Genomic DNA, 41,920 nt, shown 5'->3' on the forward strand with positions numbered 1-41,920 from the left:
TTTCTTTCAAAAGATAACTTAAATATAATACCTCGTTCATAGCATGAATGCAACCCCCAATTTTAAATCTGACATCACCACAATGACATTTTTTAAGGGATAACGATGTATGTATCAGGCAGCGTTAATAAACATACTTCAGCAAGTGTAAAGATGGCACAAAACAAGCCTAAAGCTGCCCCGCAACCAAACTACTAATACCTAACATCCCATCAACAGGTCGTAAAAATGATAGCCTCGTCAGAGAATTCTGCTGTTTAGTCAGATTATATTTCAACAGATTAACTTTCTCTAACGACGTTGGCATGCATATGACTAATTTACCGACGACTAACATTGACGCACTTATTAATTACTACGCATATAGGCACATCCACACTGATCAGGACCATTGCTGCCAGACGATTCACCAATTACGCCAGATTAACTGTCTAATGATTAATTTTCTCTAAACGCCTCACGTTATGACAGTTCCTGTCCTCTAACCAAGCGATGAATCCATCTGACTAAACTGTCATAATCCCCAATTACTATTAATGGATCCCCGCTAAAATCTGATGAAATCGCAAATTAGTCTGACCATCACGCTATCGTCTCCTCGCTCATAGTGGCTCCCCCCAGGTGTGCTGCCAGCAGCGATAAAATCGATCACAGCACAAACACCTGATAAATGTCGCTTTTGGTCAGGTAATTGTTACGGGACACGTGCTACCGGAAACGCCCCCACCGCATTTAGTCAGACAAAACTCACTACTGGTCAGATAAAGCCCCCATTTATTAAGTGTTCCTAAAGACATACCCACGAATAAGCCCTGTTTATCTGCCTAATCAAATATTTTGTCTGACTACCCCCGTAAAAAATCACCTCATCTTGTCGATTACTACAAATGTTATCTGACCAAATCGCACATTTTCTGACCAAACGCCAAAGATTACATTCTATACCGCTGGTTATTTAATTATGTACGATTGTAAATTACAGGGCCATTCACTATTTTAAGGATTTGGTGCCATCTAGACTCAACTGTTATATCCAAATGAACGTAGCATCTGCTAACCTTAATCGCTGATAAGTCTGCCTGGCAATATCGCTTCATCTTCTGACGTACCTTTAATTTCAATGAATCAGGTTAGTTAAATCGTCCATCGTAATCTGGCAAAATCGCAATTTATTCTGGCTTTATATCAAAACAACTAACGCTGCTATTTAGCAGTAGCCTAATTTATCCCCCGCAATGTATCTAACCTTAGTAATCACTAGCAAATTCTGGTTTAGTCGGGAGGTAACATTCCCCATCAGCTTTATAAGTCAAAATTAATCGGCTGCCTCACATTAGAAGTGACCTGGGTATCCGTAATTATAAAATTGCACTCATTACTCGCCAGACGAATATGTCTTTCAGTCAGACAAACTTAGCTTTTACTAAGAGCTTCTAAAGGCCCTCGTCTAATACGGTGCATTTGTCTGGCAAATCAACCAATCCTCCTGACCATCACACTCAAAATGGTCAACTAGGCAATCCATCGACCTTGTTAAGCAGGTTGCTTCGTTTCTTTTGACGCTTCGATCTAATAGCAAACAAAAAGCACCAGTTACCCGATGTAAGCTAAAGTCACCAAACCAAATCCAAGGGAGCAGATGCTTTTAATCACTTCGATCATAGCAGTAAAAATTTACATATTACGTCACTGGGTTTGGTCATACCAAGATATGTCATAAAAAGTGCGTTGATTATTTGCGCCACTGATACAGCTATTGTGATTTTTAAATGTAATTAAATAGCAACTTAGTAAGCCTGCACTTGACCATAATCAAACGTAAAAATTGCAGACTCAAGGAAATCACCAATTACCTGCATCGTATCCACATTTAAATGAAATTTAGTAGATTCTGAATTATAAAAAATAAGGATCACATTTCCGTCATCCTCACTCTTTGAAAATCGTCTAATCACGTTACTTTTCAATTTTATCGCAGCAACTATCAGTCCAGTCTTAAGGGTCCTGACTTTGCCCCTGCCTCAAAACAAAAACAAAAATAAAAACACCAATAGTTCGGTGTATCCTAAACTCGTCTAAAACCAAAATACAAGGAAAGCTATTGATGTCTTTAAATGATTCTATCCTACGTAGCGTCAGATTAACAGACTCAAATTTCGAATTTTTTATGGATGATAACGGTGAGTTCAATCACATCTCATATCGTGGAAAAGATAATCATAAAACTATTATTTATGAAACTGCACTACACGGTAATATGCATCACTACGCTTTGTACAGACAAGAGAGTGTAGTGACCAAGAATGGTTACAACAACCCCACCGAGGTAAAGCTACGAACAACTAACGGTTTCGATAACCGCCTATGTCTACGTAAGCAGCACTATTACTGCCATGACGGTAACGCTTCCGTAGTTGTGTCATCACTCGATTTAGACGAAGACCGAAACATTTCTAAATCTCTACGCCTTCAAGTTATTCGACTAACTATGGAGGACATTTCATAGAAGGTTATCGATTTTGTTTCGCATCTCTTACACTCACCAGTTCACTGTGTTATCAACGACGAATTCCAGGATTCTCTTTGACATGCGACGCATCCGTATCCAAATGAAGTATGGGAAATTCTAAAAAAGTGGTGACCAACATTTCTGTCATCACCACTTTTTGCGACTCTTCAAATCGCGTTAATTTTCAAATTCATTGTCGACCAACGCTATTTGGCATAGAGCCGGTCTTTAACTTGCACAAGTCATGCCCCTTTTTATTAAAAAAACGGACAGCCCACATCACTGTGAACTAGCCGTTTCAAAATCTTTTTTAACTCATTAGCCTACTTCTTGTAAGCCCACTTCCAGTCGAATGGTGCTCCAGTTGGGTTTGAGACAACACCCTTAACTGATTGACGGTACAACGTTGCGTATGATTGGTAGTAAAGCGGTGCCACACCGACTTGCTTTTCAATCGTTTGTTCAGCCATTTTGTAGTCGTCGTAACGCTTGTTCTCATCGTTTACATCAGTCGTCTTAGCGGCCTTTTGAGCTGCATCGTAGTCAGCGTTTGACCAGCTACCGTTGTTGAATGACGAATCAGACGTGTACAAGTCCAAGAATGTTGATGGATCACCGTAGTCAGCTCCCCATGCTGAGATTACAAGCTCAAACTTCTTGTCTTGTGAGAAGGCCAAACGTTGCTTAAATGGCACTTGCTTAATATCAACGTTCAATCCTGACAAGTCCTCCAATTGTGATTGCAAGAATTGCGCCGTGTTCTTCGCCTTATCCGTATCGTCAGTCAACAATTGCAAGCTAAGCTTCTTCTTGCCCACTTCCTTCAATCCTTCAGCAAACAACTTCTTAGCCTTTGACTTGTTGTAGCTAATGGCACCCTTCACAGCAGCTGACTCCGCAAAGTCCTTACCTGTGTTTGGATCCTTAGCCAAGTTCTTAGCCGTCAACGTCGTGGCCGGGGTTGCGTTACCCTTCAACACCTTGTTAGACAAAGTCTTACGGTCAATTGCGTACGACAAAGCTTGACGAATCTTAACATTCTTAAGCGCTGGTACCTTCTTCTCATTAAACTCCAAGTAGAACGTTGAAGCCATTGGAATAACCTTGTAATCCTTACGCTTCTGTGAGGCACGCACTTGGTCCGATGACAAGTAAGCCAAATCAAGCTTGTTACCCTTGTACAAGTTGTAACCCGTGTTTTGGTCCTTGATGGTTTGAATCTCAACCTTTGGCGTCTTCACTGCGTCAGCATCCCAGTAGTTCTTGTTCTTAACCAATGAGTACTTGTTGTTTGAACCAGTCCAGCCCTTCAATACAAACGGACCTGAAGCCAACGTGTACTTGGCTGCCGTACCATACTTGCTACCAACCTTATCCACGAAAGCCTTGCTTTGTGGGTAAAATGGCGCCATCGTCAAAACTGACTCAAGTTGTGGCATTGGCTTTTCAAGGGTCACTTCAAGCGTTTGATCATCAAGCGCCTTTACGCCCAAGTCATCCAAGTTCTTATCTTTACCTGATTGGATTGCATCCGCATTCTTAATTCCTGAGAACAAGTACGCATATTGTGATGCCGTTTTAGGATCATTCGTACGTTGCCAACCATAGACGAAATCTTGCGCCGTGATTGGATCACCGTTCGCCCACTTCAAGCCTGAACGCAACTTAAACGTGTACGTCAAACCGTCATCAGACTTTTGCACAGACTCAGCCAAAGCCAATTCAGGCTTGTTATCCTTACCGTTACGGTACAAACCATCACCTGTAGCTTGCAAAGCATCGAAGTCAACTGATGCTGTTGCCTTTGATGGATCAGCAGTTCCCAAGTCAGCCGATTCCATCCAGTTAATTGTCTTATACGTTGCTGCTCCTGCAGACAATGGTGCCAAGGCTGATCCCAGAATCAACGCCGTTGACAACAAGGCTGAAGTCTTTACTACCTTATTCATAATTCGTTCCCCGTTTCACTTGCACTTATATTATATTCATTAGATTACTATGAGAATTCGCAAGTGTCAATGACGTCATTCTTTAATTTCTCATTTTAACTATCGAAAACAGCTTAAAACTCCTATATAACAACGTTTCAAAAAATGAGAAACAACTTAATTTGTCAGGAAAGCTGACATCAAGTAAGAAAAAACACGACTATGCCATCGCATAATCGTGTTTTGAATAGTCTATTTGATTTCCCAATCGTCCAATGAATCAACTTCATGGGTTGGCTGCTTATTAGCCGCAGCAACTTGCTCTTTCGTTGAAACACCTGTATAGACCAGTAATGTATCAATGTCAGAATTAATTCCCGCCAAGATATCTGTGTTGTAATTGTCACCAACCATCACCACTTGGTCAGCCGTCAAACCAGTTCGGCGCAACGCCCCAGCCATAATAATGGTTTCTGGCTTACCAATGACAACTGGCTTTTGTTGCACCGCTGTTTGCAAAGCAGCCACCAATGTACCAGCACCAGGTAACATTCCTCGTTCATTGGGCAAGTTCGTATCAACGTTGGTTGCAACGAACTTAGCACCATGCTGAATGGCAAGGGTGGCTTGCACTAACTTCTCATAGTTAATATTACGATCCAATCCAATAGCGACAGCATCAGCAGGCCCTTCACTTACCAACTCAAAACCCTTTGCTTCCAAAGCCACCTGCAAGCCGATTTCACCGATCATCAAAACACGCTTAACGTCCCCTAGCTCAGCCAAATAATCGGCCAAGGCCATCGCACTCGTGTAGACTTGCTCTGCCGTCGTGGGAGTATCATGATTATCCGTTAAATTGGCTGCAACTTCATCAGGTGTCTTCGTTGAATTGTTTGTCACGAACAGATATTGCGATGACGATTCAGTCAAGCGTTCAATGAACCGTTTCCCTGCTGGAAAGCGCTTCGTCCCTTGGTAAATCGTCCCGTCCAAATCAATAAAATATCCATCGTAGTGTTGTGCCATGTTAACTGATTATCCCTTCGTTTCTGTGGTTTGTCGTTCACGAATCTGGAAACGGCGGCGCTTTTTATGCCCCTTCGTTTCAACAGTATTCGTCCGTTCCTTCACATGCTTTGCCTTGTTTCCCGTTGGCTTCGTCTTCTCAGCCACTGCCGGTCCCTTTGGCTTACTCTTGTGATTCTGGTTACTACCGCCATCCTTGTTATTTGAATGGTTCATGTTGGCATTTGAACGACGTTGACGACGACGCTTACGATGAACCGGTTGTTGTTCATCTTCTCCTTCATCAACATCATGTGGTGCAAGGTTTTCTAACACGAAATATGGTGCCCCGAAATTGACTTCTTCATATAAGTAGTCTTGTAAGGCTGAAATTTGTTGGCTACGGGCAACACCAGTAGCACCGTCTTTATAAAAGCCATGCAACCGTAATTGATCAGCCGCAATGTCACCAACTAGAAAATCATATTTTTCCAGGAAGTCACTAAATCGGGCTGCCATTTTTTGTTGATCGTAAGCTTCGCGGTAGTTATGCACTAACCGGTAACTCCGCTCGTTGATAAAAATGACGTCAGATGTTTCACCAGTTGTGATGGTCGTAGCTTCTTGACGCTTAATGAACTGCTCCTCAGCAAGTTCTTTCATCCGTTCGCGATCCATGTTGTGGGCCTCCTTTCTGCTATATTTTATTTAAGGTGTAAACGTGTCAGCCAAATAGGCTGCAAAGTCCTCACGAATTACTGTATCATATGACATCACGTTCTGTCCCGCGATTTCCAAAGTTGGGAAATACGGAATAAACATGTAATGATCTAAACCACCAATTGTATACGTAGCCGCCATATCGAGTGGCTGTCCATTCACGAGAACATCCCCATTCGCTAAGACAGTTAACCCAGCCCAAACAACTTCACCCCAGGCCTCACCACGGAAGCCCATGCCCTTCAAACGATTAGGTCGTAAGAAGTTGCGGTTCTTTTCAATTTCATGGGCCAGGCGCCACAAATCAGGTCCTGCCAACGTTGAACGCATTGGATGCACCGCATGTGGTAACAAGGCGTGCAAATCCTTGGCAGTGACTAAGCCAGCTGGTAAATCATGCAGGAACAAGCCCGTCGATAACATCGCCACATCTGTGTGCGTGCGTTGCATCAATGCGGCAAGTCCCAAATCAATCAAACGATGTTCACCACGAATATCCGTAGTGTACACCGTTGGTAAGTCTGCAATCACCCATTTCGCTAGTTGTTGTTCACCACTAGTTTGATACCCAGCAATCTCAATCTCATCTTCATGCACAGCTGGCAAATCATCCGTGACCACTGTACGGGCTTGCATGTGGACCAACTTGCCATCTTCAATTTCTAATTCAATACGGCCGATATGATCCCCGTAACGCCCGGCCGCCGCGATTAACGAATTGCCCCGTTTCTCACCATGTTCCAACAAATGGTGCGTATGGGCACCGATAATCACATGCAATTCTGGGTAATGCTCAGCCAAGTATCGGTCAGTTGGTATACCTAGGTGTGACAGCAAGATATTAATATCTGTTTTACCCGCTAATTCCAGCAAAATACGTTGTAGCGCACTGTCAATTTCTTCTGGCATCCAATTTAATAACGGTAGTGTCAAAATAAACGGCGCCGTGAACCCAAGTACGCCAATCCTGGTACCCCGTGGCGTCGTAATAATGCGGTAAGCGACTGCCCAATCCGGAATCTTACCGGTCGTTTTATCGGTGATGTTACCTAAAATAACCGGAAAATTGGCCTGGTCATACAAGCAATTTAAATCATCATGCACTAAGCCTAAGCCTTCGTTATTGCCAATCGTCACAGCATCATAGCCAACTTCATTCATCAAGGCCACATTGGCTTGGCCCATCGTTGCTTCGGTTAGAGGGTGTTGACGATCCAAAAAATCACCAATATCAAACGTCAAGACGCTAAAGCCATCGCGTCGTAACTGACGTTTGCGCGTTAATAAATAGCGCCGGATTTTAGGCCAACGCTCTAAATGCGAGTGTAAGTCATTCGTATGTAAAATCGAAATTTTATCTCGCATCTAGTTACCTCCTCTTGGCGAAATCATCATGCTTTCGTTGAATAATTAATTCAATTTCGTTCATTGTTAATGGTGTGCTCCATGATGGCCGTTCGTCAGCCATCAAGTAATCCAAATCAGCACTATCCACACCGACATTAATATTTTCTTGTACTGGCACGCTGTAGTGGTGAATGTGCCCGTGCAAATTAATACTACTTGGTGTTTGACCAAACATCATTGGATAGTGCGTCAAAAAGAATTGGTGGTGATTGGCCTTAATAATGCGACCAACATCTTCGAATTCATACTTCGGCTTACCGTCTGATAGCATCGGATTGTGAGCAGCCAAATACTTAAACAATGCCCGCGAATCATGGTTTCCCTTAATAATCACAATGTGTCCGTTTAATTGTTCCAAGATACCATCAATCATTTCATGCCCCAACTTGGCTGGACGGATGTGGTTTACCATGGCAATATCGCCCAAATGGTACACCGTGTCCATTTCACCAACCCGGTCGTTCCAGGCCTTAATCATTGCAGGGTGCTCATCTTCTAAGAAGTTAAATGGGCGAGGTGCAAAATTATTACTTTGCAAAAGTTCTTCATGGAAGAAATGCGTATCAGAAGTAAAATATTCCATTTTTCTCTAATCCTCTTTTAGCGGAGTCTTCCGCCATCATAACTATTAATCCATTTTTCAAACGCAGCAAAATATTCAGGAAAAGCATTTACGCCACCAAAGCGTAAGACATCCGGTTGATCATCGAACTGAACAATTAAGCCCCACTCATCGGTTGCGCCTGGTTGTACTTGCCGATAATCCGCCTGCCAATTTGGCAAAGTTGCCATTAATTTCCTTTCAATGTTTGGCCATTGAAAGGAAACGTCCTGCCACATTGTCGCAAATTGGCGCCATTTGGCATCAGTGGGTTGGTCACGCCTAAAGATAAAGGTCGGATCCGCGACATCCATAATCGGTGCTTTCATTGTCGCAGGTACGCGCAAATAAAAAGCGTGCTGATCAGTCTGCTTTGCGTAAATATAATCAAATCCCGTCGCTAAATTACCACGATAAAATTCAAAATATTGTAGTGCCATCTTATTTATCAATCACAATCAAGTCAGTTGGGATACCTGCCGTCAAGTTTTCAAACCCGTCAGCCGTCACGACAACATCATCTTCAATCCGCACGCCACCCTTGCCAGCAATATAAATACCTGGCTCAATTGTTAATAGCATGCCTTCACGGACAACATCTTCAGCTGGTGAACTAGCTGATAAGATTGGACCCTCATGAATATCCAAACCAATACCGTGACCTGTGGCATGGTTGTATTCCTTGCCATAACCGGCTTCCGTGATAATATCACGGGCAACCGCATCCAATGCCGCATTCGCAACACCTGGCTTAACTGCGTCAATCGTGGCGCGTTGCGCAGCCAACGTCACGTCATATATGCGCTTTGATTTTTCATCAAGCTCACCAAAAGCTAAAGTACGCGTGATGTCTGACGTGTATCCATCGACAAAGTAACCAAAGTCAATCGTCACTAGCTCGCCCGCCGCAATTGGCTTATCTGAGTATGTGCCGTGTGGCAAAGCACCACGGTACCCTGAGGCCACAATTGTATCAAATGAGGCTTTGTCAGCCCCTTTTTCCTTGATAATGCGATCCAACAAGTTAGCCACTTCGCGTTCAGTCATACCAACGTGCAACTGCGTTACCATCTCATTAAAAGCCGCCACGGCCACGTCAGCTGAACGACGTAGCTTAGCTAGCTCATCAGCATCCTTCACTTCACGAATGGCTTCAAGTAGCGCAGGTACCGGTGCAATATCGACACCCACAAAGTTTTCATCAAGGAAATCAAAGTCGCGGAATGGTAGCGTGTCTTCGAAGCCCAGGTTTTCAATCTTGAAGCGCTTTGCAGCCGCCATTGCCACGCCCCAGTAATCACGGGTAACCAACAGTTGCGTGCCTTCATCGAGGCGCTCACGATACTCTTCCTCGTAGCGGGCATCCGTAATCAAGGCGGTATTTTCACGACTGATTAGAACCAAGCCGTCACCCGAGCCACCTTCAAAACCAGTCAGGTAACGCATGTTTGTCCCATCAGCAATAATCATCCCGTCGATTCCCAGCGGTTCGAATAGACGACGGACATTTTCAATTCTTGTGTTCATCTGCATTTTCCTCATTTTCTTAATGTCTCCATTATAGCAAATTGTCATAGGCTCCGACCGGATAGGGTCAGGATAAAAAAGCAAAACGGCCTGCCGCTCTAAATCTAGAGCAACAGGACCATTACTAAAATATTAATAATGATTATTTTTCTGCGTCATCATCAACATAATTAATCACATTGTTATATTGCTTAGTTTGTACAGAAACTGTAATCTTCCCAAACCATTCATTATCGTATGCACTAAGCATAGCATTGGTTTGATCGTCTAATTGCATGACACCTACAGTCACAACATTTTCATACATGACATCGCCGATAACGATATTACCTAGCCAGACTTTATCGTCAGGTTCACCATAGCCAAGTACTACATACCCCTTAGCCGCCAGTTGTTTTCTGAAGTCGATGATTTCTTTTGAATCGGCAACAGTGGCAATAGTTTGTGTGGTTGCAACTGGTGTTTGTACCTTTTCTTGCTCTTCTGTATTCACAACAGGTGCCTTGGTTTGTTGTGTGGTATCTGTTTCATTTACCTTTGTTACAGTTACATCAGTTGTTGCTGGCGTTACAGTCGTCGCTGGCGTTACTTCTTCAACTTGCTGACCCGCCTGCTTTGCTACATCAACTGTGTTATCTTCTGTCACCCTAGCGTTACTTGTCTCATCTTTAGCCTCAGCCGGTTGAACGACGCTACTTTCTGTTGTGACCTTTGGTTCCAAATCTGCCGTGCTCATAACATTATCAGCTGTTTGGTTACCAACTGCAGTTTCCGTATTTACCTTTGGCACATCAGCAACCGACGCTGACCCAGACGTCTTATCATCACTAATAGCAGCTGACGTTGCAACAGATGTCGTCCCCAATGACACATCTGTTTGACTCGCCGTGGCCACAGCAGCTGTATCAGTCGCACTTTGCGTCGTACTTGAATCAGCTGTTTTATTTGTATCTACCGTATTCAGCCAAAGCTTGAACGCCGGCGATAACAAAAGTTGTTAAAATGTGGCACCGGCAGCTACCCAAAATTTACCAGCCTTATATATCTTCTTACGTGTAATTTTTCTACTCGTCCCATAACACTCATCCTACTGTCTGTGAATTTGTTTTGTCTTTATGCTTATGAGTTTACCAACTCAAAATAAGCAAAAGTAGTAACGTTTCAAACTTGAGTGATTTAATGAAATTTATGGTAATTTTTATTTTTTTCGTCAAAACAATCTATTTTTAGCGCAATTCTGGGAATAATTACTTCGTTTAACTAGCTGTATCTTTTTGTTTGTTCGTTCGTCCCGCAAATTTTAAGCTTTCGACTATTTGGGAACTTTTACAAACTTAGATGCGATACGTCTTATACTAAATAACGTTGAGATATGGGATACCATATCTCAACGTATCGAGAACGCTCTAACTCTTTCTTCTCATTTGATACGGTTCGGCCAGCAACCACTACCCCTAGCTGTTGGCCATGAAAACAATACTTGAATTTACAATTCAAGTGCAACACTAAGCTAAATAAAAACTGACTCATAATGAACCAGCGTAAAATGTAGTTTGTCTAGAACATACAGAACGCGAGGAAACATTATGAGTCATTATCATCAGCTTACCGCATTTGATCGCGGACGTATAGAAGTTTTACTCAGAGAAGGGTTGTCAATGCGTAGCATTGCAAAAGAAATTGGTAGAAGCGCTTCGACAATCTCTCGTGAGATTGCCCGCTGTGTTGGCTCAACTTATGAAGCTGAGGATGCCGATCAAAAGCACATGCTTGCTCGAACGAAGTCGCATAAACGCCGAAAGTTAGATAACACTGAACTGCGAGAACTAGTTATATATGGAATCAATCAAAAACATTGGTCGCCTGAACAGATAGCTGGTCGACTAAAGATTTCAAGAGGTCATACGATTATTAGCGCAAATACAATCTACCGAGCGATTTATAGAGATAACTTGGGCCAGCCGGTGAAAAGTCACAAAGCTCGGGGCATTGCTCGTGCGCTTCGGCATAGAGGAAAAACTCGACATACTAAAGGTCATGTCGAACGTCGAGGTAAGATTAGAATTCCAAATACGATTGACGAGCGACCTGCAGAAGCAGGTTGTCGCTCTCGAATTGGAGATTGGGAACTGGACACTGTTATTGGCCGTAAAGGCGGTCAAGTATTGGTCACAATGGTTGATAGGAAGACCAGAATATTACTTTCAAAACGAGCGGCATCAAAGAAGACCGTCGATGTTATGAGAATCATAGGTTCAATGCTAGATTCCCTTCCAACCAGTCAGATACAGACTTTAACTCCAGACCGCGGAAATGAATTCAGTGCGCAAGATGAGATAACAAAGAAATTCGATGTCCAGTTTTACTTTCCTGATCCCCACGCTCCATGGCAACGCGGGACCAACGAAAATACAAATGGGCTAATCCGTGAGTACGTCCCTAAAGGGACTGCAATCGAAGATTATTCAGACGAATACATTGAACAAATGGTTGAGCAAATTAATAGCCGACCTCGAAAGCTTTTCGGCTGGAGATCGGCTAAAGAATATTATTTATCTCAAGTGTTCCGGTTGAATTGACAATTCACCCATAAATAAATCCTCCAAGAACCAAACGTTACAAATACGTTACCATTTATTTTCAATTAGAACAATTGACCAAAAATATACCATTTCATTGAAAGATTAGTTAATTGTGTTTTTGTGGCGTTATGTAAAATTATTTACGACCTATACCGTTTTTAAAAAAGCAATCACCTAAAGGCAGCTGCCTTCACGTTTTATTTATTTTTTCATTGCACGTTTAATTAATGTAACGACTTGATTAGCTACGTCTTCCTGCCATGCCGGCACTGCAAACGACGTTGGCCACATCGCGCCATCATCCAATTGGGCAGCATCATTAAACCCAATTGTGTTATACCGGCTTTGAAACTTCGTAGCTGGTTGAAAAAAGAGCACCACTTTACTGTCCGCATTTGCATAAGCTGGCATACTGTACCATGTCTCGGGTTGCAACTCTGGCGCAATCTCCCTCACTAAGTCATGCAATTTCACCGCGATAAGTGCCTCATGATCTCGCATTTCATCAATTTTCTCTAGCAGATTGGCCTCTGGATTCTTCTTACTCCGCTTATTTGTCTGCTCTCGTCGTAATTTAGCTGCTCGTTCTTTCATCGCCTGTTTTTCAAAATCTGAAAATCCGCTTTGTTCAACCATGTGTTCACAATTTTTCTTTCAAGATTTCTTGAACTAAGAATAGCAAAAATGCCGCTGGCATAACAGCAAAAAATATGGCAACCAAACAAAGTTGGTCGCCATATCCGCCTAATTTGAAAAGTCCATATGTTCTAAGTGAATAAACGTCGCTTCTAGGGTTTGTTTCAAGTGCTGATCATAAATTTCATAATAGACCCGATTACCCGATGTTTCGCGCGTCACCACGTGGTTTTGATACAAAACTGCCAAATGCTTCGACACTGTTGGCTGCGCAATACCAGTTTGCGCAACCAATTCACTCACATAAACGCGTCCTGGATGTATCACCATATAATGTAAAATCGCTAATCGGCTCTCATTACCTAGAACTTTGTAAAAGCTGGCAACCGCCCGTAATAGTGCTTGTTCCTGTGCCATTCTATCACCCAACCTTTAAATTGTGTTGCAGTTAACTTCTAAGTGCGTTTCTGCCTGAATCGTTGTGTGAGCAATGCCAAACTCATGTTTCAACGTTTCCGTGATGTCATCAAGATCAGCATCGTTAAATGTCGGTGTAACGGCTAAGTGCGCTGTTAACGCCGCCTCAGTCGTCGAAATCCCCCAAATATGAAGATCATGGACTGACTTTACGGCCACATGGTTTGCCAAGTAGTCCGCGATACCCGCCTCATTAATTCCCGCTGGGACACCATTTAGTAGCAAATTTAAAGACTGCTTAAATACATCCCATGAACTAACTACAATCACAATCCCAATTAAGGCTGACACCAACGGGTCAATCCAGTTCCAACCAGTCAAGGCGATTAATACCCCTGAAATCACGACGCCGACAGAAACGCCAGCATCGGCCAACAAGTGAATATAAGCGCCACGTGCGTTCAAATCATGTTCTTGCTGACCACTTTTGGCGAAGAAGTGCGCTGCCAAGAAATTAACTAAAATCCCAACTAACGCCACCCAAATCACGATATCACCGTCAACATGCGCCTTGCCATTTATCAATTTATCAATGGCTTCAAACCAGATAATTCCAACGGCAATTAATAGCAAAATGGCATTGACCGCACTGGCAAGAATGGTCGTGTTATGAAAGCCGTATGTCCGTCGACGTGTTGCTTTCAACCCAAAAACTAATACTGCTAGCCAAGACAAAATTAACGACGCGACGTCACTCACACTGTGCAGTGCGTCCGCAAACAAGGCTGTCGAACCGGCCAATTTTGCGAAAATCATTTCCCCAATGATAAAAGCCAAATTTAGTCCAATACCGATCAAATACGGCGTCTGATTATTCTGTTCAATTTCATGATGCTGCGTGTGTGCCATCTTCATCCCCTCCGTTTCCAATATGTCACTTATGGTATACGCCAATTATGGCATATTAAAAAGTAGAGTTCAAATGATACCTGTCATTTTCTGGCCTATGCTTATCTTTCAGTAAATACACTAGCCAACCAGTCGGCAATCGTCGCCATGACTACTTCAGTATTCGCTGTTTGTGTCACTTCAATCGTAAACGCCTGTACATCTTCAAAAAAATCTGGCGTGGGGTCATAGCCATTGGCAGTCAGAAAGGTTTGCACAACCAGCATGGCCGTTCGCTTGCTACCATCCACAAATACTGGTGTTTTGACAATTTGTTGCATCATGTAGGCCGCTTTCAGCCAAATTGTTGAGTACATTTCCTGTCCAAACACTATTTGTTGTGGTTGCGTAATCACAACATCAAACGCTCGTGGCGACTGCACGCCTGTGTTACCGCCACCGAGTGTTGCAATTGCCGTTTCATTTAGATGCAACACTTCAGCAGCTGTTAAATACTTTACCTGATTCATGGATTAACCACCAATTTCTATAAAAAATGACGCTTGAGCATCAATGCCAAACGTCATGTTTCATTACTTATTTTTGAAGTTCCAACAAGCGCGCGCGCAATGCGTCATCGTACGCTGTCAAGTACAAACCGTACTTACCGCGCTTGATTAAGACGTTCAATACGTTTGCGATAAACGCCTTAAATTCATCTTCCGTAAACTTACGATCTTGACGCTTCTTAAAAATTTCCTTGTGAGAATACTTTTCTGGAATAATTGTCACGCTATCAGTCTTTGGATCATAACCAAATGAAGGACCAATAATCATCCCCACATAATTCAAATCAAATCCTTGCAACGTGTAAATCGTTCCAACCTGAGTAATTGATCCTTCACGCTTGGCCCAGTGGGTACGCTGTGGATCCCATTCATCCCAAGGTAAGTTAAAGGTATCCATCTCAACGTTGTGACGACCATCAATTCGTGGGAAGCCAGACGTGGCGACCACGCGACTTTGCCCGAACTCCTTGTTCTTTTCCTTAATTGCTTCGTACAAATCGCCAGCCTTATCAAAGACCTTAAATTCAAAATCAGAATTATATGGAAATGGCTTCAAAGGCTTTTCAGCCGTCAAATCATCCAACCAGTCAACTTGTTCCTGGCTCGCTACCATTCGATATTGGAAGTCCATGTCAAATTGGTGATATGGGTTGTTGCCAATCGTCTTGAACAACAAGTCCTTGTCCCAGTACATCTTCGATTGGAACACTTGAGCAAAATCGTAAACAACGACAACGACCTTAGCCAATGACATCAAATCTGCCAATTGGTTTTCACCATTGTAGTGCATGTAAGGTTCAGGCTTTGATAGCAATAAGTGTGCCTCATCAACGAAAATGACATCGTATTGCCAGTTACGCTTTTGCGCATTGTTAATCAATGGTGTCGGACGTGTAATATCCTTATCGCGCATGCCTGGAATATCAACGGCCAAGTCCTTGTAGGCTTTAAACAACTCTGGGTGGTTCACCACCAACGCCGTCTTGTACCGCTTGTCCGTCATATACTTAGTAACTAAGTTCATTAGAACAACTGACTTACCAGTGCCGGCGGCACCCTGAATAATTGCAACACGGTGATCATTTTGCTTCAAGCCATCACCAATGTAGGCATTCATATTAGAAATAACAGCTTCTTGCTCCGCTGAAAGATTATCAACGAAAAATTGTTCTTTTAAAATTTTATTCATAATAAGAGACATTATACAACGTAAGTAGTCCTTGTGCTATTTCGATGCCAAATTTTTCATCATTAACACATCTGTTTGTTGGTCAGTCCCCATATAGAAATCATGAGCCTCACCCGTTAACGTGAAGCCCATCTTTTCATAGAATGCGATGGCATTCGGGTTGTGTTCCCAGACCCCAAGCCAAATTTGGTGCTTATCTAGTGATTTAGCTAGTCGCTCGGCTTCACTGATAAACACACGGCCGAGACCTTGCCGTTGGAAATTTCGACGTACATAAATACGCTCAACTTCAAGCGCGTCCTCGCCCATTTTTTCTGACTGTGCGTCATCCACATTTAGCTTGAGATACCCTGCAATTTTTTCGTCGACTAAGACAAAATAAAACATTGATGCCGGGTTGGCTAATTCAGCTGCTAGTTTCTCTGGCGTGTACGCCACTGCTAAGTAATCACGCATGTTTTCGGCCGTATTTTGTGCACCAAACGTATCTGAAAATGTTTCAATTGCAATATCCCGTAGCGTGTCTAAATCCATGGTTGTCAATCGACGTAATGTCATACTCATCCTTAATCTCCTCATCTTTAATAGTTACGGTGTTGCCCTTTTTTAACAGCGTTCCAATCGGCTGCGACATTTTCACGCATCCGTATCAACATGGCGTTCAATTGTTGCACCTCTGCATTGGAAAAGCCTTGTAACGCCACAGCTTCCGAGTAATCATTTTCACGTTTAATCACCTGGTAAATGGCGCGCCCCTTTTCTGTTGCCCGAAGATGTTTAATTTTCAAATTATCAGGATTATCACGTTTCTCGACTAATCCATCGGCAATTAATTTCTTAACAGCCCGTGAAACCGTTGTACGGTCGACCATAATCAAATCTGACAATGCCTCCTGAATAATATCAGGCTGTTCAACAATTCGTACTAAGTACAAATATTGCCCTTTGGTTAAATTAAATTCTTTAAATTCCACATTACTTATTGAATCTAGGGCACGTGCAATCATGCCAATTTCTCTTAAGTTAGCTGTCATATTTTTGTCCTCACGCATAGTCTATAATTATTTTGTTGCAAATGCAACAAAAAGCGGTAATCATTAAATTGATTACCGCTTTTATATAGTGTTAATTAATCTAGTGCATCATAGTCCGCATCTGAAACTGGCTCAAGCCATTCTGGTGTTCCAGCCGTAATCGCAATGTGCTCAAACCAACTATCTTTCTTGGCACCGTGCCAATGCTTCACACCATCACGTGTCACGATAGTATCACCCTTTGTCAATGACTGAGTAGGTTGCCCCTCTTCTTGATACCATCCCTCACCGGCAGTCACCAATAAAAGCTGATAGCCGTCATGGTGAATATGCCAATTATTTCGTGATCCTGGCTCAAACGACACTGAACCAATGCCAATCTTTTCATCCGGTGACGTCACCAAGTTGGTCAAATAGGTGTCACCGACAAAAAATTCGCCACAGGGATTTAGAACACCCGCTGAAAAGATTGTACCCGTTTTAATTTCTGGAAAATTCGCCATTATGCTACCTCATAAACTTCTTTTGCGATATTAAATGCTGACCAGGCTTTGGGCCAGCCAACGTAGAATGCCAAGTGGGTAATAATTTCAGCCACTTCATCAGCAGTTAGACCGTTTTCTTTAGCTTTCTGCATGTGGAAGGGCAATTGTTCAAACGCCCCTGTGGCAATCAGTGCGGTAATCGTTGCAAACGACCGATCACGAGCTGAAAGTGCCGTCTCGCGTGACCAAACCTGGCCAAACAGGACCTCGTCATTTAATTCTGCAAACTTAGGTGCAAACGCGCCCAACGCGTCGTGCCCTGCAGTTACCTTCTCAGCCATATCACTCATCTCCGTTCTTAATCTAACGTGCCCCCGAAAACTGGGAAGCCACTAAATTCACCATAATCGTTAAACGTAACTCGCTTTAACAGAGTCATATCCTCATCACTAATGGTAAAGTCGACTGTTGCGTTATGACGCATGTGGTCTTCAGACAGCGTCTTTGGCAAAGGCAAGGCATCTAATTGCAACAAGTAGCGCATCCCCAATTGCGGTACCGATACACCATATTTATCAGTAATTTGTTGCAAGTTCGGATTCTTCAGCATTTCACCGTGACCAAATGGCGAATAGGCTTCAATTTGAATATCGTGTTGCTTGGCATAATCAAAGAGACCAAATGGCACATTGCCGATGTGCGCCAAAACTTGATCTACAGCAGGCTTAATGCGTCCGTTATCAAGAATGTTCTGCAAGTCAACTTCATCAAAGTTTGAGACACCGATTGTTCGAATCTTACCAGCATCAACGGCCTCTTCCAGTGCACGCCAAGCAGCCAGATTACCGGCAAAGAAACGGCCCTCTTTTTGGAAATCAACCCAAGGCTTTGGTGAATGAATAATCATCATATCGATATAGTTCAACCCTAAATCAGCCAATGATTGGTCAATGGCAGCACCGCATCATCATAGTCCTTGATTTCACCGGCTAGTTTGGTTGTCACGAAAATATCTTCCCGTCGCACGCCACTGTCACGGACGCCACGACCGACACCAACTTCATTTTCATAGGCTTCAGCCGTATCAATATGCCGGTAGCCCACTTGAATCGCCGTTTTAACAGCTTGGGCTGCGTCATCATTATCGGTAATCATCCACGTGCCGAACCCAATCTTTGGGATTTCAACACCATTATTTAATTTGTAGGTTTCATCAAAAATTGTCATGTTCATGCTCCTCGTTCTTTCAAAATCACACGGACCGTCGCCTCACGTGGTCCGGCACCCAACATTGATGGCATATAGGCGCTGTCCGCATACTTTGTCTGATAGGCAGTATCAATTGCCGCCTGAAGTTGCTCATGGCCAGCCCCCGAAATGAGTTCAAAGTCGACGCGATACGTCTGACCAGCAACGGTGATTTCACCCGCCCCTTGGCTCTTCGCTGATCCGTACCAACGTGATTGCAACCCATTCCAAGCGCGAACATATAACTCACCGTCGACAATAACCGACCAAATCCATGTTGGTGTCCCCGGAGTTCGACCATCAGCTCGATAAGGCGCAATATGAAAATCATCTGCCCGACTAAAGTCGTTAACTTGTTCTGGCGTTAGTGTCATCTTAGCCACCTCCCTTGTATCTCAAGTGTAGTGCGTTATACTTAGTCATTACTAATGCTTTGTTTTTATAACAAACTATAACGAGAGGTAATGATATGGAATTGCGCGTTTTAAGATATTTCCTAGCTGTTGCACGCACTGGCACCCTAACCGCCGCTGCGGCTCAGTTAAACGTGACACAACCTGCTTTATCCAGTTAAAACTGCTTGAAACTGAACTCGGTGTGCAACTGATTAACCGTGAACATAAGCCTGTCACGCTAACCCCTGAAGGCATCTACCTGGTCAAACAAGCTGAAGACATGATTGCAATTGCTGACAAAACCGTTACCAATTTACAATCCAAGGAAGCGATTGCCGGTGTTATCACGATTGGTGCGGCTGAAACAGTGATGTTCGATCACGTTATCCAGGCAATTTCTAAATTGCAACGTGACTACCCTAACGTCACAATTACTTTAATTTCTGGCTCAACAACCGACTTACTGGCTCGCCTTAACCAAGGCGAGCTCGACTTCCTATTTGCTCTTGATTTCACACAAAAAGCTTCTTATGACTACCTCGATTTTCCAGGTGCGGATGTCCGCGGGGTCTTTATCAACCGGCATCATCCCCTTGCCAGTGAGCCAGCAATCACAGCTGAACAACTCACCCAATACCCCGTCGCGATTTCAAGACAGTCCTCGTTTAACGATTCCTTAGTGGAAGAACTCGACTTGAAAGCATCGCAGCTAAATATTCGCATGAAGTATAATCTGATTGGTAATGCACGCATGTATCCATTAGTTGATGACCAGCTTCTCTTGGTCGGTATCGCTGGGGTGATTAATGCCCCTGAGTTACTCTTCAAACCGTTTACACCTGAAAACATTTCAACAGGCACAATGATTTGGAAACACACCCCCTTCCTAACCCCCTTGCACGAAGAATTTATCCATTATTTGGAGAATGAACTCCAAAAAAAATAATGCCACGCAAAAAGGGCTACCAAAATAAATTGGTAGCCCTTTTTGGTTATTAATGCTTGTAAGCCCACTTCCAGTCGTATTGTGCGCCTGTTGTGTTGGCCACCACGCCCTTAACCGATGTACGGAACAACGTCGCTGATGAGGCATAATAAAGCGGTACGACACCAGCATCCTTTTCAATCGTTTGCTCAGCTGTCTTGTAGTCTGCAAAACGCTTAGAATCATCATTTACGTCGGTTGTCTTGGCCGCCTTCTCTGCAGCATCGAATGTTGCACTAGACCAACCACCGTCATTAAACGACGAATCTGACGTATACAAATCCAAGAAAGTTGATGGGTCAGCGTAATCTGCCATCCAATTAGAGATAGCAATATCAAACTTACGCGACCCAGTTGTCAGCGCAATGCGTTGCTTAGCTGGCACCTCTTTGACACTAATCTTCAATCCTGGTAATTTTTGCAATTGTGATTGTAAGAATTCAGCCGTGTTCTTCGATGCATCTGAATCATCAGTCAACACCTGTAAGTTCAGCTTTGACGTACCAGTTTCTTGCAACCCAGCCTTGAATAACGACTTTGCCTTCGCCTCATTGTACGCGATTGCCCCCTTTACTTGGGCATCTTTAGCAAAATCTTCGGTTGTACCTGGAACTTTTGCGAGTCTCGTCGCAGTAAAAGTTGTGGCCGGTGTTGCTGTACCCCGCAACACGTGGTTCGCTAATTGATCTCGGTTAATCGCATATGAAATTGCTTGACGCACCTTAGCATTTTTAAAAGCTGGTACTCGGCGCCCATTCAACTCCAAATAGCGGGTTGCTGCAGTCGGAATAACTTTATAATCTGACCGTTTTTGTGACGCACGCACCTGATCAGATGATAGCGTCGTGAAGTCGACCTTGCCTTGCTTGTACAAGTTATAACCTGTATTTTGATCCTTCACGGTTTGAACTGTAATCTTCGGTGTTTTCACACTCTTTGCATCCCAATAATTTGGATTTTTGACCAACTCATAACTGTTACTAGAACCGTTCCACCCCTTCACAATAAAAGGTCCTGCAGAAATTGCATCAGTCGACGTCGTGGCGTATTTCTTTCCCACCTTTTCTTCAAATTTTTGATTCTGTGGGAAAAACTCTGGCATTGTTAATTCAGCCGTTAATTGTGGCAATGGCTTTTCCAACGTTACTTGCAATGTTTGATCATCAAGTGCTTTGACGCCCAGGTCATTCAAATTCTTGTCTTGGCCCTGATTAATTGAGTCAGCATTTTTAATCCCAGAATACAAGTATGCATACACGGACTTAGTCTTTGGGTTAACCGTTCGTTGCCAACCATACACAAAATCTTGCGCGGTAATCGGATCACCATTTGCCCACTTAATCCCATTACGTAGCTTGAATGTATAGGTCAATCCATCAGCTGACTTATCAACTGATTGTGCCAATGATAATTGTGGCTTCCCCGACGCGTCATTGCGATACAAACCGTCCCCGGATGCAGTAATGGCATCATCGCTTACCAATTCTTGTACCGTTGATGGATCCAGCGTACTTAAATCCGCTGATTCGGTCCAATTGATTGTCTTGTCAGTTGCGGCATGGGCTACAATGGTTAGTCCGCTCCCCAAAATAACAGCTGTTGATAATAATACCGACGTCTTAATAATCTTCTTCATAATTCCACTCGATTCCTATTTTACTCATCAAGCGCGCGTCTATTTGGCCGAATAAACAAAAACGTCCTGAAAATTCGATTCGAATTTCCAGGACGATTAATCGCGTTACCACCTAGTTTCCCTGCTTAGTCACCTAAACAAGCTCATACGTACGCCTTATAGTTGGACTAGTCAACAACCGCCGGATATACGTTTGCGCGATAACGGGCGCACCCGGCAATCGCTAACTGTCGCTCACGATTGCAACTGACTCAGAGACCATTTTCATAAGTTTCCCAGTACTAACTCACACCTCCCGTTAGCTCTCTGCGCCTGTTTCACTTTTTACTTCATCTCGTCCTAGTCGACTTTTATATATTAGATCCATACTCATAAATTGTCAATAATTTTATTATTTAACTTTAATGTTATTGATTGATTTCCCGACGCTGACGCCACGCAAGCCCCGTCGCAAGAACGCCACCGATTGCCAGATATGTCACAAATGAAGGCCAACACCAGTTAGCATACGTCACCCAGTCAAATACCTCGGTTAGAACGCCAAACAAAACAATACTAATGACGGCTCCTCCCCAATTAGGTGCTAACGACATAATCACAGCCACTAAGGCAATTGCTAAGTAGAACAACAACTCGGCAAAATTACGGCGGACTACAAGATCAACAACTGAGAAAATTATCATTAAATACAGTAAATTTTTCGACCACGTGTTCATATTTTTTAACATCATTGGCCCCTACTGTTTTGTTAGGCGTTCGCTTTCGGCCAACATCTTTAATATTTCTTGTTTTGTCGCCTCAGTATCGTTAACCGCAATCGTGATCCAATGCCGCTTATTCATATGATATGCACGGGTAATCCCGCGCGTTTTAATCATCTCGTCAACGTGGTCAGGCGTTAGTTTCAACGTCAAGTACAGCACCGCCTCACGTTCAAAAATCATAGCCGTAATTTTGTTACTGGCGTTATGCTTCATAACTGTCCAAATAATCGTCTCATGTGAATTGATTTTGTTAAATGGATACGTTTCATGAGTCGCCGCATGGTCTTGTACCAGCGCAATCAGCTGTTCTCTGGTGTACATCTCAGTCGCTCCTTTAATCATGTTTCACCATAATAGCACATGCAACTTGGATGACACCTCTATATTTTTACGGCCATCACAAAATCACGTTTATGTACGAAACCAAGACAGCCTACTGGCAGTATAACGCCAACACCTGGTTTGCTTTCTCTAGCGCTGTCGCATCCGGTGCCTCGTAAATTTTGATTAGTTCCAATACTTCTTTGCCAGCGACGGTTTTGTACCGCTTAACCCCGTCATGGGTTGGATCGGTATTATAACCACTCCAATAACCGCCACCATGAGGATCTTTAAGCAGCCGATATTTATCATCTGTAACCCGCCCAGTCCGATTTTCCACGATACTTAGTGCGTAATCCAAGCCATGTTTTCGTGCATCCAATACCAACGCTCGCTCAGTCCGGTTCACCGGTAAGATATTCTGGATAGTCGGCTTATCGGGTGCTAATACGTCATCAGTATACGTCACCGCTACAAATGCACCTACAAAACCAATCAATAATAACAAAATCGTTTTCATGCCATTCTCTCTTATATGATATATTTCATCAATATATTCATATAATCATATAGGTACGAAGGAACAGTGACCACCGATACTTCATTGCCATCTACCAGGCTAATTTTTAACGTTTTTTGCCTTATTACCTCTCGAAATTTGACCAATCACCATCTTCATAATGAGACCTTCAAAACTATTAGCTTGTTTACTATCAATTAAATTAATGGTCTGAATGACCATATTCAACCTAGTTCTAACAGTGGGTAGCTCACATCATATGTCTTTGCTAATTGCTTTAGTGACTCAGAAGAAAGGACCAATTGTTTTGCAAATTCCTGATCTTCAGTATTCAACTCTAAAAGCCATTCCATCATTGAACCCCTTTAACATTATTGATTTAGCTTTAACAATGTTAAACAAAATGTGCAAACGAAATTCACAAAAAGAAAAAATCACGTTTTAAAAACGTGACTTTTTGAGCATCATTTATTAAATTCTGTCAGTGTAAAAATTAGTTTGTGTGCTTTAACAAGTTTCCTTCGCTAATCTCAAAGGCCTCGGTTGCAACATCTCTCACAAATTGATCATCATGGGAGACGAAAATGACAGCTTGTTTCGTTGTCTGCAGATACGCAGTCAAGGCTTCTAACGCTGGAATATCTAAATAATTCGTTGGTTCATCAAGAATTAATAAATCACTCGCTTGCAGTAAAGCTTTGACCAGCGCGACACGAACACGTTCACCACCGCTCATATCACCAACCAATTCATTAACCTGTTCTAGCCGAATGCCCATTGCCCCTAAAAAGTTACGAGCAATCTGTTCTGATTCATCAGTCGTCAGCATGATATTTGCCAAGGCTGTTTTGCTGGCATCTAATTGACGTAAGTCCTGATTAGCATAACTAATCCGCAACTTATCAGCATGCGTAATCCCCGGGCCGCCCTGCAAAAAACGATTAATTAGCGTCGTTTTACCTGATCCATTTTTGCCCACAATCGCCAGTCGATGACCGGTCTCAACCTTGAGAGTCACATTCTGAATTAATTCCCGTTCACCTTGTGACACAGTTACATCCAATGCCGTGATAACCGGCTTGCCTGGGCGCACCATCACTGGATTTTGTAACGTCAATTTTGTCTCTGATAGAGGCTTCTCAACTTTGTTTAACCGGTTTAGACGACTATTGAAAGCTTTGCGTTGTTGCGCAAAACCTTTTTCAATGCCATTTGAATTATTCTTGATTGATTCAACTTCGGCCCGACTATGCTTGTGCGGATTAATTTTCTTGGCCCGGGCAGACCGTTCGCCAGCCTCTCTAGCGCGCTGCGATAAGCGACTTTTCTCCGAAACGTACGCTTTGTAGGCTTGCATTTGAGCATCGCGCTTAGCAGCCACCTCAGCTAAATATCCCTCATAGTTGCCATTGAAAGCGGTGACCTTCCCATTTTCAAAAGACCAAACCGTCATTGCAACTTCACGCAGAAACGCCCGGTTGTGCGAGACTAAAATTACCAACCCCTTAAAATGGCGAAGTGACTTAATTAACCACGCTTGATGTGCGGTATCCAAATGTGAGGTTGGCTCGTCGAGAATTAAAACATCTGGTCGACTGACTAATGCTTCACTAATCAGTCGTCTCGTCATTTCACCACCAGACTCCCCATCTACCGTATTAATTTGTAGCACAAAAGCCATAAAACCTGGTAACGTGACGGTGCCGGAATAATCTGTGTCCACTCCTCGGAGTATGTTTAGCAGCGTTGTCTTGCCTGCACCGTTCTCACCAACGATGGCAACAATGCCTGTCTGCGGAATCTTGATATGATCGATTTCGAATAGCGTGTCGCCACTAATCTGCTTAGTAAGATTTTGAATTTGTCCCTCTAACATAAGAGCCTCCAATCTCAATGACAATGAGATTGGAGGCACTTCAAAAAGCATGTTTGTTAACACACGCAAAAGTCCACACTAAAACCAATCTCACCGATAGTATCTATCAACTTGAAATCAGCTTAATTGCGCAATGGACCTTACCTCGTGTTCTATTGATTGGCTACATTATGCCAGGTTAACTTTAGCTGGTCAACAAAAACCACTTTCTGGTTTACATAATCTATGTTATCTTGAGTGGATTTTTACTACTCAAAAACCTTTTCCAATAATTAGCAATTCTATTATTGTCGTCAGAACGAGTTTTACCAGAAACCAGTTTAAAATTTTTATTCATACATATACAAAAAAAAGATACCGATAAAACGTCGATATCCTTCGATTTAAAAGTTTTGGTGACAGAATGTGACCAGAAACGCTACCAGCCCAGTCATATCAAGGGTTGGTATTAATCGTTACGCGTGTTTCCGTTCTCATCGTGGATTGCTCGGATCTTGCCGCCGTTCTCCAAGTGACCAGTACCCGTGTATGGCTTTACTTCGTCAAAGAAGACACCCTTCTTAGCGTAGTGGTCAAGCAATTCTTGACGTGAAGCTTCGAAACGTGGTGGCAAAGCGAACGTCGTACCCAAGTCGAACAATGACTCATCCAACGTAAATCCTGGGTTTGTCGTTGCCAATTCAATACGGTTTCCACCAGGCTCGATGAAGTAAGCTGAACGGAAGTAACCACGGTCGATAAATACTTCACGCTTGAAGCCCAATGCCTTCGCACGCTCCCAGTAGTACTTCAAATCTTCTTCTGACTCAACACCCAAAGCGTAGTGGTCAGTTGAACCCTTACCAAAGCGTGAGTTAGGTGCATCTTCAGCAGTTTGTACCAACTCGATTACTTCAACACCATCCAAATCAATGATGTTACCTTTAACTGGAATTTCCAACAACTCTTCGAAGAAACGACCCGTTGCAGCAACATCTGGCACGTGCAATTCAGCACCGATTACGCCAGTGATTTGGAACTCAGCAGGAACATCTGACATGTAGTTGATGTGCCAGTCAAAGTTCTTACCCTCAGTTTCTTGCATACGGATTGGCAAGTCTTCAAAGTCCGCCGTACGAATACGGCCCATTGCGTCAACTTCAGCCTTCAAGCCCTTTTCGGAAAAACGGTCCAACCAGTATTGCGTTGAGCCCTCAGGAATTGCGTAGTGAATACCTGAGAAGAACATCTTACCGTCAGTACGGTCGCGCAAATTGTCGATTGGGAAGAACGTGATAACCGTTCCTGGTGTTCCCATGAAGTCACCATAGTAAACGTGACGGTTACGTGGGTTAGCTTGGTTAACTGAGTTCTTGATGAAACGCATGCCCAAAACGCCAACGTAGTAATCAGCGTTCAACTTAGCATCGCCAGTCAATAGTGAAATGTGGTGAGTTTGCATTACTTCTGCCCTCTTTTTATGTTTAGAAATTTCTATGTCCTTTACTTTATGTACACATAATAACCAACTACCAAAAACAATGCACGTAAAAAGTGTCATTTTTTGACCAAATATTTTTGACAGCTGATGCCTGCATTAAAGACAGATTTCAGGTAGACTATAAGTATCAAATAATATTGAGGGGGGGTTATCACAATGAATTACAATATTGAGGCAAATATGCAATTCCCACTGGTGACATACAACTTGTTACCTAACGAAACAGTTCGCATTCAAAGTGGTGCGATGGTTTATCACACTGGCGACACCCAACTAAAGGGACGTCTAAACGCAAATGGCGGTTCAGGTATTGGTAAGCTATTGCGTGCCGCCGGACGTGCCATGGTCAGTGGCGAATCAGTCTTCATTACCGAAGTCTCAGCCGGTGCTCAAGGTGGTGATTTAGCTTTGGCCCCCGCAGTACCTGGTACGATTCAAGCCTTGGAAGTTACGCCTGGTCGCAACTACTACTTAAATGACTCAGCTTTCTTAGCCATGGATGGCACCGTGCAGTACAGTATGGAACGGCAATCAGTTGGCCGCGCTATTTTGGGTGGTCAAGGTGGTTTGTTCGTTATGAAGACGTCTGGAGAAGGCACTTTGCTCGTTGCAGCATTCGGATCAATTAAGGAAATCGACCTGCAAGGCGCCCACGACTTCACCATCGATAATGCGCACGTTGTTGCTTGGGAAACGTCACTAACATATGATATTCACCTTGAGGGTGGCGGTTTGATTGGTTCAATCGGCACAGGTGAAGGTGTGGTTAATACGTTTAACGGAACTGGAAAAGTTCTCGTTCAATCATTGAATCTTGAGAATTTTGCCAACATGCTCAAGCCATTCATGCCACAACCTAGTTCAAACTAAAAAAAATGGGTATCGACTGCGTTGTCGATACCCATTTTTCTATTGTTTTTTAACTTGGCTAAAGATGATAAAACCAACCAATTGCACTGCAACAATCAATATCGCCATTGGCATGTACGTGTGTTGGCCGAAAAGCCCAACAATTGGTGACATCAGTCCACCCAACGCATAACGCGCTAGTCCAAGCAACGCTGAAGCTGAACCCGCATTTTGCTGTTGCCCTTGCATTCCCAACGCCGTCGTCAATGAAATAATGCCCCCGACCGTTGCCACAACTAAGAATAATGGTGGCAAAATCAGCCAAAGTGACTTAGGCAAGAATGCCGTAACAAGCAAGAGAATTCCCCCTAAAAAGCCAGCTCGGATAAACCAACGGAGTGCACGGTATTCACCAAACTTCACCGCCCAGCGACCGGCCAAACTCGACATAAGCGCAATACCAGCACCATTAATCGCGTACACAATCCCAAACGTCGTCACTGACATGCCAAAAATCTTTTGCAATACGAATGATGAACCAGAAATATATGCAAACAATGCTGCCGTCATAAAGGCTTGTGTAAGAGCATATAGTACAAATTCACGTTGCTTAAATAATTGTGCAAAACCACCCACCACTGATGGACGGTCAGCTACCTGTGCCTTTTCAGCCGGCAAGGTTTCCGGCAAAGCAAGCAAGACGCTCACAAACAAGATCAGCCCTAAGACTGCCAGAACCCAGAATGTCATCTGCCAGTCCGCAATGGCAATAATCACCCCACCAAACACGGGTGCCAAGACTGGGAAGACCCCATTAATCGTTTGATTAATCGCAATTTGCTTCGTCAAAGTCTTACCAGTAAATAAATCCGTAATTACCGCCAATGACAAAACAATCCCCGTTGAACCGGCCAAGCCCTGAATCAACCGTAAAATAATCAACACCCAAATGTTCGGTGCGAAGACAATCGTTGCTGAACTCAGGCCGAAAAAGATCGTGCCCCACAGCAACGGTGTCCGACGGCCAATTCGGTCAGACAATGGTCCAATAATCACTTGTCCGAGTGCCAAACCCAGCAAGGATGCCGTAATCGTCAACTGCGCTAATGACGTTGACGTGTGTAAATCCTGTTGTAACTCTGGTAACCCTGGCAAATATAAATCCATTGCCAGTGGTGAAAAGGCACTTAAGACACCCAATAAAAAGAGCTGAAGGATGCCAATTTTCTTCTTCATAACCCACAATCTCCCAATCAAAAAACGACCCAATTTGAGCCGTTTTACTTAAATCATGTTTTTAGTATAAGCGTACGTCCTACTTTACGCACTCACAAAGTGACTAATAAACAACCCCGCGATGTTGAAATAAATAATGACGGATGTCAAATCAGATAGCGTCGAAATGAACGGACCCGACGCAACTGCTGGATCAACCCCGATTTTATCCATTACTAGTGGAATGAATGATCCTGCAACATTCGCTACCAGAATGGCCACACCCATCGCAAGACCGACCGCAACGCCTAAGAGCATATTGGCTTTCCAAATCCACACAACCAAAAAGATGGTCAAACCAGCTGTCGCACCGATCATGGCACCAATAAACACCTCAGTCATCAACATCTTAATTAGCGAACTTGTTTCTTTCAACGCTAAGCGACGGACTGACACGGCCAATGACTGCGTCCCGGCATTACCGGCGGTTCCCGTAATCAAAGAGATGAACACTGCCAAGATCGACGCTTGGCTCACCAAACCTTCAAAGTTATTGATTACTGAAGCCGTTCCCATCCCCAAGAAAATCAAACCGACTAACCAAGGTAAACGCTTAGCAGCGGATTTAAACGGATTCTCTTCCAACGTGACGACATCCACACCGGCCAAACGAGAGTAGTCTTCCGCGGCCTCTTCATCAATAACGTCCACGATATCATCGACTGTAATGGTGCCAACAAGGTGGTCTTTCACCACAACTGGAATCGACACGAAATTATAGTCGGCCATCAATCGGGCAACGTCCTCTTGGTCATCACTCGGTGTCACTGTAATCAAGTTTGTATCCATCACGTCCGCAACCTTGGCTTCGTCCGGCCAAACAATCAAAGAACGCAATGAGATGACCCCGACAAGCTTTTCATCATCGTCAACGACATAAATGTAGGTAATTTGTTCAGCTTCCTGTGCAGCCTTCTTCACCGCTGTCATCGCCTGGCCAATTGTCAGCTTTTGATTAATCGCGACAAACTCAGTCCCCATCAAAGATCCAGCTGTGTCGTCTTCGTAATTCAACAACCGGCGAATCTGGGCTGCATCTTCCTTCGGCATCAATGCCAAATACATTCCCAACTCACGCTGGTCCATGTCTTCAAACAAATCAACCGAATTATCGGTATACATTTGATTCAACATTTGGGCAGCATAGCGTGGTGACATTTCCTCCAGCAAATCGTTAATATCAACGTCTTCGGGTTCAATTTCGTCAAAGACTTCCGCCAATTCAGTTGGCGTTAACCACTCGATAATTTGGTGACGTAGCTGTGATGGCAAAGTCACATAAAAAACGGCCTTGTCGTAACCGTGAAGTTCGTCAAAGCCGTCCAAGAACGCCTCTTTCTCACCATGTTCCAAATAATTGACCAAGTGATGAGCTTGTTCGGAAAGTTCATCACGCATCTCATCTGTAATTTCGTCCAGCATGTCGTTCATGATTCTTTCCCCGCATTCTTAATAATTAATTTTTGTCTGGTTCGACTTGATAGCCGTCCAAAACAGCCACGATATCTTGTGGCAATGCACTTTGCGTCGTGCGTTCAACTTGTGCAAATGGATCGTAGAAGCGTAACCAATAGGCATGTAACGCTTGTCGTGTAATGCCACGATCCATTGGGCCACCATAGATTTCATCCCCAATCAATGGGTGACCCAAATACTTAAAGTGTACGCGAATCTGGTGTGTACGGCCAGTGTGCAATTGCACGCGGACCAACGTTTGGTTGCCAAAACGCTTCACGACCCAGTACTCGGTCTGTGAAGGACGACCATCTTCTCGCACTTCGCGTCGAATAAAGTCGTCGTCCATTCGACCAATTGGTGCATCGATAAAGCCGTAATCATCTGGCAAATCACCATCAACAATCGCATAGTAGCGCTTATCAACCGAGTGCGTTTGTAATTGCTTGTCGAGCAGGCCATGGGCAAAGCGGTGCTTGGCCAACAAAGCAACCCCTGACGTAAAGCGATCTAGTCGTGTGACCACGTGGGGCACTAAATCCTCAGCCCCAGACCGGGCTAAGTACCCCTTAATCCGATTGACCATGGTCGTTTCACGGTCAGCTTTACCCGGCACTGACGTCACGCCAGCTTCCTTTTCAACAACCAACCAGTTTTCGTCTTCATATAAGACCGTGATTGGTAAATCTGACATCGCAACGACGTCATTTGATTCCTCAGGTGGCATCACAATCGTGACCTTATCACCTGGCTTAACCTCATCGACGGTCCGAACTTGCTTACCCGCAAGGAGCACTGCCCCGCCACCGCGCTTCACAATGGAAAACATGCGGTGTGAGACACCACGTTGGGCTAAGAACGTCTTAATTTTAAACGTTTCGTCGCCTTGGTTGATCCAACTGAATTGAGCCATTACTTTACCTCCGTACCAATAAAGCTTGACTGAACACGGTGCCAGAAGTGCATGTGTCGATACTCAGCAAACTGAATTGTTGTTTTTGACACGCGGAACTCAATCCAATCAATGTTTGAGGCAATTTTACTCAAATGATCGAAACTAAGGGTTACTGCTGCGCCGTCGTTCTCTAGTTGCACCCGAATAACTTCACGATTCCCAATAATCAATGGTGAGCCAAGTGTTCGGAATACCCGACTGTTAATCGAAGCGATTTCTGCTAATTGGATAGCATCCAAACTTGGGTGCATTACTGCCCCACCGATTGCCTTATTATAGGCGGTTGAGCCAGTTGGCGTTGACGCTGTCAAACCATCCCCACGGAATCGTTCAAACAGTTCACCTTGAATGTACACATCTGCCACCAAAGTACCCAATGGGCGCTTAATGGCGGCTTCGTTCAATGCAAGGACGCGTTCTTCTCGACCGTCAGTGTACCGGACGTGTGCTTCCAACAAGGGGTACTTAACTGTTCGGGCGTCTTCATCATTGACCAAACTCTCAATCAATTCGTCAATTTCAAAATGTTGCCAGTCCGCATAAAAACCCAAGTGACCGGTATGCACGCCAATAAAGCGCACAAAAGTCAATTGATCGGCATAGTGATGGAAAGCTCCAAGTAGGGTCCCATCCCCGCCCACTGAAATCACAACATCTGGATGCTCATCATCAAAAACAATCTTATCGGTATTGCGTGCAGCCAATTTTTCTTTAAATAAAGCCACAACAGCCTTTGACTGTGCGCCATTATTACTGTAAATTGCGAGTTTCATTTCGTCTTCTTTCCTTGTGGCTGACAATTAATCTGTTGGTTTATCCAAACCATTATGTAATTCGGAGAATAACTCGTCGACGCGAATGCTCAATTCAGCCACTTCACGAAGCTTCTCCGCCATCTCCGGTGTATAGTCACCATCATACTTATAATTAATTGCGTGTTCAATCGTTGCCCACACGTTCATTTGCATTGTGCGGACTTGGATTTCTGCCAAAATCTTTTTCTCTCCCGTGATCAATTGGACGGGATACTCAATTACAATATGGTAAGAACGGTAGCCAGATGGCTTCGCATTGCTGACATAATCACGTTCTTCTAAAATAACCATATCTTTACGTTGACGGAGCAAGTCGACGATTTTAAAAATGTCTTCCGTGAATTGCGTCATAATACGGACACCAGCTAAGTCTTCCATATCTTGTTCCAAGCGTTCCACGTCGATATGACGGCGAACCAACTTTTCTTCAATGGCTGGAATTGCCTTCACACGCCCCGTTACGAATTCAACAGGTGTCTTGACGCCGGCCAATTCAAATTCCGTTCGCATGCCGCGCAACTTAACCTTTAATTCGTCAACGGCCTGAACGTATGGCTGTAACAATTTGTCCCATTCATTATGTGTCATGTCGTCAATCCCCCGATTTTTTCTCACTGATTCTATTATACCAAACGATTTAGAATTTCTAAGACATTATCCAAGCAAATATTTTGGTTTTGATTTATTCTTAGTCGTGTTGAAAAAACACAAATCAGTCACAAAATGTTCATAGATAATATGCCAACTATTGCAGCTGGTTTAAGAATTGGTAATGTTGCACATTTTCAGGCGTTGCGATTAGACAAGCGCCTAGTGAAACGTTTAATATTATCACAGATATTTTAGAGAAATAGTTTTGGAGGTCGTGGCCCATTATGTTAGAGGTGTACCACTTCGTGAACCCACTTTCCGGTGATAGCTTAGAGACCGAGAAGAAATTGGCGTCATACGTAACAACAGCAACAGAAAAAATCGCTTTGCAAGTCGTCCCTGTGATGACGATGCAGTCCGTCCATGAAACTGCCGTGGCGCTTGGGCATCCTGAGCAAGAACAAGTGCTATCGCAAACCATGTATCGCCTCATTTTAGACGTTAAGGCACTGCAATTCCAAGGAAAAAAAGTTGCCCGTCGTTTCTTGGAAACCGCCCAAATCGCTATTTTTAACGGTCAACCTTATACCGACGAATTCGTCATGGGACTCGTTGCAGATATTACAGCTGATCAATCCCTCTTCTTAGAGGACCGTAACAGTGACTTAACGATTCAAGCCTACCGTGCTGATCACAACATGGCCGCTGAAATGGGCGTTACCCAGTTTCCAACCTTGGTTGTCTACAATACAAACGGTGCGAACCATGCCAGTCGAACAACTGACTTTTCCGATGAAAGTCTTCGTTTGTTAATTACACCATCAGCCAGTCAACAACTTAACACGTACGACGGTTACCTCCATAATGGTCACGTCACGGAGATTGAAGAAGGCTAAAAACAAAAGGCGCTAGCGAACAACTCGCTAACGCCTTTTAATATTTATCTTTTAACGCTTAAACGTAAAACGTAGCCCCTCAACAGGCTGCATATCACGCGTGTAGAATTGTACAATAAATTGGGTTGGTTCTACCGTCAAGATGGCGTACGTACCACCCAAGTAGGCATATTGGCCCTTTGGCAATGCAATTGAGCCAGGATTGATAAACAAACGACCATCAATCTCTTCTGCCCCAAGGACGTGCGTGTGACCTGATGTCACGACATCCACACCATTTGCTGACGCAACTTCACGTAATTGGTTTAATGACACCTCAGTGTGTACCAAGTGACCATGTGTTTGATACAACGTGAAGTTATCATCCGCATAATCACGGTCATCTGGGAACATTGGATCAGTGTCCATGTTTCCGATAACTGGCATCAAGTCGTTGAACAATTCGTCTGAACGTGATAATTCAGAGTCACCATTGTAAAACATCGCCTTAACCTTACCGCGATAGTGATCCACCACGTCAACCAAAATTTGACGGTCGCCGTGTGCATCAGAAATAATCAAATAATCCATTTCTTAATCCTCCCACCAGGCATTAAAGTCTGTCATAAATTGTTGCAAAGCAGCCCCACGATGTGAAATCTCATTCTTTTCTGCCGGCATTAGTTCACCAAATGACTTACCAAACGGCTCGTAGAAAAAGAGTGGGTCATAGCCAAAGCCATCACTGCCTTGTGCTTCCCGCAAAATACGACCATCGACCTTACCAGAGGCTACTAAGCGCTTACCATCTGGCTCAATCGCCACAATCACAGCATGGAACGAGGCAGTGCGATCATCGTCTGCCACGTCTGCCAATTCACGTAGCAACTTGGCATTGTTTGCCGCATCGTCATGATCGCCAGCATAACGTGCTGAGTGGACACCAGGTTCGCCGTCTAACGCATCAACCGTCAAACCAGCATCTTCTGCAACAACCGGCATATTAAACGCTTCCGCGATGGTTTCCGCCTTGATTGTGGCGTTTTCTTGGAAAGTATTGCCATCCTCAATGATTGTCGGTACATTTTTCAGCTCGTTCAACGAGACAACTTCAACCCCCAAAGGCGTCAAAAACTCGCGAAACTCGCGGACTTTGCCTTCGTTCTTTGAAGCAAAAATTAACTTAGCCATGCGTATCCCCCATTAGACTTAATCAGTGACATCTTCGTTAAGCACTAGTGTATCATCAATAATGTCTAAGTGCTTAACTGTCATTTCCTTATCATCCAACCAGCGTCCACCAATCGTAGCAAAACGCTTCACGCTACCCGTTGTAAAGTACTCATCATCATGGTGATCAGCTGGGTTCGCACTCGCACGACGCAAATCGAACTTATCCAAGAACTCAACAACTGTTGAAATCGTTTCGGCACCTGAGTTAACCAACGTTACCTGTGGTCCCATTGCTTCTTGAATAAAGTTTTCCATTAGTGGGAAGTGCGTGCATCCCAAGATTAGTGTGTCTACTTGGTGGTTCTTGAAGTATGACAACTTCTCCTTAACCACTTGGCGAGCGACTTCTGACGTGTAATCGTGATTTTCAGCCATGTCAACGAACTCGGGTGCGGCTAATTGCACCACGTTTGCTGTACGGTTCCCTTGCAACAAACCGTTATAGTAAGCCAACGACTTAACCGTTCCGGCCGTGGCAATCACGCCAATTTCTCCATCTGCAGACTGGCGTAAAGCAGCATCAACACCAGGTTGGATTACACCAACAACTGGGATGCCTAGCTTTGCTTGTAGGTCCGGTAAAGCTGCCGCCGTTGCCGTGTTGCAGGCTACCACCAACATCTTAATGTCTTTTTTTAATAGGTAGCGAACCATTTGCCAAGTGAAGCCAAGGACTTCTTCTTGTGGACGTGGACCATATGGCATGCGTGCCGTGTCCCCCACATAGTAGACTTGTTCATCAGGAATTTGCTTCAAGGCTTGCTTGACGACCGTCAACCCACCGATACCAGAATCGATGTAACCAATAGCGCGATTATCCATTATCTTCACTTCTTTCCATTTAATTAAGTTTTCATTATAACACCGACTAATTAGATAAAGGAAGATAGCAGGACATTCTTCCTTTACCGATACCTAAACGAAAGAAAACCCTAGTTTCACGACTGACAAATAATTGTCTATCCTGATACCAGGATTTGAATTAATCAACTAGTTTTAAAATGTCAGCAGGATTTTCAAAAATAAACTCTGCTTCGTCATTAAAGACAGCGCGGTCACGCACACCCCAAGCAGCCATACCAAACTTAATGCCTGCATTATGGGCGGCGTGCATATCGTGCACGGAATCACCGATGTAAATCGACGCTTCGGGTGCTGCCTTCAAGTCAGCCATTGACTTCAAAATTGGGTCCGCAGCTGGCTTCATCTTTGGTGTTTGACCAGCAAATACGAAGTCATCGAAGTAACCGTTAATGCCAAACGCATCCGCATGATCGGCGAATTCTTCGGGTGTATTTGATGTGACAATGCCTAATTGTACACCGGTTGCCTTTAAATCAGCCAACATGTCCGACACACCATCAAACAATTGCACCTCATCCCAAAAATCATGGTAATGGTCTTGCCATTGGCGTTGCATCTCCTCTGGGTTTTCGATACCAAATTTGATCAACGCATCCAGTGATGGCAGCCCGAAAATCGCATACAATTCTTCATAGGCCTTGTGAATGCCGTTTTCTTCAAGTGTTTGTTGTAATGACTTCATGTACATGCTTTCGGTACTTAGCAATGTACCGTCGACGTCAAAAATGAATGACTTCATAATCGTACTCCCTGTTTTGTCATGGTGGTTAACAGGCTCAACCACCTGATATTGATTATACCACTACGCTGTTTGCGACCGAACGCCAGCATACGTGATTGCCAAAATAGCCGAAACGGCTACTTGGGCCACCATTACTCGGTTTAGAACCGTTAAATAATCAGACTCACCGTGTAATACGAATAAACTAACCGCAAGCAACAACAGTACCGCTGTCGTCGCGTAGTTCACCCGATTAGATTGCATATCGTATAGGGCATACAAAGTAGCTGCCGCCAAAACAGCCGTGCCAATCAAAAAAATGGGATGACTATCAAATAGCGGAGTTGCGAGGACGTCGCCGATAAAAATAAGGATAAATAATATTTTTGTCATAAATACCTCCACTAATACCATAGCAAAGATATATGAAAAAATCCGACTCATGGCGAGCCGGATTAGTTTTTCTTAATATATTGGACTGACAGTTTGACCAACTTCATTTAGATGCAAATAATCTTGTACATCGGCAACTAATGCATACATATAACGTGGCAACTGCGCCGCTTCAATCGCATTTCCCCAAAGTTCAACGACTGCATCTAACACAAGTCCCTGTTCAGCCAACCAGCGCACAAATTCAATGATGACGTCATCCACAAATTCAAAGCCATCAAGACCGAACAAATCAAAGGTATGGAATTTTTCAATCAACAGTTGGGTTGCAGCTTCAACTGGCAATGTCGCAATGTCCGCATCTGTTTTCACAGCAATGGTGTCTAGGACAATCTTCAAGATAGCTTCTGCAACATCTAACCCTTCGCCTGTTAGCTGATCACGATCACGTAAAGCAGTTATAAAGCCTCGTTGCAGGTTTTCAGTTGCTGGTAGTTCAGATGACACTTGTTCAGCTACATAGGCCACCGGCTCAGGTTCTTGCGCTAAGACACCGCTAATCAACGCTTTGAGTTCGGCAGTGTAGTGAATGACTTCCTCATCATTTTCAATCGTAATGACATCCTGTAAGAACATGCCATTTACGTCATCAAAGAAATCACGTACGACGAAGTCCGTGTGTGACCAGTCACCCATTTCAATCTGCGTTTCAAGCCATTCACGCATGGCTGAGGCGTACATAACCGTTAAGACAAGTAACTCCTGGTGCGTACCTAAATACGCTAAATGCTTTTTAACAGCTGGCTTGATACTACGGTGCTGCTGATATAAGTCAGGAATGCCGCTCGCATTTAGAACCTCAAAAAAGAACTTGACGCGTAAGTCGTCATCATCAACCGATGTGTCTTGGACGAGATCGACGTTTGTTTCCGCTAAGTCCTCAGGTGGAATTTCTAACCCCAAATCATCCATCAAGCGCTCCATGACTTCGATTTCGCTTTCATCCATTGGTTCGTCCATAGACTCATCTAAATCCTCTAAGTACTGTGGCACAGTCTCCATTAACCATGCGCGGACATCGGGTGTAAAGAAGTCGACCGGCATTAATCCGCGTGCAACTAGATTTTTAGTAATTGACTCTAGCAAATTGATCAACATGCCAGCAAATTCAGGTGCGACTTCTAAATATCCCAAAGTCATACCCATCGCTTGGAATAGATTATCAGCTGTCCATTCACGTGGCGCTTCATCCGTTAAAATATAACCATAGTCAATGGTTTGTCGTACAAAAATGCGGACGAAATTATCATCTACCGTGTCGTCATCATGGTATTCCTTGACCAAATCGTCACTCACCGACACCGCCAATGCCCGATTGACCATCAATGCCGTTTTATCAATCGCTGGCATGCTGTACCCGCCTTGTTCAGCATATGATTGCCGAATCAATTCTGTATATTCAACTGGAATAAATTGGTCATCATCAAATGGTTGTTGTGGTTCGTTCATGACGTGCCCTCCTACCGTTCTAATTACTCTGATTATAGTCTGTTCGTTTGAAGAAAACACTAGTTTCTAATGACATCATCCGGTTTGAATGTAAAAAAACAGCACCACCGAAGTGATGCTGTTGTAAATCATTGAAGCGGACGACGGGAATCGAACCCGCATTCCCAGCTTGGAAGGCTGGAGCACTAGCCATTGTACTACATCCGCATGAGTGCTTTTTATAACTTGTCGCCTCAACAACATAATTTATAATACACACTCTTATGCAAAACGTCAACCCTTTTCTTCAAATAAAGTTGAAATTAATTTTTCCTACTTGTGAACAAACATCGCATCTCCGAATGAGAAGAAACGATATTGTTCTGCGATTGCGTGTTGGTAGGCATTCAGAATGTTTTCACGTCCTGTAAATGCGGCCACCAGCATAACCAATGTTGACTTAGGCAAATGGAAGTTAGTAATAAACGCATCGACAACTGTCCACTGGTAACCTGGTTTGATAAAAATATCCGTCCAACCAGAATCTTCTCGTAATTCACCATTGAATTTTGAGCCAATCGTTTCTAAGGTACGAATTGACGTCGTCCCTGTCGCAATAATACGACCGCCGTTCGCTTTAACATCATTCAACTTTTGTGCTGCCTCAGTTGACAGTTGATAAAATTCTGAGTGCATCTTGTGATCTTCGATATTCTCTTCTTCGACCGGTCGGAAAGTTCCTAGCCCGACGTGTAACGTTAATTCAACAAGCTTCACACCCTTATCCGCTGCCTTTTGCAACAATTCAGGCGTCCAGTGTAACCCAGCCGTTGGTGCCGCCGCTGAGCCATTAACCTTTGAGTAAACCGTTTGGTAGCGTTCTTTATTGTCTAGCTTTTCCTTAATGTATGGTGGCAAAGGCATCTCGCCTAATGATTCCAAAATTTCTAGGAAAATACCGTCATACTTAAACTCAATCATACGACCACCGTGTTCAAGTTCTTCCGTCACCACGGCAGTCAATTGTCCATCACCAAACGTAATCTCTTGTCCAACTGGATATTTTTTAGCAGGCTTCACAAGTGTTTCCCATACATCCCCATGATCTTGCCGAAGTAGCAACACTTCGACGTGACCACCAGTACCAGGACGTTCACCATACAAACGCGCTGGCAAAACACGGGAATTGTTCATCACCAAAGCATCACCTGGATTAAGGTAATCCAAAATGTCATAGAAATGGCGATCGTTTACTTCACCCGTAACTGCATTTAATTCCAGCAGACGTGAACCATCACGCCGTTCCAATGGCGTCTGAGCAATTAGCTCATGTGGTAAGTCATAATCAAAATCTTCAAGTGTGTAATGTTCTTCAGTCATCTATTTCAACCCTTCTTTTCAATATAAGGTAAATCCAAGTGTGCATACGCAGCTTGCGTCACGACACGTCCACGAGGGGTTCGTTGCAGGAAGCCAATTTGTAATAGGTACGGTTCATACATTGACTCAATCGTGTCGACTTCTTCGCCGATATTTGCTGCAATTGTATTCACACCGACTGGACCACCTTGATAAAATTCAATCATCGTTCGTAAAATTTTGTGATCGACTTCGTCTAGACCGGCTTCATCAACTCTCAGCAAATCTAATGAAAAGTTCACCATATCATCGTCGATATAGTCACGATCCTTAACCATCACAAAATCACGCACCCGACGCAACAAGCGGTTAGCGACACGCGGTGTGCCCCGTGATCGTCGAGCCAACTCAAACGCACCATCTGGTTGAATTTCTGTATCAAATATATCAGCTGACCGCTTAATAATTTCAGATAACTCGTCCGTGTTGTAATAGGCCATGTGCTCAACAATACCAAATCGGTCACGCAGCGGTTGCGATAACATGCCGGCACGCGTTGTTGCGCCAATCAAAGTAAAGGGTGGCAACGAGAAGTGAATCGGCCGCGCTGTCGGACCTTCACCTGCAATGATATCAACATAAAAATCTTCCATAGCCGAATACAGCATTTCTTCTACTGTTTTCGGCATACGATGAATTTCGTCAATAAATAAGACATCCCCGGGCTGCAATTCATTTAATAGCGCTAACAAATCACCCGATTTTTCAATTGCTGGCCCGGAAGTCGTCCGTAACCCGACACCCATCTCATTCGCGATTACCATCGCCAACGTCGTCTTTCCAAGTCCTGGTGGTCCATACAGTAGCACATGATCCAATGGCTCCTCACGCTGACGAGCTGCTTGAATATAGACCTGTAACCGTTGTTTCAATGGCTCTTGACCAATGTACTGTCGCAACGTACTAGGACGCAATGATTTCTCAATCGAATCTTCGCCTAATTCCGCACCGGTATCACGCAATATATCATCTGCCATTTGATACCATCCTTTCTATACTCTTACTGCAGCAAACGCAAACCAGCACTAACATACTCCGTCGTGGTCAGCTGCGCTTCCTTAGTCAACACTTTTTCAACGCGCGTAATATCCTTCTTCGCATAGCCAAGTGCTTCCAGCGCTAATAAGGCATCCGCTAATTCTGGATTATCGATCGTTTGCTTTTCAGGCAAAACCAAGTTGATTTCAATATCATTATTAAATGGTAAATCCCCCAACTTGTTTTGCAAGTCCAACACAATTTGCTGGGCGGTCTTCTTACCAATACCAGGGAATTTCGTTAAGAATGTAATATCGTTATCCGCAATCGCTTGGACAAGCCCAGTATGGTCGGTATTTGCTAAAATTGCTAACGCTGACTTCGGCCCAATCCCCGACACATTTAACAACTTTTGAAACAACAACTTCTCATCGGCTGTCAAAAAGCCATACAATGATTGTTCATTTTCACGAATAATCTGTTCCACATAAACCCGTTCTAACTCATTCATTGGAAAAGCATAGGGGTTTGCCACCAAAATACGATAGCCAATGCCGCCAACTTCAACGACAATATAATTTGGTGCAACTTCCGTTATAACACCGTTTAAATATTCGTACATTTTCGTCGAACCTCGCTTAATTTCTATCTATTTAGTATACCAGAAAATTAGGTTATCTCGAATTTCACGCCAAATCTTATGATGTCTTCAGAATAAGAACAGAAAATTCATATTTAATTCACAACTACTGAATATGAGAACTATATCGACTTGATATTAATTAGTTTATCAACCCACGAATGACTGCGAATCTACTCAATTAATATCTCTTATATAACCTACAATAAAAATGGACCTCGTCTTCGCGACAAGGTCCATTTTTGTTTAGTCAGCGTTAATATCAATAAAGTCCCACTTTTCAAAGTCAAATAGCCCTTGATTCGTAATTTTAAGACACGGAATAACAGGCAAGGCCATAAACGATAACGTTTGGAAAATATCGAATGAGACATCACTAATAGCGGCCAGAGACGTTTGCAGCACCTTTGTTTGGGTCACGATTGTCTCAGCTGATGCCGACGCCATTTCCCAAATCATGATATCGTTCGGCGACAGTAATTTTTGCAAATTCAGCATTCGCCACAAATTGCCCACGCTCATCAGCGTTTCAGGTTCAAACGCTTGCGAAAATACATTTAATACCTGCCCATTAATAATTTTTAAATCGACTGTCGTCATCTTTTCTTCATTATATACAGTAAAGCGCGGGGGCCCCACCGCCC

At 43.6% G+C, this 41,920-nt stretch carries 47 protein-coding genes, 1 tRNA gene, 1 pseudogene and 1 other annotated feature; of the genes and pseudogenes, 6 read left to right on the forward strand and 43 right to left on the reverse strand.

The annotated features are described in order from the left end of the window. The first annotated feature begins 2,104 nt into the window (after positions 1 to 2,104). A complete protein-coding gene (locus EST42_RS02935) occupies positions 2,105 to 2,506 on the forward strand; it encodes a hypothetical protein (RefSeq protein WP_134644139.1) in 402 nt (133 codons plus the stop codon). A 326-nt stretch (positions 2,507 to 2,832) separates the two neighbouring features. Here the strand turns inward: EST42_RS02935 and EST42_RS02940 are convergent, their stop codons facing one another. The 9 genes from EST42_RS02940 to EST42_RS11515 form a co-directional block, all read right to left on the reverse strand. Continuing rightward, the gene (locus tag EST42_RS02940; protein ID WP_134644140.1) at positions 2,833 to 4,458 is read right to left on the reverse strand and encodes a peptide ABC transporter substrate-binding protein; all 1,626 of its coding nucleotides are present in this window, start codon (positions 4,456 to 4,458) and stop codon (positions 2,833 to 2,835) included. 231 nt (positions 4,459 to 4,689) lie between these two features. After that, on the reverse strand, positions 4,690 to 5,466 hold the full coding sequence (locus EST42_RS02945; protein WP_134644141.1) for a TIGR01457 family HAD-type hydrolase: 777 nt from the start codon (positions 5,464 to 5,466) through the stop codon (positions 4,690 to 4,692). 9 nt (positions 5,467 to 5,475) lie between these two features. Next, on the reverse strand, positions 5,476 to 6,123 hold the full coding sequence (locus EST42_RS02950) for a YutD family protein (protein WP_134644142.1): 648 nt from the start codon (positions 6,121 to 6,123) through the stop codon (positions 5,476 to 5,478). A gap of 30 nt (positions 6,124 to 6,153) precedes the next feature. Next, the gene (locus tag EST42_RS02955; RefSeq protein ID WP_134644143.1) at positions 6,154 to 7,530 is read right to left on the reverse strand and encodes a bifunctional metallophosphatase/5'-nucleotidase; all 1,377 of its coding nucleotides are present in this window, start codon (positions 7,528 to 7,530) and stop codon (positions 6,154 to 6,156) included. 4 nt (positions 7,531 to 7,534) lie between these two features. After that, positions 7,535 to 8,155, reverse strand: a complete 621-nt coding sequence (locus EST42_RS02960; protein WP_134644144.1) for a metallophosphoesterase family protein — start codon at positions 8,153 to 8,155, stop codon at positions 7,535 to 7,537. A 17-nt stretch (positions 8,156 to 8,172) separates the two neighbouring features. Further along, positions 8,173 to 8,613: a phosphoesterase gene (locus EST42_RS02965; RefSeq protein ID WP_134644145.1), complete on the reverse strand. Its 441-nt coding sequence runs from the start codon at positions 8,611 to 8,613 to the stop codon at positions 8,173 to 8,175. Between the two features lies 1 nt (position 8,614). Further along, the gene (locus EST42_RS02970) at positions 8,615 to 9,700 is read right to left on the reverse strand and encodes a M24 family metallopeptidase (RefSeq protein ID WP_134644146.1); all 1,086 of its coding nucleotides are present in this window, start codon (positions 9,698 to 9,700) and stop codon (positions 8,615 to 8,617) included. 142 nt (positions 9,701 to 9,842) lie between these two features. Beyond that, positions 9,843 to 10,691, reverse strand: a complete 849-nt coding sequence (locus tag EST42_RS02975; protein ID WP_134644147.1) for a hypothetical protein — start codon at positions 10,689 to 10,691, stop codon at positions 9,843 to 9,845. Positions 10,692 to 10,697: 6 nt separating this feature from the next. Then, on the reverse strand, positions 10,698 to 10,760 hold the full coding sequence (locus EST42_RS11515) for a KxYKxGKxW signal peptide domain-containing protein (RefSeq protein ID WP_134644179.1): 63 nt from the start codon (positions 10,758 to 10,760) through the stop codon (positions 10,698 to 10,700). 526 nt (positions 10,761 to 11,286) lie between these two features. Here EST42_RS11515 and EST42_RS02985 point away from each other — a divergent pair. After that, positions 11,287 to 12,279: an IS30 family transposase gene (locus tag EST42_RS02985; RefSeq protein ID WP_134643832.1), complete on the forward strand. Its 993-nt coding sequence runs from the start codon at positions 11,287 to 11,289 to the stop codon at positions 12,277 to 12,279. A gap of 204 nt (positions 12,280 to 12,483) precedes the next feature. On the opposite strand, the gene EST42_RS02990 is transcribed toward EST42_RS02985, so the two are convergent. The 11 genes and pseudogenes from EST42_RS02990 to EST42_RS03040 all read right to left on the reverse strand — a co-directional run bounded on the left by EST42_RS02990 (position 12,484) and on the right by EST42_RS03040 (position 19,122). Continuing rightward, positions 12,484 to 12,918, reverse strand: coding sequence for a hypothetical protein (locus EST42_RS02990; protein ID WP_134644148.1), 435 nt, complete (start codon positions 12,916 to 12,918; stop codon positions 12,484 to 12,486). A gap of 108 nt (positions 12,919 to 13,026) precedes the next feature. After that, on the reverse strand, positions 13,027 to 13,335 hold the full coding sequence (locus EST42_RS02995; protein WP_134644149.1) for an ArsR/SmtB family transcription factor: 309 nt from the start codon (positions 13,333 to 13,335) through the stop codon (positions 13,027 to 13,029). Between the two features lie 15 nt (positions 13,336 to 13,350). Further along, positions 13,351 to 14,244 carry a cation diffusion facilitator family transporter gene (locus tag EST42_RS03000; RefSeq protein WP_134644150.1) on the reverse strand — a complete coding sequence of 298 codons (894 nt, stop codon included), beginning with the start codon at positions 14,242 to 14,244 and terminating at the stop codon, positions 13,351 to 13,353. Between the two features lie 101 nt (positions 14,245 to 14,345). Continuing rightward, positions 14,346 to 14,753: a type II toxin-antitoxin system death-on-curing family toxin gene (locus EST42_RS03005; protein WP_134644151.1), complete on the reverse strand. Its 408-nt coding sequence runs from the start codon at positions 14,751 to 14,753 to the stop codon at positions 14,346 to 14,348. 67 nt (positions 14,754 to 14,820) lie between these two features. Next, positions 14,821 to 15,981, reverse strand: coding sequence for a DUF2075 domain-containing protein (locus tag EST42_RS03010; protein WP_134644152.1), 1,161 nt, complete (start codon positions 15,979 to 15,981; stop codon positions 14,821 to 14,823). 36 nt (positions 15,982 to 16,017) lie between these two features. Next, a complete protein-coding gene (locus EST42_RS03015) occupies positions 16,018 to 16,545 on the reverse strand; it encodes a GNAT family N-acetyltransferase (protein ID WP_134644153.1) in 528 nt (175 codons plus the stop codon). A gap of 17 nt (positions 16,546 to 16,562) precedes the next feature. After that, positions 16,563 to 17,015, reverse strand: a complete 453-nt coding sequence (locus tag EST42_RS03020; RefSeq protein WP_134644154.1) for a MarR family winged helix-turn-helix transcriptional regulator — start codon at positions 17,013 to 17,015, stop codon at positions 16,563 to 16,565. A 95-nt stretch (positions 17,016 to 17,110) separates the two neighbouring features. Beyond that, positions 17,111 to 17,518, reverse strand: a complete 408-nt coding sequence (locus EST42_RS03025; RefSeq protein ID WP_134644155.1) for a cupin domain-containing protein — start codon at positions 17,516 to 17,518, stop codon at positions 17,111 to 17,113. Beyond that, a complete protein-coding gene (locus EST42_RS03030) occupies positions 17,518 to 17,841 on the reverse strand; it encodes a carboxymuconolactone decarboxylase family protein (protein WP_134644156.1) in 324 nt (107 codons plus the stop codon). Before EST42_RS03030 ends, EST42_RS03025 begins: the two co-directional genes overlap by 1 nt. A gap of 17 nt (positions 17,842 to 17,858) precedes the next feature. Then, a pseudogene (locus tag EST42_RS03035) lies at positions 17,859 to 18,727 on the reverse strand (aldo/keto reductase). A 2-nt stretch (positions 18,728 to 18,729) separates the two neighbouring features. After that, positions 18,730 to 19,122 (reverse strand): DUF2255 family protein, encoded by a 393-nt coding sequence (locus EST42_RS03040; RefSeq protein WP_134644157.1) that lies wholly within the window; start codon positions 19,120 to 19,122, stop codon positions 18,730 to 18,732. Positions 19,123 to 19,217: 95 nt separating this feature from the next. On the opposite strand from EST42_RS03040, the gene EST42_RS10960 reads away from it, so the two are divergent. Together EST42_RS10960 and EST42_RS03045 are read left to right on the forward strand one after the other, a co-directional pair. Next, a complete protein-coding gene (locus tag EST42_RS10960) occupies positions 19,218 to 19,322 on the forward strand; it encodes a LysR family transcriptional regulator (protein ID WP_245150357.1) in 105 nt (34 codons plus the stop codon). A 23-nt stretch (positions 19,323 to 19,345) separates the two neighbouring features. Continuing rightward, positions 19,346 to 20,089, forward strand: coding sequence for a LysR family transcriptional regulator (locus EST42_RS03045; RefSeq protein ID WP_245150358.1), 744 nt, complete (start codon positions 19,346 to 19,348; stop codon positions 20,087 to 20,089). Positions 20,090 to 20,138: 49 nt separating this feature from the next. On the opposite strand, the gene EST42_RS03050 is transcribed toward EST42_RS03045, so the two are convergent. The 7 genes from EST42_RS03050 to EST42_RS03080 form a co-directional block, all read right to left on the reverse strand. Next, positions 20,139 to 21,764, reverse strand: coding sequence for a peptide ABC transporter substrate-binding protein (locus tag EST42_RS03050; protein ID WP_134644158.1), 1,626 nt, complete (start codon positions 21,762 to 21,764; stop codon positions 20,139 to 20,141). An 85-nt stretch (positions 21,765 to 21,849) separates the two neighbouring features. Continuing rightward, positions 21,850 to 22,114, reverse strand: a binding site (T-box leader). Positions 22,115 to 22,171: 57 nt separating this feature from the next. Further along, positions 22,172 to 22,495: a hypothetical protein gene (locus EST42_RS03055; RefSeq protein WP_134644159.1), complete on the reverse strand. Its 324-nt coding sequence runs from the start codon at positions 22,493 to 22,495 to the stop codon at positions 22,172 to 22,174. Between the two features lie 6 nt (positions 22,496 to 22,501). Further along, positions 22,502 to 22,849: an MmcQ/YjbR family DNA-binding protein gene (locus EST42_RS03060; RefSeq protein WP_134644160.1), complete on the reverse strand. Its 348-nt coding sequence runs from the start codon at positions 22,847 to 22,849 to the stop codon at positions 22,502 to 22,504. Between the two features lie 112 nt (positions 22,850 to 22,961). Next, positions 22,962 to 23,369 carry a hypothetical protein gene (locus tag EST42_RS03065; RefSeq protein WP_134644161.1) on the reverse strand — a complete coding sequence of 136 codons (408 nt, stop codon included), beginning with the start codon at positions 23,367 to 23,369 and terminating at the stop codon, positions 22,962 to 22,964. Positions 23,370 to 23,593: 224 nt separating this feature from the next. After that, positions 23,594 to 23,725 carry a hypothetical protein gene (locus EST42_RS11355; RefSeq protein ID WP_280633865.1) on the reverse strand — a complete coding sequence of 44 codons (132 nt, stop codon included), beginning with the start codon at positions 23,723 to 23,725 and terminating at the stop codon, positions 23,594 to 23,596. Between the two features lie 137 nt (positions 23,726 to 23,862). Continuing rightward, on the reverse strand, positions 23,863 to 25,245 hold the full coding sequence (gene abc-f, locus EST42_RS03075; protein WP_134644162.1) for a ribosomal protection-like ABC-F family protein: 1,383 nt from the start codon (positions 25,243 to 25,245) through the stop codon (positions 23,863 to 23,865). A 448-nt stretch (positions 25,246 to 25,693) separates the two neighbouring features. Continuing rightward, on the reverse strand, positions 25,694 to 26,686 hold the full coding sequence (locus EST42_RS03080; protein WP_134644163.1) for a VOC family protein: 993 nt from the start codon (positions 26,684 to 26,686) through the stop codon (positions 25,694 to 25,696). Positions 26,687 to 26,881: 195 nt separating this feature from the next. Between EST42_RS03080 and EST42_RS03085 the strand changes: the two genes are divergently transcribed. Next, the gene (locus EST42_RS03085) at positions 26,882 to 27,595 is read left to right on the forward strand and encodes a TIGR00266 family protein (protein WP_134644164.1); all 714 of its coding nucleotides are present in this window, start codon (positions 26,882 to 26,884) and stop codon (positions 27,593 to 27,595) included. Between the two features lie 39 nt (positions 27,596 to 27,634). Here EST42_RS03085 and EST42_RS03090 read toward each other — a convergent pair whose 3' ends face one another. From EST42_RS03090 to EST42_RS03110, 5 genes are all read right to left on the reverse strand, one after another. Then, positions 27,635 to 28,810, reverse strand: a complete 1,176-nt coding sequence (locus tag EST42_RS03090) for a multidrug effflux MFS transporter (RefSeq protein ID WP_134644165.1) — start codon at positions 28,808 to 28,810, stop codon at positions 27,635 to 27,637. Between the two features lie 84 nt (positions 28,811 to 28,894). Continuing rightward, positions 28,895 to 30,280: a magnesium transporter gene (mgtE, locus tag EST42_RS03095; RefSeq protein ID WP_209019467.1), complete on the reverse strand. Its 1,386-nt coding sequence runs from the start codon at positions 30,278 to 30,280 to the stop codon at positions 28,895 to 28,897. Positions 30,281 to 30,305: 25 nt separating this feature from the next. Further along, complete coding sequence (locus EST42_RS03100; RefSeq protein ID WP_134644166.1) at positions 30,306 to 31,217, reverse strand: RluA family pseudouridine synthase; 912 nt, start codon at positions 31,215 to 31,217, stop codon at positions 30,306 to 30,308. Next, positions 31,217 to 32,032 (reverse strand): NAD kinase, encoded by an 816-nt coding sequence (locus EST42_RS03105; RefSeq protein WP_134644167.1) that lies wholly within the window; start codon positions 32,030 to 32,032, stop codon positions 31,217 to 31,219. Before EST42_RS03105 ends, EST42_RS03100 begins: the two co-directional genes overlap by 1 nt. A gap of 27 nt (positions 32,033 to 32,059) precedes the next feature. Then, complete coding sequence (locus EST42_RS03110) at positions 32,060 to 32,662, reverse strand: GTP pyrophosphokinase (RefSeq protein WP_134644168.1); 603 nt, start codon at positions 32,660 to 32,662, stop codon at positions 32,060 to 32,062. A gap of 287 nt (positions 32,663 to 32,949) precedes the next feature. Here EST42_RS03110 and EST42_RS03115 point away from each other — a divergent pair, with 287 nt between their 5' ends. Continuing rightward, on the forward strand, positions 32,950 to 33,561 hold the full coding sequence (locus EST42_RS03115; protein WP_134644169.1) for a DsbA family protein: 612 nt from the start codon (positions 32,950 to 32,952) through the stop codon (positions 33,559 to 33,561). A gap of 51 nt (positions 33,562 to 33,612) precedes the next feature. On the opposite strand, the gene EST42_RS03120 is transcribed toward EST42_RS03115, so the two are convergent. From EST42_RS03120 to EST42_RS03170, 11 genes are all read right to left on the reverse strand, one after another. Beyond that, positions 33,613 to 34,131, reverse strand: coding sequence for a YfcE family phosphodiesterase (locus tag EST42_RS03120; RefSeq protein ID WP_134644170.1), 519 nt, complete (start codon positions 34,129 to 34,131; stop codon positions 33,613 to 33,615). A 3-nt stretch (positions 34,132 to 34,134) separates the two neighbouring features. Continuing rightward, the gene (locus EST42_RS03125) at positions 34,135 to 34,731 is read right to left on the reverse strand and encodes an XTP/dITP diphosphatase (protein ID WP_134644171.1); all 597 of its coding nucleotides are present in this window, start codon (positions 34,729 to 34,731) and stop codon (positions 34,135 to 34,137) included. An 18-nt stretch (positions 34,732 to 34,749) separates the two neighbouring features. After that, positions 34,750 to 35,595, reverse strand: a complete 846-nt coding sequence (gene racE, locus EST42_RS03130) for a glutamate racemase (RefSeq protein ID WP_134644172.1) — start codon at positions 35,593 to 35,595, stop codon at positions 34,750 to 34,752. Between the two features lie 160 nt (positions 35,596 to 35,755). Beyond that, the gene (locus EST42_RS03135; RefSeq protein WP_134644173.1) at positions 35,756 to 36,376 is read right to left on the reverse strand and encodes an HAD family hydrolase; all 621 of its coding nucleotides are present in this window, start codon (positions 36,374 to 36,376) and stop codon (positions 35,756 to 35,758) included. Between the two features lie 63 nt (positions 36,377 to 36,439). Beyond that, positions 36,440 to 36,751, reverse strand: coding sequence for a hypothetical protein (locus tag EST42_RS03140; protein WP_134644174.1), 312 nt, complete (start codon positions 36,749 to 36,751; stop codon positions 36,440 to 36,442). A gap of 72 nt (positions 36,752 to 36,823) precedes the next feature. Next, positions 36,824 to 38,260 carry a hypothetical protein gene (locus EST42_RS03145; protein ID WP_134644175.1) on the reverse strand — a complete coding sequence of 479 codons (1,437 nt, stop codon included), beginning with the start codon at positions 38,258 to 38,260 and terminating at the stop codon, positions 36,824 to 36,826. Between the two features lie 135 nt (positions 38,261 to 38,395). Next, positions 38,396 to 38,467, reverse strand: a tRNA-Gly gene (locus EST42_RS03150). Between the two features lie 105 nt (positions 38,468 to 38,572). Next, positions 38,573 to 39,619: a tRNA preQ1(34) S-adenosylmethionine ribosyltransferase-isomerase QueA gene (gene queA, locus EST42_RS03155; protein ID WP_134644176.1), complete on the reverse strand. Its 1,047-nt coding sequence runs from the start codon at positions 39,617 to 39,619 to the stop codon at positions 38,573 to 38,575. Between the two features lie 5 nt (positions 39,620 to 39,624). Continuing rightward, on the reverse strand, positions 39,625 to 40,635 hold the full coding sequence (gene ruvB / locus EST42_RS03160) for a Holliday junction branch migration DNA helicase RuvB (RefSeq protein WP_134644177.1): 1,011 nt from the start codon (positions 40,633 to 40,635) through the stop codon (positions 39,625 to 39,627). Positions 40,636 to 40,658: 23 nt separating this feature from the next. Continuing rightward, positions 40,659 to 41,258: a Holliday junction branch migration protein RuvA gene (gene ruvA, locus EST42_RS03165; RefSeq protein ID WP_134644178.1), complete on the reverse strand. Its 600-nt coding sequence runs from the start codon at positions 41,256 to 41,258 to the stop codon at positions 40,659 to 40,661. Positions 41,259 to 41,522: 264 nt separating this feature from the next. Next, a partial coding sequence (locus EST42_RS03170) for an adenine deaminase C-terminal domain-containing protein (RefSeq protein ID WP_280633866.1) occupies positions 41,523 to 41,920 on the reverse strand: 398 nt, incomplete at its 5' end.

Source organism: Weissella cibaria (assembly GCF_004521965.1).
In the GTDB taxonomy this organism is placed as follows: Bacteria; Bacillota; Bacilli; order Lactobacillales; family Lactobacillaceae; genus Weissella; species Weissella cibaria_A.

Coding starts and splice junctions, on each gene's coding strand:
- EST42_RS03110 (WP_134644168.1), bottom strand. CDS start 32,662: ATGACACATAATGAATGGGACAAATTGTTACAGCCATACGTTCAGGCC.
- EST42_RS03010 (WP_134644152.1), bottom strand. CDS start 15,981: ATGAATAAAATTTTAAAAGAACAATTTTTCGTTGATAATCTTTCAGCG.
- EST42_RS03085 (WP_134644164.1), top strand. CDS start 26,882: ATGAATTACAATATTGAGGCAAATATGCAATTCCCACTGGTGACATAC.
- EST42_RS03040 (WP_134644157.1), bottom strand. CDS start 19,122: ATGACACTAACGCCAGAACAAGTTAACGACTTTAGTCGGGCAGATGAT.
- EST42_RS03145 (WP_134644175.1), bottom strand. CDS start 38,260: ATGAACGAACCACAACAACCATTTGATGATGACCAATTTATTCCAGTT.
- EST42_RS03090 (WP_134644165.1), bottom strand. CDS start 28,810: ATGAAGAAGAAAATTGGCATCCTTCAGCTCTTTTTATTGGGTGTCTTA.
- EST42_RS03125 (WP_134644171.1), bottom strand. CDS start 34,731: ATGGCTAAGTTAATTTTTGCTTCAAAGAACGAAGGCAAAGTCCGCGAG.
- abc-f (WP_134644162.1), bottom strand. CDS start 25,245: ATGTTAGAGGGACAAATTCAAAATCTTACTAAGCAGATTAGTGGCGAC.
- EST42_RS03120 (WP_134644170.1), bottom strand. CDS start 34,131: ATGGATTATTTGATTATTTCTGATGCACACGGCGACCGTCAAATTTTG.
- racE (WP_134644172.1), bottom strand. CDS start 35,595: ATGGATAATCGCGCTATTGGTTACATCGATTCTGGTATCGGTGGGTTG.
- ruvB (WP_134644177.1), bottom strand. CDS start 40,635: ATGGCAGATGATATATTGCGTGATACCGGTGCGGAATTAGGCGAAGAT.
- EST42_RS03015 (WP_134644153.1), bottom strand. CDS start 16,545: ATGAGTATGACATTACGTCGATTGACAACCATGGATTTAGACACGCTA.
- EST42_RS03005 (WP_134644151.1), bottom strand. CDS start 14,753: ATGAATCAGGTAAAGTATTTAACAGCTGCTGAAGTGTTGCATCTAAAT.
- EST42_RS03060 (WP_134644160.1), bottom strand. CDS start 22,849: ATGTACACCAGAGAACAGCTGATTGCGCTGGTACAAGACCATGCGGCG.
- EST42_RS03065 (WP_134644161.1), bottom strand. CDS start 23,369: ATGAAAACGATTTTGTTATTATTGATTGGTTTTGTAGGTGCATTTGTA.
- ruvA (WP_134644178.1), bottom strand. CDS start 41,258: ATGTACGAATATTTAAACGGTGTTATAACGGAAGTTGCACCAAATTAT.
- EST42_RS03115 (WP_134644169.1), top strand. CDS start 32,950: ATGTTAGAGGTGTACCACTTCGTGAACCCACTTTCCGGTGATAGCTTA.
- EST42_RS03030 (WP_134644156.1), bottom strand. CDS start 17,841: ATGGCTGAGAAGGTAACTGCAGGGCACGACGCGTTGGGCGCGTTTGCA.
- EST42_RS03055 (WP_134644159.1), bottom strand. CDS start 22,495: ATGATGTTAAAAAATATGAACACGTGGTCGAAAAATTTACTGTATTTA.
- EST42_RS02985 (WP_134643832.1), top strand. CDS start 11,287: ATGAGTCATTATCATCAGCTTACCGCATTTGATCGCGGACGTATAGAA.
- EST42_RS03105 (WP_134644167.1), bottom strand. CDS start 32,032: ATGAAACTCGCAATTTACAGTAATAATGGCGCACAGTCAAAGGCTGTT.
- EST42_RS02995 (WP_134644149.1), bottom strand. CDS start 13,335: ATGGCACAGGAACAAGCACTATTACGGGCGGTTGCCAGCTTTTACAAA.
- EST42_RS02940 (WP_134644140.1), bottom strand. CDS start 4,458: ATGAATAAGGTAGTAAAGACTTCAGCCTTGTTGTCAACGGCGTTGATT.
- mgtE (WP_209019467.1), bottom strand. CDS start 30,280: ATGAACGACATGCTGGACGAAATTACAGATGAGATGCGTGATGAACTT.
- EST42_RS03000 (WP_134644150.1), bottom strand. CDS start 14,244: ATGGCACACACGCAGCATCATGAAATTGAACAGAATAATCAGACGCCG.
- EST42_RS03100 (WP_134644166.1), bottom strand. CDS start 31,217: ATGGCTCAATTCAGTTGGATCAACCAAGGCGACGAAACGTTTAAAATT.
- EST42_RS02965 (WP_134644145.1), bottom strand. CDS start 8,613: ATGGCACTACAATATTTTGAATTTTATCGTGGTAATTTAGCGACGGGA.
- EST42_RS03140 (WP_134644174.1), bottom strand. CDS start 36,751: ATGACAAAAATATTATTTATCCTTATTTTTATCGGCGACGTCCTCGCA.
- EST42_RS02970 (WP_134644146.1), bottom strand. CDS start 9,700: ATGAACACAAGAATTGAAAATGTCCGTCGTCTATTCGAACCGCTGGGA.
- EST42_RS02950 (WP_134644142.1), bottom strand. CDS start 6,123: ATGGATCGCGAACGGATGAAAGAACTTGCTGAGGAGCAGTTCATTAAG.
- EST42_RS10960 (WP_245150357.1), top strand. CDS start 19,218: ATGGAATTGCGCGTTTTAAGATATTTCCTAGCTGTTGCACGCACTGGC.
- EST42_RS02935 (WP_134644139.1), top strand. CDS start 2,105: ATGTCTTTAAATGATTCTATCCTACGTAGCGTCAGATTAACAGACTCA.
- queA (WP_134644176.1), bottom strand. CDS start 39,619: ATGACTGAAGAACATTACACACTTGAAGATTTTGATTATGACTTACCA.
- EST42_RS03135 (WP_134644173.1), bottom strand. CDS start 36,376: ATGAAGTCATTCATTTTTGACGTCGACGGTACATTGCTAAGTACCGAA.
- EST42_RS03020 (WP_134644154.1), bottom strand. CDS start 17,015: ATGACAGCTAACTTAAGAGAAATTGGCATGATTGCACGTGCCCTAGAT.
- EST42_RS02960 (WP_134644144.1), bottom strand. CDS start 8,155: ATGGAATATTTTACTTCTGATACGCATTTCTTCCATGAAGAACTTTTG.
- EST42_RS03050 (WP_134644158.1), bottom strand. CDS start 21,764: ATGAAGAAGATTATTAAGACGTCGGTATTATTATCAACAGCTGTTATT.
- EST42_RS02945 (WP_134644141.1), bottom strand. CDS start 5,466: ATGGCACAACACTACGATGGATATTTTATTGATTTGGACGGGACGATT.
- EST42_RS02955 (WP_134644143.1), bottom strand. CDS start 7,530: ATGCGAGATAAAATTTCGATTTTACATACGAATGACTTACACTCGCAT.
- EST42_RS03080 (WP_134644163.1), bottom strand. CDS start 26,686: ATGCAAACTCACCACATTTCACTATTGACTGGCGATGCTAAGTTGAAC.
- EST42_RS11355 (WP_280633865.1), bottom strand. CDS start 23,725: ATGATGGAATGGCTTTTAGAGTTGAATACTGAAGATCAGGAATTTGCA.
- EST42_RS02990 (WP_134644148.1), bottom strand. CDS start 12,918: ATGGTTGAACAAAGCGGATTTTCAGATTTTGAAAAACAGGCGATGAAA.
- EST42_RS03025 (WP_134644155.1), bottom strand. CDS start 17,518: ATGGCGAATTTTCCAGAAATTAAAACGGGTACAATCTTTTCAGCGGGT.